45 protein-coding genes, 1 tRNA gene and 1 pseudogene (1 of these 47 running past the window's edge) are annotated in these 57,671 nt (G+C 48.2%); 22 read left to right on the top strand and 25 right to left on the bottom strand.

Annotation, left to right across the window (positions count from 1 at the left end):
- From WG89_RS06455 to WG89_RS06395, 12 genes are all read left to right on the top strand, one after another.
- On the top strand, positions 1–1,808 hold the 3' portion of the coding sequence (locus WG89_RS06455; RefSeq protein WP_153301460.1) for a DUF559 domain-containing protein. It extends 229 nt beyond the left edge of the window; 1,808 of the gene's 2,037 nt are visible here — the last part of the coding sequence; its start codon lies beyond the left edge, outside the window; its stop codon occupies positions 1,806–1,808.
- A 244-nt stretch (positions 1,809–2,052) separates the two neighbouring features.
- Positions 2,053–2,628 (top strand): AAA family ATPase, encoded by a 576-nt coding sequence (locus WG89_RS06450; protein ID WP_062263035.1) that lies wholly within the window; start codon positions 2,053–2,055, stop codon positions 2,626–2,628.
- Between the two features lie 490 nt (positions 2,629–3,118).
- A complete protein-coding gene (locus WG89_RS06440; RefSeq protein ID WP_062263030.1) occupies positions 3,119–3,532 on the top strand; it encodes a GFA family protein in 414 nt (137 codons plus the stop codon).
- Between the two features lie 49 nt (positions 3,533–3,581).
- Entirely contained in the window at positions 3,582–3,962 is a 381-nt protein-coding gene (locus WG89_RS06435; protein WP_062263027.1) for a VOC family protein, read from the top strand.
- A 79-nt stretch (positions 3,963–4,041) separates the two neighbouring features.
- Entirely contained in the window at positions 4,042–4,320 is a 279-nt protein-coding gene (locus tag WG89_RS06430; protein ID WP_062263024.1) for a BrnT family toxin, read from the top strand.
- Positions 4,298–4,549, top strand: a complete 252-nt coding sequence (locus WG89_RS06425; protein ID WP_062263021.1) for a BrnA antitoxin family protein — start codon at positions 4,298–4,300, stop codon at positions 4,547–4,549. The genes WG89_RS06430 and WG89_RS06425 overlap by 23 nt, the downstream gene beginning before the upstream one ends.
- A gap of 167 nt (positions 4,550–4,716) precedes the next feature.
- On the top strand, positions 4,717–5,841 hold the full coding sequence (locus WG89_RS06420) for an ISAs1 family transposase (protein ID WP_062263018.1): 1,125 nt from the start codon (positions 4,717–4,719) through the stop codon (positions 5,839–5,841).
- 66 nt (positions 5,842–5,907) lie between these two features.
- Entirely contained in the window at positions 5,908–6,555 is a 648-nt protein-coding gene (locus WG89_RS06415) for a hypothetical protein (RefSeq protein WP_153301459.1), read from the top strand.
- Positions 6,556–6,699: 144 nt separating this feature from the next.
- Positions 6,700–9,081, top strand: a complete 2,382-nt coding sequence (locus WG89_RS06410) for a type I restriction-modification system subunit M (protein WP_062263012.1) — start codon at positions 6,700–6,702, stop codon at positions 9,079–9,081.
- Positions 9,078–10,400 carry a restriction endonuclease subunit S gene (locus WG89_RS06405; protein WP_062263009.1) on the top strand — a complete coding sequence of 441 codons (1,323 nt, stop codon included), beginning with the start codon at positions 9,078–9,080 and terminating at the stop codon, positions 10,398–10,400. The genes WG89_RS06410 and WG89_RS06405 overlap by 4 nt, the downstream gene beginning before the upstream one ends.
- 113 nt (positions 10,401–10,513) lie before the next feature.
- On the top strand, positions 10,514–11,422 hold the full coding sequence (locus WG89_RS06400) for a hypothetical protein (RefSeq protein WP_153301458.1): 909 nt from the start codon (positions 10,514–10,516) through the stop codon (positions 11,420–11,422).
- A 56-nt stretch (positions 11,423–11,478) separates the two neighbouring features.
- Complete coding sequence (locus WG89_RS06395; protein WP_062263003.1) at positions 11,479–12,636, top strand: hypothetical protein; 1,158 nt, start codon at positions 11,479–11,481, stop codon at positions 12,634–12,636.
- Positions 12,637–12,644: 8 nt separating this feature from the next.
- Here the strand turns inward: WG89_RS06395 and WG89_RS06390 are convergent, their stop codons facing one another.
- Positions 12,645–12,935, bottom strand: coding sequence for a HigA family addiction module antitoxin (locus tag WG89_RS06390; RefSeq protein ID WP_062263000.1), 291 nt, complete (start codon positions 12,933–12,935; stop codon positions 12,645–12,647).
- Positions 12,935–13,213: a type II toxin-antitoxin system RelE/ParE family toxin gene (locus WG89_RS06385; RefSeq protein WP_062262997.1), complete on the bottom strand. Its 279-nt coding sequence runs from the start codon at positions 13,211–13,213 to the stop codon at positions 12,935–12,937. Before WG89_RS06385 ends, WG89_RS06390 begins: the two co-directional genes overlap by 1 nt.
- 47 nt (positions 13,214–13,260) lie before the next feature.
- On the opposite strand from WG89_RS06385, the gene WG89_RS06380 reads away from it, so the two are divergent.
- Both WG89_RS06380 and WG89_RS06375 read left to right on the top strand, forming a co-directional pair.
- Positions 13,261–16,305 carry a type I restriction endonuclease subunit R gene (locus tag WG89_RS06380; RefSeq protein WP_062262994.1) on the top strand — a complete coding sequence of 1,015 codons (3,045 nt, stop codon included), beginning with the start codon at positions 13,261–13,263 and terminating at the stop codon, positions 16,303–16,305.
- A 135-nt stretch (positions 16,306–16,440) separates the two neighbouring features.
- Positions 16,441–16,782 (top strand): hypothetical protein, encoded by a 342-nt coding sequence (locus WG89_RS06375; RefSeq protein ID WP_062262991.1) that lies wholly within the window; start codon positions 16,441–16,443, stop codon positions 16,780–16,782.
- Positions 16,783–16,881: 99 nt separating this feature from the next.
- Here WG89_RS06375 and WG89_RS06370 read toward each other — a convergent pair whose 3' ends face one another.
- From WG89_RS06370 to WG89_RS06345, 5 genes and pseudogenes are all read right to left on the bottom strand, one after another.
- A complete protein-coding gene (locus tag WG89_RS06370; protein ID WP_062262988.1) occupies positions 16,882–18,216 on the bottom strand; it encodes a site-specific integrase in 1,335 nt (444 codons plus the stop codon).
- Between the two features lie 348 nt (positions 18,217–18,564).
- A pseudogene (gene putP, locus WG89_RS06360) lies at positions 18,565–20,056 on the bottom strand (sodium/proline symporter PutP).
- A 208-nt stretch (positions 20,057–20,264) separates the two neighbouring features.
- A complete protein-coding gene (putA, locus tag WG89_RS06355; RefSeq protein ID WP_062262981.1) occupies positions 20,265–23,438 on the bottom strand; it encodes a bifunctional proline dehydrogenase/L-glutamate gamma-semialdehyde dehydrogenase PutA in 3,174 nt (1,057 codons plus the stop codon).
- 366 nt (positions 23,439–23,804) lie between these two features.
- Positions 23,805–24,110: an HAD family hydrolase gene (locus WG89_RS06350; RefSeq protein ID WP_062262978.1), complete on the bottom strand. Its 306-nt coding sequence runs from the start codon at positions 24,108–24,110 to the stop codon at positions 23,805–23,807.
- A 27-nt stretch (positions 24,111–24,137) separates the two neighbouring features.
- Positions 24,138–24,860, bottom strand: coding sequence for an HAD family hydrolase (locus tag WG89_RS06345; RefSeq protein WP_062262975.1), 723 nt, complete (start codon positions 24,858–24,860; stop codon positions 24,138–24,140).
- 233 nt (positions 24,861–25,093) lie between these two features.
- On the opposite strand from WG89_RS06345, the gene WG89_RS06340 reads away from it, so the two are divergent.
- Entirely contained in the window at positions 25,094–26,698 is a 1,605-nt protein-coding gene (locus tag WG89_RS06340) for a hypothetical protein (protein WP_062262973.1), read from the top strand.
- A 20-nt stretch (positions 26,699–26,718) separates the two neighbouring features.
- On the opposite strand, the gene WG89_RS06335 is transcribed toward WG89_RS06340, so the two are convergent.
- Positions 26,719–27,576, bottom strand: coding sequence for a hypothetical protein (locus WG89_RS06335; protein WP_153301456.1), 858 nt, complete (start codon positions 27,574–27,576; stop codon positions 26,719–26,721).
- Between the two features lie 365 nt (positions 27,577–27,941).
- Between WG89_RS06335 and WG89_RS06330 the strand changes: the two genes are divergently transcribed.
- Positions 27,942–29,075 carry a multifunctional CCA addition/repair protein gene (locus WG89_RS06330; RefSeq protein ID WP_062262968.1) on the top strand — a complete coding sequence of 378 codons (1,134 nt, stop codon included), beginning with the start codon at positions 27,942–27,944 and terminating at the stop codon, positions 29,073–29,075.
- A gap of 174 nt (positions 29,076–29,249) precedes the next feature.
- On the opposite strand, the gene WG89_RS06325 is transcribed toward WG89_RS06330, so the two are convergent.
- Genes WG89_RS06325 through tsaD form a run of 3 tightly spaced genes read right to left on the bottom strand, consistent with a single transcriptional unit; the run spans position 29,250 to position 31,142 of the window.
- A complete protein-coding gene (locus tag WG89_RS06325; protein WP_062262965.1) occupies positions 29,250–29,732 on the bottom strand; it encodes a 2-amino-4-hydroxy-6-hydroxymethyldihydropteridine diphosphokinase in 483 nt (160 codons plus the stop codon).
- Positions 29,729–30,094, bottom strand: coding sequence for a dihydroneopterin aldolase (gene folB / locus WG89_RS06320; RefSeq protein ID WP_062262962.1), 366 nt, complete (start codon positions 30,092–30,094; stop codon positions 29,729–29,731). Before folB ends, WG89_RS06325 begins: the two co-directional genes overlap by 4 nt.
- The gene (gene tsaD / locus WG89_RS06315) at positions 30,087–31,142 is read right to left on the bottom strand and encodes a tRNA (adenosine(37)-N6)-threonylcarbamoyltransferase complex transferase subunit TsaD (RefSeq protein WP_062262959.1); all 1,056 of its coding nucleotides are present in this window, start codon (positions 31,140–31,142) and stop codon (positions 30,087–30,089) included. Before tsaD ends, folB begins: the two co-directional genes overlap by 8 nt.
- A 649-nt stretch (positions 31,143–31,791) precedes the next feature.
- Between tsaD and rpsU the strand changes: the two genes are divergently transcribed.
- The 6 genes from rpsU to WG89_RS06285 all read left to right on the top strand — a co-directional run bounded on the left by rpsU (position 31,792) and on the right by WG89_RS06285 (position 39,606).
- Positions 31,792–32,007, top strand: coding sequence for a 30S ribosomal protein S21 (gene rpsU / locus WG89_RS06310; protein ID WP_034839300.1), 216 nt, complete (start codon positions 31,792–31,794; stop codon positions 32,005–32,007).
- Positions 32,008–32,093: 86 nt separating this feature from the next.
- Positions 32,094–32,543 carry a GatB/YqeY domain-containing protein gene (locus WG89_RS06305; protein WP_062262956.1) on the top strand — a complete coding sequence of 150 codons (450 nt, stop codon included), beginning with the start codon at positions 32,094–32,096 and terminating at the stop codon, positions 32,541–32,543.
- Between the two features lie 153 nt (positions 32,544–32,696).
- Positions 32,697–34,664, top strand: a complete 1,968-nt coding sequence (gene dnaG / locus WG89_RS06300; protein ID WP_062262953.1) for a DNA primase — start codon at positions 32,697–32,699, stop codon at positions 34,662–34,664.
- Between the two features lie 449 nt (positions 34,665–35,113).
- Positions 35,114–36,940, top strand: coding sequence for an RNA polymerase sigma factor RpoD (gene rpoD, locus WG89_RS06295; protein ID WP_062262950.1), 1,827 nt, complete (start codon positions 35,114–35,116; stop codon positions 36,938–36,940).
- A 123-nt stretch (positions 36,941–37,063) separates the two neighbouring features.
- The gene (locus WG89_RS06290) at positions 37,064–37,957 is read left to right on the top strand and encodes a hypothetical protein (protein WP_062262947.1); all 894 of its coding nucleotides are present in this window, start codon (positions 37,064–37,066) and stop codon (positions 37,955–37,957) included.
- A gap of 257 nt (positions 37,958–38,214) precedes the next feature.
- The gene (locus WG89_RS06285) at positions 38,215–39,606 is read left to right on the top strand and encodes a rhomboid family intramembrane serine protease (protein WP_062262944.1); all 1,392 of its coding nucleotides are present in this window, start codon (positions 38,215–38,217) and stop codon (positions 39,604–39,606) included.
- Here WG89_RS06285 and WG89_RS06280 read toward each other — a convergent pair.
- From WG89_RS06280 to glmM, 14 genes are all read right to left on the bottom strand, one after another.
- A complete protein-coding gene (locus WG89_RS06280) occupies positions 39,572–40,996 on the bottom strand; it encodes a tetratricopeptide repeat protein (RefSeq protein WP_153301455.1) in 1,425 nt (474 codons plus the stop codon). The two genes, WG89_RS06285 and WG89_RS06280, sit on opposite strands and share 35 nt — an antisense overlap.
- Positions 40,997–41,194: 198 nt before the next feature.
- Entirely contained in the window at positions 41,195–43,294 is a 2,100-nt protein-coding gene (gene pnp, locus WG89_RS06275; protein WP_062262939.1) for a polyribonucleotide nucleotidyltransferase, read from the bottom strand.
- 771 nt (positions 43,295–44,065) lie between these two features.
- Entirely contained in the window at positions 44,066–44,335 is a 270-nt protein-coding gene (rpsO, locus tag WG89_RS06270) for a 30S ribosomal protein S15 (protein WP_062262936.1), read from the bottom strand.
- Positions 44,336–44,512: 177 nt separating this feature from the next.
- Complete coding sequence (gene truB / locus WG89_RS06265; protein WP_062262933.1) at positions 44,513–45,457, bottom strand: tRNA pseudouridine(55) synthase TruB; 945 nt, start codon at positions 45,455–45,457, stop codon at positions 44,513–44,515.
- A 2-nt stretch (positions 45,458–45,459) separates the two neighbouring features.
- Positions 45,460–45,846 (bottom strand): 30S ribosome-binding factor RbfA, encoded by a 387-nt coding sequence (gene rbfA, locus WG89_RS06260; protein WP_062262930.1) that lies wholly within the window; start codon positions 45,844–45,846, stop codon positions 45,460–45,462.
- 209 nt (positions 45,847–46,055) lie between these two features.
- The gene (gene infB / locus WG89_RS06255; protein WP_062262927.1) at positions 46,056–48,584 is read right to left on the bottom strand and encodes a translation initiation factor IF-2; all 2,529 of its coding nucleotides are present in this window, start codon (positions 48,582–48,584) and stop codon (positions 46,056–46,058) included.
- A 26-nt stretch (positions 48,585–48,610) separates the two neighbouring features.
- Positions 48,611–50,104, bottom strand: a complete 1,494-nt coding sequence (nusA, locus tag WG89_RS06250) for a transcription termination factor NusA (protein ID WP_062262924.1) — start codon at positions 50,102–50,104, stop codon at positions 48,611–48,613.
- 172 nt (positions 50,105–50,276) lie between these two features.
- Complete coding sequence (rimP, locus tag WG89_RS06245) at positions 50,277–50,744, bottom strand: ribosome maturation factor RimP (protein WP_062263083.1); 468 nt, start codon at positions 50,742–50,744, stop codon at positions 50,277–50,279.
- Between the two features lie 429 nt (positions 50,745–51,173).
- A tRNA-Leu gene (locus tag WG89_RS06240) sits at positions 51,174–51,260 on the bottom strand.
- A 34-nt stretch (positions 51,261–51,294) separates the two neighbouring features.
- Positions 51,295–51,714 (bottom strand): preprotein translocase subunit SecG, encoded by a 420-nt coding sequence (gene secG, locus WG89_RS06235; protein ID WP_062262921.1) that lies wholly within the window; start codon positions 51,712–51,714, stop codon positions 51,295–51,297.
- 2 nt (positions 51,715–51,716) lie between these two features.
- A complete protein-coding gene (tpiA, locus tag WG89_RS06230) occupies positions 51,717–52,463 on the bottom strand; it encodes a triose-phosphate isomerase (RefSeq protein WP_062262919.1) in 747 nt (248 codons plus the stop codon).
- Between the two features lie 224 nt (positions 52,464–52,687).
- Positions 52,688–54,568 (bottom strand): TRAP transporter permease, encoded by a 1,881-nt coding sequence (locus WG89_RS06225; RefSeq protein ID WP_062262916.1) that lies wholly within the window; start codon positions 54,566–54,568, stop codon positions 52,688–52,690.
- 16 nt (positions 54,569–54,584) lie between these two features.
- Positions 54,585–55,502 (bottom strand): TAXI family TRAP transporter solute-binding subunit, encoded by a 918-nt coding sequence (locus WG89_RS06220; protein ID WP_062262913.1) that lies wholly within the window; start codon positions 55,500–55,502, stop codon positions 54,585–54,587.
- A 222-nt stretch (positions 55,503–55,724) separates the two neighbouring features.
- On the bottom strand, positions 55,725–57,062 hold the full coding sequence (gene glmM / locus WG89_RS06215) for a phosphoglucosamine mutase (RefSeq protein ID WP_062263080.1): 1,338 nt from the start codon (positions 57,060–57,062) through the stop codon (positions 55,725–55,727).
- Positions 57,063–57,671 lie beyond the last annotated feature (609 nt).

Genomic DNA, 57,671 nt, shown 5'->3' with positions numbered 1-57,671 from the left:
AAAAAGCCCAGCCTCTACCAAGACTGCCAATTCCCGAACCTATGGATTTCAGTACTCCAGAAAAAGCTCCCTTGGCTCCAGTTGTTGCAGTGCCTTCTCAGTCTGTCAGTAAAGTAGTGACTGCAGATTTACTTGAGCAGCTGAAGAAACTGTCACCCGAAAGAGAGCGGGATACTATTAAACAACTGCTGGCTCCTTATTATCAGAATGATGTCGCTACCGTTCGTTTCTCTACCTTCAATGATCTGGCCCGGTTTACTCACAGAGTATCAAAACTGCTGGATTACAAAGATAGTGAGGGTATGGCGAAGGTGTTCCTGCAACTCTGTGCGGAACGGTTTCGGAAGTCGCGGAAAGCCAACCATACTCCAGATCACCTTGCATTGTTTGCTAACTCTCTGGCGAAACTGAAAGACAACGATGTTATCCAGCACGCTCTGATTGAGCTATCAGAAGAAATTCTGGAACGGGATCTTGAAGCCTGCCCCGGAGGCCGGTATCGGTGGGGAGCCATCGATTTTTCCCGAGTGTGTAATGGGCTGGGTAAAGTCATGCCCGTCGAATTGGTGGCTGAGGCTTTGGAGAAGATAGCCCTAGAAGTACAAAGGCGAGGAAAAAAGCACCAGCTGACGTATAAGAATGGCTGGGAAATCTGGGATTTTACCCAGATTGTCTGTGCTCTGGGAAAAGTGGATCGAATGAAAGCCAGGGATACATCAGATGAGTCGGGCAAAACAGCCTGGAAGGTGGCAGAGGCAATGGATGCCATGGCATGTGAATTGTTAGATCGTTATAGAAATAAACAGTGGCCAGGCAAGGAAAAGGTCAACATCAGGGACTTGCAGATGCTGGCAGGAGGTTTTGCCCATCCAGATCTCAGAACCTGGTCGCATTATGCTGATGAGACTTTGCTTATGTTGGCGAAACAGTTGTCGGAACAGGATTTCAGTTCTGAGATGGCAACAACTAAAAGGCTCTGTGAGCTGGCTGTCTCTTTATCTCACTGTAATTACCGCTCAGCAGAGCAGCAGGTGGTACGAATAGCTCGTGAATACCTGGACAGGTTGCCTTCCATGGAAAAGCAGAAGTTACCACAAACGGTTTCTGTTTTAAGTAGTTTGTGTCGCTTATCTCTGGATAAAGAGCAAGTGGAGTTAGGTGGTCAGATACTGGATCAGGCGATAAAAGAAGAAAAGCAGCTGGCAGAATCCGCCCTGACCAGGGATCAGATTTACTGGCACCTGACATTATTGCACTTTGCCCGATTCGAAATGGCTCGGTCTTCAACCGATGTTTCAAAATTGTCCAGAAAAGCCCGTCAGGAGAGAGATAATGACCCCCAGAGAGGCCAGTTGATGCAATGGCAGCTGAACATGATCAGACGATACTGGCGCGACACCGATATGGAGCCGGAAGTGAAAGCGGAGCGAACAGTAAGTACAACCTCTTCAAATATCCAGAGGGAAGTTTACTCTGTATTGAAGAGTCGTCTTCCAGGTCACTGCCGAATCAGGCAGGAAGCTGAGATAGATAGCTTTCCCGTCGATATCCTGCTGCCGGATGAGAAAGTTGTGGTTGAAGTGGATGGCCGTCAACACTTTATCTGGCCAGATCAGGATAGAGCTCGTGACCCGGCCCAACCAGCCAGTAAGCCCGTTGTCCGAGCCAAGTACAGGTTTGTGAATGCAATGATCGAATCCCTGGGTTATACGGTATTTCGCGTTAATATCAATGAAGCAAAGTCTGAGGCAGTCAGAAATGAACTGTCGAGAAAAATCAGAAGCCGTATAGGTCATCACAAAAAATAATCCTGGTAGGTATAAACCGAATATTGTGCTGTCATTCTCTGTCTTATATTGGCACAATGTCGCCTAAATAAAATAGGCGGCAGGACGTTGCCATTGAGCACAGGGACAAAGCTCTAATGCCATTTCAGAATGGTCGTCAGAATCTCGGGGCGGTAGCGTGCCGAGAAACCTCGTTTTACTCAGTTCTCCCCCTTAACGAACACCCTTTTCCCAAAAATAAGAACCTGTTTTAAGGCCGAACTCCATGCATTTTATTATTCTATTTGGTCCTCCTGCTGTTGGAAAAATGACCATTGGCAAAGAAATAGAAAAACTGGCTGGCCTGAAGCTCTTCCACAATCACATGGCTATAGAGCCTGTGCTGAACTTTTTTGAGTTTGGTTCTCCATCCTTTAAAAGGCTGGTGGATGGATTTCGAACCAGAGTGTTTGAAGAGGTCAGTCAGAGCGATTTGCCGGGGCTGGTTTTCACCTATGTCTGGGACCTGGACAGTGATGAAGACCGTGCTTTTGTTGAGAGAGCCTGTAAACAGTTTGAAGCTGCCGGTGCCAAAGTGGCACTGGTTGAATTGTATTGTAAGTTGGATCAGCGTTTGGAGAGAAATCGCAGTCCTCAAAGGCTGGAGGCCAAGCCGTCAAAACGGAATGTTGAACAGTCTGAGGCCAACCTGTTGAGGCTGGAAAGTAACCATCGGCTCAATACCGAAGGAACTTTTGCAGCGGATTGCAGCTATTTCAGGCTGGATACCACAGAGCTGTTGGCTGAGGACTCTGCGAGTCGGATTGTTGATGAGCTAAAAATTCCAGTTGAGACTGTCTGAGCAGGTCGCTAAAAAGGGAAGCTCTTCAATATTCAAAGAGGGGATAGCATTGGAAGGTTATTGCAGTTGTGGAAATATCAGTGTTTTCTGGCATGTTTCTGAATGTAGCCTTAGACCAAGGGCCTGTCAGTGTAGTTACTGTCTGGAGAAAGGTGCTGCATACATTAGTCAGCCTCAAAGCCAGTTTGATCTATACATAAAAAATGCTTCTACATACAGAACATTGAGTCATGGCTCCAATCTTGCTGATTTCCATGAGTGTACAAACTGTGATGAGGTGGTTGCGGTCACGGCTGAGATCAATGGCTCTCTCTATGGTGTAATAAACGCGAAGCAGCTTTCCACTAAAGACAGTCTTGAAGAGCCTGTAATAAGTCATTTCAGTGATCAAACTCCAGCTCAAAAGATAGATCGTTGGCGACAAAACTGGTGTCATCCTGTGTTTATAAACTTCAGATGAGAGAGGTGCTGAATGTCAGGAAAAGAAAAAATGTATATAGGCAGTTGCTTGTGTGGTTCTATCCAAATCGAGCTTCATGGTTCCATCAGTGACATTATCCACTGTCATTGTTCACTTTGCCGTAAGTCCAGCGGGACAGCTTATGTTACCAATGGGTTTGTTGAGGCCAAAGACCTGAGAGTGGTTGATACGGAAAAACAGCTGACCTTTTATGAGAGGGTGGAGGGCAAGAAAAGGCATTTCTGCAGGAAGTGTGGATCACCTGTCTATAGCTCAAACGCTTCTGATCCCGACAGGTATAGAATCCGACTTGGAATACTGGATTCTGAGATCACGGAGCGCCCGATATCTCATAACTTCGTTACCTCAAAAGCCGATTGGGAAGATCTGGATGCTGACTTGCCCAGATATGATCGCTACGAGCCATCTCGAGGGAAATCCTAAGTTTTTGATGAGTCTCTTTTCATCCTGATAAATCATTTTTGAGGTTTCTATGAATCTGAATCAGGTCACTTTACCTGTAAAAAATATCAAAGAAGCCACTGAGTTTTATCTATTGCTTGGCTTTATCCAGATTGTCGACTCACCCCATTATGTTCGCTTCAGTTGCCCTGAAGGAAACTCAACCTTTTCACTGGTATTGGAAGAGAGTGATTTTTCCAATGGAGCTGTTATCTACTTCGAGCATGAGCAGCTGGATGAGTGGGTAGAGAAAATAAAGGAGCGCGGCATTATGGTTGATCAGGAACCTATTGATCAGGGCTACCTTTGGAGAGAGTGTATTCTGCACGATCCGTCGGGCAATAAAATCAAATTATACTGGGCCGGTGAAAACCGGCTTAATCCTCCCTGGCGAGTTCAAAAAAGCTTGTGACAGGTAAATCTAGATTCTTGCCATCACTTGTCATGTTATGTGCTATTCTGTATGTACAATTGTACATACTGGCGTCGTTATGCAGTTTGAGTGGGATGATGCAAAGAATCTGGCTAATATTCGAAAACATGGCATTGCCTTCGAAGACGCAATCGACATATTTAATCACCCAATGCTTTGCAGGATTGATGACCGGGTTGATTACGGAGAAGAGCGATGGACTGCCATAGGGCAGATACACTATCTCGTTGGAGTTGTTGTCTATGCAGAGAGAGTAGACGATACTTTGCGTATCATCTCAGCACGAAAAGCTACTAAAAGGGAGGTGAGCAGATATGAAGAAAACATCCGGTACTGATTGGCAACGTCTGGAAGCTATGAGTGACGATGAAATCGATACTTCAGATGTACCAGAGTTAGACGATGAGTTTTTTAACGAGGCTGAATTGCATATACCTGTTAAAAAGCCCATTACAATAAGGCTTGATTCTGATGTTTTGGAATGGTTTAAAAGCCAGGGGCAGGGCTACCAGACACGTATTAATAATTTGCTAAGAAAATATATGGAAACGCATCAGTCTCGATAGGCTATTTTCTTCTGGGAGGTTGGAATAGATTTCAATTCTCCCTTCAGTATTATAAAAACATGGCTACCTCTTGGTCAGGGCAATTGCATCAATCTGAACACTCGAAGATAAATTTCTTGTAAACTCTCTATCCAGTTTATTCGAGTCTCCTAGAGTAGTTCATCCGCATGGAAGCCAAGCAGTACCAGCCACTAGCTGATTTTTTAGCCAAAGTTCCTGATCCTCGCTGCCCCGGCATGTGTGATCACAACCTGCTCGATATACTTATCATTGCTGTATGCGCAGTCATATGTGGAGCGGACGAGTGGCAAGACATGGAGGATTTTGGCCACTGCAAGGAGGACTGGTTCAGAACTTTCCTGGAGCTACCCGCTGGCATACCATCTAAATATACGTTCCGTAGAGTCTTTTGTTTACTTGATCCGGTGGCTTTCGAAGCCTGTTTTACGGACTGGATCAGACAGACATTGACTGAAATTGCAGGCAGTCACCACCTTGCTATTGATGGAAAGGCAATGAGGGGTTCCAAAGCTCAGGGTAAGAAACCGGTACTTCTGGTCAGTGCCTGGAGCGTTGAGCTGGGATTGGKGCTTGGACAAGAGCGCGTCGATCAAAAATCCAATGAAGTCACTGCCATTCCAAAACTGCTCAACGCTCTTGAACTTAAAGGCTGCCTCGTCACACTGGATGCTATGGGCTGCCAGAAAAAAGTGGCGAAACAGTGTATTGAGCAAGGTGCAGACTATGTTCTAGCAGTGAAAGGCAACCAGAAAAAGCTGCATAAAGGTATAGAGGCGTTGTTTGTCATGGCGGAGCATCAGTCTGAGCTGCATGATTATGTTGAAACCCATGAGAAAGGKCATGGKCGTGTAGAAACCCGCTGTTGCTGGGTGATAAGCGACCTCTCTGGCCTGGAAGTAGCTGCGGAGTGGCCAGGGCTAAAACAGGTGGCCATCGTACAAAATGACCGGCAGATTAATGGTAAAGTAACGACTGCACTGCGTTTCTACATTATGAGTCGAACCATGTCCGCTGAGGAAATGCTAACGATCAGTCGCAATCATTGGGCGGTGGAGAATAATCTGCACTGGATTTTGGACGTTGCATTTTCAGAGGACGCATGTCAGATAAGCACAGGAAATGGGGCTGAAAATTTCTCCATTCTGAGACGGCTTGCGCTGAACGCTATCAAAGCCAATAAGGGAAGTCGCAGTATCAAGAGTCACCGGAAGCTAGCAGGGTGGGACCATAAGCACCTGAAAAAGCTGCTTTGCTCAGTCGTTCTGAATTGATGCAATTGCCCTGGATATTACCCTGAATTAAAAAGTATAACGGGTTCTGTCACCAGTGCGCTTCTATTGAGTCAGCTAGATTACTGGTGGGATTTGAAAAAGGGACGGATGCTTTATAAAACCGATGCAGAACTGGCTAAAGAGCTTAATTTTGGGCCGAAAGAAATCAGAAATGCCAAGAAAAAACTAATAGATTCTGGACTGGTTAAAATAATTAAAAAAGGGATACCACAGAGGTCTCATTACACCCTGAAAGTGCGAGTAGATGATTTGCTTAAAACCACTGTCCAACCAGACAATCAACAAAGCCCAAAAAGGCAGCACAATGAGACGGATAAGGCCGCCAAATCTGTACCAAAGGGGCAAGCTAATTCATGTATTACTCAAGAGAGTACTCATAAGACTACACCAGAGATTACTACAACAAGTCCGCGATCAAAATTGTCTTTTGATAGCAAACGACTGTTATTCATTTTTCTTGGTCGTTGGCAGGAGATTGTAAATGAAAATGACTGGTCATTATTTCTACGTTGGCACGACATAACCCCAGACCTCGATACCAGAATCATTGCAGCAATAAAGCGGTATGGAGGTGTTGACGAATTGATTAGTGAATTGTCAGAGCGTTGTGAAGAACTTGCTATGAGTGAACAGTGGAGGGTAGAAAACGAACAACCCGTCAATCTGCCATTTTTGCTGAATGCTGGGGCATAGATCGAAGAGTCGCTACGCTCCGGTTGACCAGGGATGAGGCTCCGCCTCTGGTCGCTGCGCTCTGGTTAATCATGCTGCTACACAGCATTATGAAAAACAGTGGTAGAATCTATCTGGATTTCACTTTGCAGAGAAGCTCCCTCAATGGACCACAGCGCCCACAACAAGCTTGTTTCCTTTATCTGGTCAATTGCTGACGACTGTTTGAGAGATGTCTATGTCAGGGGCAAGTATCGGGACGTTATATTGCCAATGGTGGTATTGCGTCGTCTGGACAGTCTGCTGGAGCCGACCAAGGAACAGGTGCTGGAAGAAGTGTCGTTCCAGAAAAATGAGCTTGGGTTGACTGAGCAGGATGATGCTGGACTTAAAGACGCTTCCGGCTATGTGTTCTACAACACCAGCAAGTGGACACTTTCTCAAATCTGTCAGACAGCCACCAATAACCAGCAAATCCTGCTGGCCAACATGGAAGACTACCTGCTCGGCTTCAGCGCCAACGTGAAGGAAATTATCCGTCGCTTTAACCTGGAATCCCAGATGGAGCATATGGCACGTAAAGACGTGCTGCTGGACGTACTGGAAAAGTTCACATCGCCCCTGATCAACCTGACCCCTAACGAAGCTGAAGACCCTGACGGTAACAAACTGCCCGCCCTGAGCAACCTTGGCATGGGTTACGTGTTTGAAGAACTGATTCGTAAATTCAACGAAGAAAATAACGAAGAAGCCGGGGAACACTTTACGCCCCGTGAAGTGATTGAACTGATGACTCACCTGGTGTTCGATCCGGTCAAGGATGAACTGCCATTGACCCTGAGTGTTTACGACCCTGCCTGTGGTAGTGGCGGTATGCTCACCGAATCCCAGAACTTTATTGAAGAAAAATACCCTGCTGAAGATGGCAGCCGGGATATTCATCTATACGGCAAAGAGATCAACGACGAGACTTATGCCATCTGTAAGTCCGATATGATGATCAAGGGCAACAACCCTGAAAACATCAAAGTGGGTTCCACCCTGGCGACGGATGAATTTTCCAAAGAACGTTTTGACTTCATGCTGTCCAATCCCCCTTACGGCAAAAGCTGGAGCAGTGACCAGAAATACATCAAAGACGGCTCCGACGTTATCGACAGCCGTTTCCGTATCAGCCTGAAAGATTACTGGGGTAACAGCGACCTTTATGACGCTGCGCCACGCTCCAGCGATGGTCAGTTACTGTTCCTGATGGAAATGGTCAGCAAGATGAAGTCATTTGAAACAGGAACACAGGGTTCCCGTATTGCTTCCGTTCATAACGGCTCCAGCCTGTTTACCGGCGACGCTGGCAGCGGTGAAAGTAATATCCGCCGTCATATCATTGAGAACGATAGGCTGGAAGCCATTGTTCAGTTGCCAAACAACTTGTTCTACAACACAGGTATCACCACCTATATCTGGCTACTGTCCAATAACAAGGCTGAACAGCGCAAAGGCAAAGTACAACTGATTGATGCCAGCCAGCTTTACCGGAAGCTGCGTAAGAATCTGGGCGACAAGAACTGCCAATTTTCGCCGGAGCATGTAGCAGAAATCACGGCTAACTATCTTGAGCTAGCTGCTGTTGACCGTGACGGTGATGAAGGCATCGCTTCACAGGTCTTCGATAACAGTGACTTTGGTTACTACAAGGTCAATATCGAGCGTCCTGACCGTCGTAAAGCGCAATTCACCACTGAGCGTATTGAACCCCTGCGTTTCGATAAATCCCTCCGTGAGCCTATGGAATGGATTTACAGTGAATGGGGTGAACAGGTGTATGAAGAAGGCACGCTCAAAGAGCATGAAAAAGCTATTTTCGACTGGTGCGAAGATAACGAACTGAACCTGAACGCCAAGAACCGCAAAAAACTGTTAAGCATGGATACCTGGCAGAAAGGCCGGAATCTAGTGCAGGTGGCGACGGCATTAATGGAGGCCATTGACAACGACATTTCCAGCGACTACGACCAGTTCAAGGCACTGGTCGACAAGACGCTGAAAGACGGCAAACTCAAGCTTGCTGCCAGCGATAAAAACGCCATTCTGAATGCTATGAGCTGGTACGACGAAACCGCCGAGAAAGTGGTTCGTAAAACCCTGAAGCTGAAAGGCGATAAGCTGGATGCGCTGTTGCATCATCTGAGTTGTACAGAAGATCAGTTAGCCGACTTTGGTTTCTATTCCACCGATAAGGCTGGTGAATTTATCACCTACGAGCCGTCGTCTGACTTGCGGGACAGTGAAACCGTACCCCTGAAAGACGAGATTCATGGCTACTTCCTGCAAGAAGTAAAACCCCATGTAGACGAAGCTTGGATCAATCTGGACTCCACCAAGATTGGTTATGAGATCAGCTTTAACAAATACTTCTACCGCCATCAGCCACTGCGCTCACTGAAAGACGTGGCGAACGATATAGTGGCACTGGAGCAGCAGGCAGAAGGCTTGATTGCCGAGGTGCTGGGTTTGGAAGTAGCTGAAGTTACCGGGGTGAAAGCATGACTGAGTTAGCGGCTATGCCTCGGTATGAGGCTTATAAGGATTCTGGGGTTGAAGGGGCAGGAATCATTCCTGCCAATTGGGCGTTCAACCGTATCAAAAATGAAATTGTACTGCTGACGGGTTATCCATTTAAAAGTGAAAAATATACTAGCGAAGGCATTAAACTTGCCCGTGGAATCAATGTAAAACAAGGTGTTTTAGATTGGAAAGATACGCAATATTGGCCAGAAATAACTTCTGAATTAAAGCAATACCTTTTAAAAGCTGGAGACATTCTTATAGGAATGGACGGCTCTAAGGTAGGTAAAAACTTCTGTTGGGTAGCTAATGAGGAGCTTCCAATATTGTTGCTCCAGCGAGTTGCTCGATTGAGGACTAAAGAAAAGCTAGATAGTCGCTTTTTGTATTGGAATCTTGCATGCAATAGGTTTTTGAATTGGGTAAATCAAAGCAAAACCGATCCGATGGTACCCCATATAGCACCTAAAGATATTCAGGATTATCAAATTACCTTCCCAAGTGTTAACGAGCAAAAAGCCATAGCCGCCTATCTGGACACCAAAACCACCCAGATCGACCAGGCCATTACCATCAAGGAACAGCAGATCGAGCTGCTGAAAGAGCGCAGGCAAATCCTGATTCAGAATGCTGTCACCCATGGCCTTGATCCGCAAGTGCCCATGCGTGACTCCGGTGTGGAGTGGATTGGGGAGATTCCGGCGCATTGGGAGGTGGTTGCAAACCGAAGCTTATTCAAAGAAAGAGTTGAGCCTGGGCGTGAAGGGTTGCCTTTGCTGATGGTTTCCATCCACTCTGGTGTATCTGACGACGAAGTGTCTGATGAAGAGAATATCAGAGGCCGTGTCAAAATAGAGGATAAGACCAAATACAACCTTGTTAAGCCCGGTGACATTGTATTCAACATGATGAGAGCCTGGCAGGGTGCAATTGGTGCAGTTCGGGTAGATGGTATGGTAAGTCCCGCCTACATCATAGCAACGCCTATCGGTGCGATTAACTCTAAGTTTTATGAATACCAATACCGAAGCCCGATTTTCATCCAACAAATGGACCGGTTTTCCAAGGGAATAACCGATTTCAGAAAGCGGCTTTACTGGGATGAATACAAGCAGTTGTTGACCATCTTGCCTCCGGAAGATGAGCAGAAAGCAATAGTTGCTCATATCGAGGTTGAGTCCGATAAAATCGACAAAGCCATCACCCTGCAACAACAGCAAATCGAAAAGCTGAAAGAATACCGAGCCACGCTGATCAACAGTGCTGTGACCGGAAAGATCAAGGTAACACCACTAACGTAACAACTGCCTATCCTGAATCGTGCCTGGCACGATTCAGGTAGCTTGTACCTGCCAGAAAAACCACCTACTATTCTGTGGCACAGTCTGATGCTCAAGAAGAAGTGAAAAACAGGATGTTGAAACGACTTTTAGCCACACGCAAGCACCCTTGGATACCCGGGTGCGATGAACGGGAAGCCTATGAAATAGACTTCTCGGGTAGCCTTCTCAAAGTCGAGCTGCCTCCTCATCATGATTATGAGGGGTTTCCGGCTGAGCCGGTCAAAACGAAGATTAATCTATACGACGACCGAAGTTTTACCAGCATAGAGCAACTGGGTGATATCCAATACAAGGAGCTTTATGAACAGGAAGGGCTAGAGACCCAGGGAGTGACCAAACGCAGCTGGGAGTTATATGGCCCTGTCTGGCGGGAGCAACCAGTAGGTACTGTAGATTTTTCTATGGTGGTTTGCCGTTCTGATGCTCTGCCTGAGTCCATGAGCTGCTTTAACCCCAACCATTTCGAACAATTGCTGATTCGTGATCTTTACTTTGATTATCCTATGAGGCCAACAAAAGGCTACTTCAGTGCACCCGTTAACTGGCGTGTCAAAGAGGTAAATGGCAGCACTTGGGTCTATCAGGAGGTGCATATGGATTTTTCCCAGTACAAAAAAAAGAGTATCGAACTCCTAGACAGCCAGCCTGCCAGCTTTGACAGTCATCTGTTTATTCCCCTGGATCAACGCTATTTTCTCAGGGTAAATTTCTGGTATCTGGGTTATGCCCCGGTTGCGTCCAGTCTTCAGCATATGAATGAATTGCGGGACTCGGTGATCAATAGCATCCAGCTTTCACTCAGCCCTTCTGCCCAGGCGGCATTAAACGATGCAAAGAAGCGTTGGCCCGATGCCAGTGCCAGTCAATCCCGTTCCCCTGAACTCTGGGTTTACCCCCAGTGGCGACAGGGTGAATATGAAGTTGAGCCTGATACAGTGATTACCAGGCCGGGTGACCAGCCACCGGAATTGATTCCCTAGTTGGCACACTCATCGTCAATAGGGCCATAAGAGAATAAAACGACAAGGGATTTGTTATGACCAGCATCAGCCAGCTGAATCGAACATGGCACTTAATTATCCGGAAAGGTGAAAGTGCCAACGTTAATCGCAATGTCTATGTGCTCAAGCAGCATTACCCATTATGGGTAGAGCTGAAACGGACTCATACCGGCAATTATTACAAGACAATTATTGTTCGCACTGCCTATCAACTCTGCTCAATGGCAGGAGCACGTAATGGCGAGAGTAAATCACTTGATCTCGAAGGTGGCAGTCTGCACTACACCATTGACTCCAACGGTGATGTCGGCATCTACCTGTTGGAGATTGATGCCAGTATTGCACCTTCGGGTAATCAGAATGCTGGAGTCTACCGGGTTGATTATGACCAAAAACATGAAAAGTGGAAAACGAATAATGAGTTCAGACAGCACCTGGAGCTGGATCACACCTGGAACAATAATCACTATGCGGCGGTAGGCGGCCAGTTTGAAACCAAAGAAGCTGCTGGAAGAAAGTTGATTGAGCATATCCGCAATGCTTACCGGTTGATTGAGCGGGACATAAACAAACACAATAATCATTACTCGCTCTTCTGGCAGAAAGATCAGCATTCATCGGACAAGCACGCCAGTATTATGCTGGCGCTTCTGCAACAGGCTATGGCTAAAGATGCACGGGTAAACTGGCTGGTGCATGGAGAGGGGGCTGGTACTTTTGTAAACGCCATGAAAAAGCTGTCGGCCAACCCTCAATACCAGAGCATGATGGCCCATGAAGAAAGTCAGCAGTACCAGAATGTGTATTTTTCCAATCCCAGGGGAAAAGGCACTCGTAAAGAGCAGCTGGAGTCATTGTGCAAAAAAGTGGGGTTCAATCTGATGGGCATCAATCACAGCCCTTATGATTTGAAAAACCCTGATAATCAGCGAGCAGCCTTGAAAGAGGCTGGGCTGATAGCCGCCAAGGGGATCGTGAGTGGTGGTTTTGTGGCAGGTCTGATCAGTCAAACTTCGCTTGAGAAAAGCTTTCATTCGGTTCTGGGAGCAGGTGATCCAACAACTGCCGTCGCTTTTGGGGCAGCAGGTTTGGTGATTGCCAATGATGTTCGGAGTAAATTGGGTGGCTATGGTCGTAATCTTTGGAAAGGGGTGGGTAGCACCTTAGGTTCAGGGAATCAAAGCTGGGCATAAGGCCAGGGTCATGCGGCATCCGGCTGATAAGGGGTGACATCCAGCTCACCCTGCTTCAGGTGCCAGAGGTCGTGGTCATTTTGCATAGCCAGCCAGGTACTGGCAGAGGGGTTACGAAACACTTTTTCCAACCGAAGAGCCATGTCTGCAGTAATAACGCCACGACCATTGACAATTTTAGACAGGGTTTTACGGCTGACCTTCAGGTGACTGGCGGCTTCAGTAATGCTAAGCCCTAGAGGCTTGAGTATGTCTTCCCCGAGTATTTCGCCAGGGTGTGGTGGGTTATACATTTCCATCAGTGGTAGTCCTCGTAGTTCACGATTTCAACATTTTCATCGTTAAAGCGGAAAGTCACACGCCAGTTGCCACTGACGGTAACAGACCAGATACCTTTGCGTTCTCCTTTCAGGGGATGAAGGCGATAACTGGGCACATCCATTTCTGAAGGTGATTTGACTCTGCTCAGGGTGAACAAAATACGCTGCAATTTTTTGGCATGTTGCGCCTGAATTCCAGAGGTTTTACCTGTACGATAGAACCGTTCCAGCCCCTTGTGCAGAAAGCTTAAAATCATAGTAAAAGTGTAACCCCAAAGGTTCCATTGTCAATTGAGTAATCATCATGGTCAGCCAGACGAACGAACAGGCACTTGAAGCCGCTATCGAAAAACAACTTACCGGCACCTGTCTTGAAGATCAGAACAGGATAGCCGATGGCGACTTGCCCTTTAGTCAGCATCATGGTTACACATTGGGTTATCCACAGGACTTTAACGCACGGTACGCACTGGATAACAAACAGTTCTGGACATTTCTGGAAGCCACTCAGAAAGACGAACTGGAAAAGCTCCAGAAGACGGGTGCAGACTGGCAGCGCAAGGTGCTGGAACGCTACGACAGGCTGGTGAAAAAGTATGGTCTGTTGTACCTGTTGAAAAAAGGTTTAAGTGTGGATAACGCCCATTTGACCCTGATGTACCCTGCACCACTGGCCAGCAGTTCTGAAAAGGTTAAAGAACGGTTTGCGGCGAATGTGTTCAGCAGTACACGGCAGATTCGTTATTCGCTGGCGAACACCCTGCAAGAAATCGACATGGTGTTGTTTATCAATGGTCTGCCATTCGCCACGCTAGAACTGAAAAACCCGTGGACCGGGCAGACAGCCCGTTATCATGGTCAGAAACAATACCGAAATGACCGGGACAACACTCAGCCATTATTGCAGTTTGGTCGCTGTCTGGTGCATATGGCGGTGGACACCGATGAAGTGTATATGACCACCAAACTGACGGGGAAAAGCACCTTTTTCCTGCCGTTTAACAAGGGGCATGATTTTGGTGCAGGCAACCCACCTAATCCGCAGGGGCATAAAACCGCTTACCTGTGGGAAGAAGTATTCAGCAAGCTGAGCATTGCCAATATCATCCAGCATTTCATACGGCTGGACGGTGCAAAGAAAGATGCCCTGAACAAACGTACCCTGTTCTTTCCCCGTTACCACCAGATGGACGTGGTTCGTAAGCTGGTGGCGGATGTCAGTGAAAAGGGTGTAGGGCAAACCTACCTGATTCAACATTCAGCGGGTTCTGGCAAATCCAACTCGATTACCTGGGCGGCTTACCAGCTTATTGAAACCTATCCGGTCAGTGCCGAGGTACCTGGGGCTAAAAGCCTTGAGAAGCCTCTGTTTGATTCAGTGATTGTGGTGACAGACCGTCGCCTGCTGGATAAACAGTTACGGGAGAATATCAAGGAATTTTCTGAAGTTAAAAACATTATTGCTCCAGCCTTTAAATCCTCTGAACTAAAAAGCGCACTGGAGCAAGGCAAGAAAATTATTATTACCACCATTCAGAAATTCCCGTTCATCATTGATGGTATCAGTGACCTGAGCGACAAACGCTTTGCGGTAATAATTGACGAGGCGCACAGTTCCCAGAGTGGTTCAGCCCATGACAATATGAACCGGGCGATGGGTAAGGCTGATGCTCCTCTTAATGAACAAAACAGTACTGACGAAATGGATGCTCAGGATAAAATCATCCATGCCATGCAGTCTCGTAAAATGCGTGGTAATGCGTCGTACTTTGCATTCACGGCAACTCCCAAGAATACTACGCTGGAAAAGTTTGGCTCGCAGCAGGGCGATGGCAGCTTTAAGCCTTTTCACCTGTACTCCATGAAGCAGGCAATTGAAGAAGGCTTCATTCTGGATGTATTAGCAAATTACACCACGTACAAGAGCTATTACGAGATTCAGAAGTCCATTGAAGACAACCCGCTGTTTAATACCACCAAGGCCCAGAAAAAGCTAAGAGCCTATGTTGAGCGGCATCAGCAAACCATCGACGTTAAGGCCGAAGTGATTCTTGACCATTTTATTCCCAAGGTGGTCAACAGCAAGAAGCTGAAAGGTAAAGCCAAGGGTATGGTGATTACCCAGAACATTGAAACGGCGATTCGTTACTATCAGGCCATTGGGCGATTGCTGACAGAACGTGGCAACCCGTTTAAAGCCGTAATTGCTTTCTCCGGTACCAAAGAAGTGGATGGCATTGAATATACCGAGCAGGATATTAATGGTTTCCCGGAGAATGATACCCGTGATTATTTTGACGAGGATGAATATCGCCTGTTAGTGGTTGCCAATAAATACCTGACAGGCTTTGACCAGCCGAAACTGGCGGCAATGTATGTAGACAAGAAATTACAGGGTGTTCTGGCAGTGCAGGCACTGTCACGGCTTAACCGTGCTGCACCGAAGCTGGCCAAGAAAACCGAAGACTTGTTTGTGCTGGATTTCTTTAACTCAGTAGACGACATCAAGAATGCTTTTGATGACTTCTACACTTCTACTACTTTGTCTGACGCTACAGATGTGAATGTGCTGCATGAGCTGAAGGACGTACTGGATGAAGCCGGGGTGTACGAATGGCATGAGGTAAACCAGTTCAATGAGCTTTACTGGGATGGTGCTGATGCACAGAAACTCAGTCCGATTATTGATGTGGCAGCAGAGCGTTTTAACACCGAGCTGGAACTGGAAGACGCTGATAAGGCCGACTTCAAGGTGAAGGCCAAGCAGTTCGTTAAAATCTACGGACAGATGGCGGCGATCATGCCCTATGAGGTCGTGGATTGGGAAAAACTTTTCTGGTTCCTGAAATTCCTCATTCCGAAGCTGATCATTAAAGACCCGGATTCAGACCAACTGGATGACCTGCTTAACTCTGTTGACCTGTCGTCCTATGGCTTGGAGCGAACCAAGTTGGGGCATACAATTGACCTTGATGACAGCGAAACGGAACTTGACCCGCAGAACCCTAACCCTCGTGCTGCTCATGGTGGCGAGGAGGAAACCGACCCGCTGGACGAAATTCTGCGTGTGTTCAACGAGCGTTATTTTCAGGGTTGGAGTGCAACGCCTGAAGAACAACGCATGAAGTTTCTGAACATTGCGGACCGCATTACTTCACACCCTGACTTCCAGAAAAAATATAAAGATAACCAGGATACCTATAACCGAGACCTGGCGTTCGACAAAATTTTTGAAGAAGTTATGTTGAAGAACCGTCGGACGGAAATGGAACTGTATAAGCTGCTGGCGACTGACCCAGCCTTTAAGGCGGCTATGCAACAGAGTTTGCGGCAAATGGTTGGTGATTAGAATACCTTTTTTATGTACTGTTTTCAGCTATTCTAACTTTTATAAGACGAGATGCGGGTCAATCAAAATAATATGAACCCAAGTGTCGATAGTGCTGATTAAATCATCAGAAACCCAAGATCCAAGGATGGACTCATGAGACAAATCTTGCTGATAATGACAGTCCTCGCCCTTTCAGGATGTATGACGACAAGTGATGTGATACCAACCGGCCCTGATACATACATGGTCACAACAGCCGCATGTCCAGCTTGTGGAGGCAGCTCAAAAGCCATGACAATGGCTTTAAAAAAAGCAGCTTCTTACTGCACGGGCTTAGGTAAAGTAATGCTACGAAAGGGATTCTCAAAGGAAAACCTCAATTTTGCTGGAGCTGGTGGTTCTACGCTGGAATTCCGCTGCTTAGAGTCCACTCACCCTGATTACCAAAGAGCCGATGGCCGAAGGGAGAGTAATATAATCATCGAACATCGGTGATATCTATTATTACCCTACACCTCACACCTTATGAGATGTTGTTAGTTTCACAGATGAAATCCCCGGTCTTATTCGAGGTAAAAGACCGGGTAAAATGAATTAGCCTACTGTTGACTCCAAAGCTGTATCAGCCCCCCGCTTTGCCTTCATATGCTTATCCAGAATGGCAATAGCACTGGCCTGCGACTCTGGTGAGAGATGGGCATATTTCAAGGTCATGTCAATGGTACTGTGACCTAAAAGTTCACGGACTTTATTCAACTCAATCCCTGCCATGACAGCATTACTGGCAAAGCTGTGACGAAGGTCGTGAAACCGGAAATGAGTGTCAGGCTCTTCTGGAAGATGCAAACCTGCTGACTTTCTGATTGTCGTCCATGCACTATCAATATTATCCAGACGTCCACCATTTACCGGACTGGGGAACACGTATCGAGATTCTGAAGCCAGTATTTGCTTCCGCCACATCCTCAACGTGTTACGAGCTTCTTCTGTCAGGTGAACATGTCTTGTCTGACCACTTTTACTGCCATCACCTTCAACAAACAGGGCATTGTTTGCCCAGTTAATATGAGTCCATTGCAAATTGAATAGCTCACCTTTACGAAGACCAGTATTCAGTGCCATTAATACGATGGGTTTCACATGATCAGCAAAGACTTGATCCAGCTCTGGCAAAGAGTCACGATGACGTTGAATTAGCCACTTATTGAACCGACTACGCTTTTCTCTCAGTCCCTGCTCATATTCATCAATAGCGACTCTGAGGCGGCATTCTTCATCTTGTGACAGATACCTTACCCTTTTGTTTTTATCGACCTTCAGGAGCTTCAAATCACGCAGCGGAGAGGCTTCCAGAATATGAAACTCTACGGCCTTGGACAAAACGCTCTTTAAGTTTCCAACTTCCCTGTTGAGGGTACTGCGAGCCAGACCACGCTCAAGTTCATCTGTACGCCATTCATTAACCCGACGAACAGTGATGTCACTCATTTGCAATAAAAACCAATGTCCAAAAACCTTCTTCAATCGCTTGAGGTCTTTCAAACCACCTTTTTTGTTCTTCAATGCCCAGGCTGTGTAGATGTTGGCAACGAAGCTTCCGAGTGTATTGTTTTTCTCCTGCTCGGCTTTTTTTCTCAGCGATTGTTTCTCACCCTGAATATCAACGCCTCTGGCAACCTCTCCGAGTTTGATTTTCGCCTGTTTGCGTGCTGAATCAGGAGACAGATGACCATGACGACCAAGCTTGTAATCCTGACAGCTTACCTTCTCGGGAAGGGTATAACGAACGTAATAAGTTTTAGCGCCTTTGGGACTGACCTGAAGATAGAAGCCTGACACCCTGGTATCCCAGATACGATACTTTTTTCCTGTGGTTTCCAGGTCATCAACAATGGAGTTTGTGAGCTTTTCTTTTGTTATTGTTTGCATGCTATTTCACCCTATAGGCAACTGTGGTCAGGTTTTTAGCCTCGTGGATGAATTTTCCACTAATTTTCCACTTGTTTAGAAACAACAGCATGTATAGCCATACAACACCATGCAACATCTCATTGAATATTAACTCCATATTTATCAATGAGTTAGATTCAGTTTGCATTGTTTTTTGTTGTACTGCAATGGATGGTATATACGTCCGAATAGCCTTTCGTAATGCGAAGGTTGGAGGTTCAAGTCCTCTCATCGGCACCAGTCTTAAACCATAAAACGGATTGGATACACCACCTGAAATTCAGAAAATATGACTGCCAGCTAACCACTGGCAGCCACTCTACATAATCAGGCCAGAGCCTTCTCTACATTATCGAACTCTTCAACGATTTCCGCTTCCGGTTCAGACGACATAAGGCTGACAACGGTAATCGCAATGAAAGCAGACAGCATGCCTGGAACAATTTCATAAAGATCGAAAATCCCACCGGATACCTGCTTCCAGAGAACCACTGTCACACCACCTACAATAATTCCTGCCAGAGCACCGTTGCGGTTCATACGCTTCCAGTACAGACTCATAAGCAGTGCAGGACCAAAGGCAGCACCAAAGCCCGCCCAGGCGTAAGATACCAGACCAAGAACAGAACTGTCAGGAGACATGGCCAGAGCCAGAGCCACCAGAGCAATAACCACAACGGCCAGACGACCCACCATCAGGACTTCTTTCTGATCAGCATCTTTACGAATCACTGCCTTGTAAAAGTCTTCAGCCAGAGCAGAAGAAGAAACCAGCAGCTGGGAATCAGCCGTACTCATGATCGCAGCAAGAATAGCCGCCAGCAGAATTCCTGCTACCACTGGATGGAACAGAGCGTTAACCAGCACCATGAAAATGGTTTCGCCATCGCCCAGGGAAAGGCTCATCTCATTGATGTAGAGCAGACCAATCAGACCCACCATGATGGCTCCCAGCATGGAGATGGCACTCCAGGTCACCGCTATACGACGGGCTGTAGGTACGTCCTGCTCAGAACGAATGCCAGCAAAACGAGCCAGAATATGTGGCTGACCAAAGTAGCCCAGACCCCAGGTCACCAGGGATACAATAGCCATCCAGCCCAGAGCTTCACCGGTTGAATTGGTGAACGGATTCAGCAATTCTTCATTATGTGCACGGAGCTGATCAAAAATAGATGCATCGGAGTTACCAGACTGCAGAGCAATCACCGGCACAATTACCATAGCTGCCGCCATCAGCAAGCCCTGAACCAGATCGGTCCATGATACCGCCAGGAAACCACCAAACAGCGTGTAAGAGATGACACAGAGAGTCCCGATAATGACCGCCCAGGTGTAATCCAGACCAAACACGGTTTCGAACAGTTTGCCGCCTGCTACCAAACCAGAGCTTGTGTAGAAAAGGAAGAACAGCAAAATGAAGAAAGCGGAAACCACCTGCAACATTTTTGAAGAGTCACGGAATCGGTTGGTAAAGAATTCAGGCAGGGTCAGAGCATTACCAGAAGTCTGGCTGTAAACACGAAGACGACGGGCCAATATCAACCAGTTCAGCCAAGTGCCCAACAGCAGACCACCTGCCAGCCAGAAAGCTTCAACACCCGAAGCAAAGGCATAACCGGGCAGACCCAGCAGCAAGCCAGCCACTCATATCAGAAGCACCGGCACTCAGAGCTGCAGGCCAGGGCCCGAGACTTCTGCCCCCAAGAAAGTAGTCAGCGGAATCGGAAGTCCGCTTCCAGGCCCAAAGGCCAATCATCAACATCATGGCCAAATACACGACAAACGTCATTATTGTCGCAAAAGTATTGGTAATCATTGTTCTTTTCCGTTTTATGCAACTTGTCCTGAATGTTGCCAGACCAAACTGATCCAGCTCCCCCAAAATCACTCAGGCAAATCTTGTTATTTGAGCCAGTCGGCTCATCTCGTCAGGTGTTTTAACTGCCCGGATACAGGCAATTGAAGTCATAGCTGTAAAAAAGAAAAGCCTGCACCACCCAATGGTCGCGCAGGCCTATAGCAGATTAGTGACCAGCACCCAGTGACAACAGGGTGGCATTACCGCCTACCGCTGTAGTGTTGATGCTTCGAGTACGCTCAGTCGCAAATCGGTAGAGGTAGTGTGGGCCACCCGCCTTTGGACCGGTACCGGAAAGTCCCTGACCACCAAACGGCTGAACACCCACTACCGCACCAATCTGGTTACGGTTGATGTAGGCATTACCCACTTTCAGGCTCTGTTCAATGTAGGAGGAAGTCGCTTCGTTACGACTGTGCACACCCAGCGTCAGACCATAGCCCGTGGCATTGATTTCCTGAATCACTTTTTCCAGCTCAGAAGCCTTGTAGCGAACCACATGGAGAATCGGGCCAAACTGCTCTTTGTCCAGCTGGCTGATGCTGTCGATTTCAAAAGCAACCGGGGCAATGAAGTAACCTTCGTTACACTCAGCCCCCAGATCCACTTCTGCAATCAGTCGTGCTTCCTGCTTCATGCGATCAACATGTGACTGCAAACCTTTCAGGGCGACGTCACTGATCACAGGACCCAGATCAGTTTCATGCAAGGACGGATTGCCAACTTGCAATTCAGCCATGGCACCCACCAGCAGGTCTTCGATACGGTCCGCAATGTCTTCCTGAACATACAGTACACGCAGTGCAGAACAACGCTGACCGGCACTAGCAAAAGCAGACTGAACAACATCGGTCACTACCTGTTCAGGCAGAGCCGTGGAATCAACGATCATGGCATTCTGACCACCGGTTTCAGCAATCAGAGGTACAATGGCGCCTTCACGCATGGCCAGGGTCTGGTTAATCAAACGTGCTGTTTGTGTGGAGCCTGTGAAAGCAACACCGGCAATACGAGGATCAGAAGTCAGCTGAGTACCAATGTCTTTACCTTCACCAGTGATCAGCTGAATGGCATCAGCAGGCACCCCGGCTTCGAGCATCAGCTCAACAGCACGCACTGCAATCAGGGAGGTCTGTTCAGCAGGCTTGGCAACAACTGTATTACCGGATGCCAGAGCAGCTGTCACTTGACCCAGGAAAATCGCCAGAGGGAAGTTCCATGGGCTGATGCACAGAAATACACCACGACCAGTCAGGTAAAGTTCATTGGATTCACCCGTAGGTCCTGGCATCAGCTGAGGCTCAGAAAACTTTTCACGAGCCTGATTCGCGTAATAACGACAGAAGTCGACCGCTTCACGAACTTCGTCAACACTGTCGTGAATGGTTTTACCTGCTTCTTTATGGCACAGAGCCACCAGCTCTTCGCAGTTGGCTTCCAGCAGATCGGCCAGCTTTTCCAGACTCTGGGCCCGGGTTTCTACGGCTGTCTGATTCCAGCCATCAAACGCTTTGTGAGCCGCTGCAATAGCCTGGTCCACTTCTTTTTCTCCGGCATAATGCAGGCGACCCGCCAACTCGCTGAGCTGGTATGGGCAGTGCACTTCCACCGCTTTATCCGTTTCAACCTGCTGACCGGAAATCACGGGGCCCTTGTGCCACGTTTTGGTCATAAACTTCTGAACCGATTCAGAAAACGGCTGCCACTGGGACTCAATATCGATATTTACACCCATGGAGTTAACTCTGTCCTCTCCAAAAATATCTACAGGTAAGGGAATTCGATCATTGGCCAGAGAACTGTGTTTCTCGAGCACACTGACCGGATGATGGACCAGATCCACAACCGGGGTCTTGGCATCCACCAGACGATGAACAAAGGATGAGTTAGCGCCATTCTCCAGCAGTCGACGCACCAGATAGGGCAGCAAATCTTTGTGGCTGCCAACGGGCGCATAGATGCGGACGTGGGATTTCTCCTGATCCAGCACAGTGTTATAGAGGGCATCGCCCATACCGTGCAGACGCTGGAATTCAAAACTGTCATGCTCAGCCATGCTCAGAATACTGGCGACGGTGTGAGCATTGTGGGTAGCAAACTGAGGATAGATAGCACCCTTTACAGGTTCACTCAGCAGGAAGCGGGCACAAACCAGGTAGGCGACATCCGTTGCTTCTTTACGAGTGTAAACAGGGTAGCCGGAAAATCCTGCCTGCTGGCAGAGTTTGATCTCGCTGTCCCAATAAGCACCCTTTACCAGACGCACCGGTATTTCATCACCCTGCTCTTTTGACAGGGCTGCCAGCCAGGCCAGAACTGGCAAAGCTCTCTTGCCGTAGGCCTGAACCACCAGACCAAAACCACCCCAGCCCTGGCATTCAGGGTGACGATAGAGTTTTTCGAACAGTTTCAGGGAAAGTTCAAGACGATCCTGCTCTTCCGCATCAATTGTGATGCCGACATTCAGGCTTTTGGCGGTACGAATCAACCCCAGCACGCTGTCGAACAGTTCTTTGAGAACACGGGCTTCGTTAGCCACTTCGTAACGAGGGTGCAGAGCAGACAGTTTGATGGAAACCGTTGGACGAGGTCCTTTGTAACCGTCACTCTTCTTTTCCTGACCAACAGACTTCACTGCCGCCATATACGATGCCAGATATTTCTCTGCATCTCTGGCCGTCAGCGCCGCTTCACCCAGCATGTCAAAGGAATAGGTGTAGCCTTTTTCTCTTGGTTTGCGACCATTCTTGAGTGCTTCTTCAATAGTACGGCCCAGAACGAAGTGTTCGCCCATGATTTTCATCGCCTGGTTTACCGCCTGACGAATAACGGGCTCACCCATCTTTTTAACCAGTCGCCCAATGACATTACCCGGACGGCCGTCTTCAGACTTGTCCAGTGTCACCACCTTACCAGTCAGCATCAGACCCCAGGTGGAAGCATTAACCAGTAAAGAATCACTTTGCTTGAGGTGCTTTTCCCATTCGGCAACACTGAGTTTGTCGCGAATCAGGGCATCGGCCGTTTCTGAATCGGGAATTCTCATCAGGGCTTCTGCCAGACACATAAGCAGAATGCCTTCACGGGTATCCAGACTGTATTGCAACAGCATGGAATCAATCATATGAATGGAATCTTCCCGGGCCCGAACCTGTTCAACCAGTTCAGTCGCGCGTCGGGTTACTGCAGCCAGCTGCTGCGGTTCGGGTCTGGCCAAATCGACCAGCTGTGCCAGCCAGGCTGACTCATCCACACTGTATTGTGGAGAGATTGCCTTCCAAAGCTTGGCTGGGCTCTCCTGGATGAATTCAGGTTTAAATACGGAATTGGCCTCAAACATGCGGTGTCTCCCCCAGTTTCGGCAAATGTAATCCCTGACCTATGCCGTTTATCAATCTATTTGGGAAATGCCTGGCGTTTTTTTCGCTCATGACTTTTATGATTAATTCTGTCCCACCCCAAAGGGACGCGAAATTAATCATGGGTCCACGGCTATTTCGATTAAAAGCCGATGGCACTTCCACTTAAGGCGGTTTGTTTTGTAAACACAAAAAGGCTTCCGACATCAGCCAGCCGGGAGGGACTGAACTCCATGAACCCCTTTTGATAACTTATAATTGCCAATCTCCATTGGCAAAGGCTTTTGGCCAGTTCGCAATCATGCACAAAATCAATCAGAATTCCCAGATCTAAGGGGTAGATTTTTTTAATCCCTTATGACCGTTTCTGTTAATGACCGCTTCCTGCTTTGACAACTACCCTTGAGACGCTTGACTCCCGTGGAAAACAACCGTTTGAAATCATTCTTCATAGAGATCACAAGCCAACCTTTCTCCCGGGCTTTTTCTAACAACTCTTCATCCTCATAGGCACATTCCCTGACGGGATCATCATGATTTATGACCATGGAAAGCCCTCCCTCTGGAACCGAATCAGAAAGATAACCGAGCATCTGGTAATCCCCCATACTGTTACCCACAGCCATTGTCGGTGCAGTATTACCCAGACCCATCTTGATTCTTTCTGCTTTCCCTTCATTTCAGTTATTGGGAGGCCTGAACTGATAGGTTCGGACAAAAGTACCGTCTTTTTCATTGAGGTGAAGCAACACAGTCTGCGAGAGCACATGACTGTCTGGAATATTGAGCTTATCCTGATCCAGATCATCAAATTCAGCCGAATTGACCAGAGCCCTGACAAAGGTCTCGTCGGACCCGGAGACCAGATAAACCATAAACTGGTTTTCCAGAAGATACTCAATCAGATCAGCCATAGGTAAATAGAACAAGGACCTCAATGGAGCCTGATACACAGGATTTGCCGGTTTATTCAAATAGTTCACACCATAACGTCTGGTGCTATCAGCGGTTTCATTGAGAAAGGCCGTGAGCTGAACGGCATTCAGATGAGTGTCCAACCAGGTGAAATTACGCAGACATGCCTGTTCATAGACCTGTCCGGTAAATGTCTCAGGATGCAGTTTCTTCTTTTCACACAGGTGATCCACGCCCATAAACATGGCCATGGGCTGCGGCTTTTCTACGATCAAAGTTCCGTCTACATCAAAAACCACCACTCTCTGAGAAACAGGCAGTCTGGAGACAACCTCCTTTACATATTCAATAATCGCCTGTTTATTAGCGCCATCATTCCAGGTAGATAAAGGAGGCAGAGGTGCTGCCTGCACACTGTTACACCCAAATAGAAAAAACAGAGTACTCAAAACAAAACGACCGATACACTTTGTACCTAACCACTTCATAAGCAGAAAGCCTCAGCTCACCTCGTAAATGTGAGGGCAAGTTTAGCAAATCAATAGACAATCACTTTCGACGACTCATTTAAAAAAGCAGCATGGGTTGATAACAAAGAAGAAAACATCCCTTTTAATAAAATCCAAGTAATTGATTCAAAACACATTCACATTTCCAAAAATGCGAGCGCTAAAAATGAAGCTACACTGTTTTTCCTGTTTCAATAAACGCAGGTTTAAAAATGAATAGAAGCTTATCTTTTATTTATCTCATTTTAATTTCTTTCAACCTATTCAGCATGGATCCATCGACTTCGTCACTTCAAGAAAGCACTGCCTTCCAAAAGGACCTCAACAGAATTCTGGAAAAGGTTTGGAAAGCACGAGAGAAATACCCCGGGGCTTATACCAAATCACAAGATCTATCAAAAATCATTTCTACTCATCACTCAGGACCTGACGCCTGGTTTAAATTGTATGAAACCGCCTGGCAAATTCTAAATCCTCTCCCGGATGAACCACCCGCTCGGGAAGTTACTACAAGAACCACTGTGGATCCCAATGTCATTATCATTCCGCCGGTATCAAGACACAGTGAAACTGAAAGAAGCCGTCATGCGGAAGACACCAGTGATATCCCTCCAAACGTTCTCTATCTTTCAGAAAGACTTTCGGATTTTGAGGGACAACACAAAGGTAAAACTATTGAAAGAAGCTCTGTGATCAGGCGAGCCCGAAATACCATTAAAGCACACCCCGAAATGGCTTCAGACTTTTCTCCCTTGAGTGATTCACGCAGACAGCAATTGGATGAGGTGTCCTGGTCAGCACATAAAAGAAAATTCGGTTCAGAGACAAGAGCCCGCCCTCCTGCCCACATAAGCCATAGACTACAGAGTCTAACCATTCAACCAACTCCTTCTATCCCTCATACTCCTACAGCTACGGTTGTGCCTCAGGCAACAAACCCTTTTCCGAGACCTGCTCCTGAGCAGCTGCAAGGCAGTGCAATGAAACCCAAACCTCAGGTGATCAGAAGACCAACCCTTTCATCTGCAGGCACAGAAGAAACCAGAACCATTGAGCCCTCTGTTTCTATGACTGAAGCCCCTCTATCGGGCACTCCTGAACCTGAGCCAGTCATAGTGGGCTGGCAATGTTTGGCAGCAGGCTTCTGGGATGTATGCGCTAACTTCAGCCCTGCCTTTCGAGAAAAGTACCCGGATTTTCAGCAGCTGTTTGAATCTCAAACCATGATACGGAACGGGATGACTCTATCAGCCAATGAATCAAGGCAAAGCTTACTGGAACTGGTGACTCTCATTTTACAGGAACCCGCTCATATAAACCCATCCGTAAACTTTCACTTTGATGTGGCAGCCTTTCAGCAGCAACTTGGCATTATTCTGAATCAACTCCACTCTAAACAGTGGCGAAGCAGATCAATCACTCCCGAAAACAAAAGACAAACCATAGACGACATGATCGCCAGACTGAATGACCCGGAAAGCACCCATGCGATCTTTCTTGATTACTCGGAAGCAACTTCAGATACTGGATTCACTTTAGTACTGATACACAGTCAGAGTTACTGGTTTCTTGTGTCCACTATGACAGGGTTACATGTCATCCCTATACCCCCTCAAATGCCAGGCACCACTTCATCCACTCAAACCTCAAATGGTCATTATATTTTTCGACTCATTAGGGATTTATTAAGGCAAATTCAACCCTTGTACTTTGCAGAGGATTCTCAGGACCCCATAAAACTGATCCTGACCTGGGCTGGTTTTGTCTCTCGACCGCCCTCTTATAATGCTCAAAGAATGAATGACTTTGATGATTAATTTTTCTGAAAACAGGGCCTCTAATGGAGACCCTGACTGTTTCTGAAAGTCAGGGGGGTGGGGACCGGAAAAGCTCTGACAGAACATTTTTCCCCCAACGTACACGACTCTGTGAACCCATAAAGATAAAACTTGTCTTTATAAACAAGAATCACTGGATGGTTCTCCATATGTAACGGATAACCATCGATGTCGACTGGACTGCAAACCGACTGGCTACATACTGCTTCATCCATCAACTTCTCAAATGAGAGTGTCACAATATGCTTCTTGCTTGATACCGAGATTTTAAAGTATTGGAGCATACTTTTACGGAGCCAACATGGAAATACACTCTTATTCATCTTCTTGTTTGAAGGGGTCGCTTGTGTGCTCTCCCTTTGATTTTTATCCATAAACAAATGAGGACAGTCGTTTGCCAGTTCTCTCACCGCTTCAGGCCATGCTTTAGTGAATCCCACCTGTTGATTGTATCCTAGACCAACAGAACCATGCTTATTCCCTTGATAGCGAGTACTTGCGAAATGATACTCTCCCTCATTAAGAGCTCCATATGGGAGATTTACAGCACTCGCAGGTGCACCAGCAACGGCCTCTTCAAGAGGTAATAACAGTAAACGCTCTTTATCCTGATCCCAATTGCTTGAATTAATCTCTTTCACTTCAGCAACATTGGGAACTGAACGCAGATAACCAACCCCTGTTCGCTGAAAGTCAGTAAATACCTTCACTACTATTTTCTTCATTACTCCATTTTCTTCGAATACCTCCTGATCAAGCAGACTCTTGATTTCTTTCACCTGTTTCGCACTCAGGACTATCTGCTCTTTAATAAGAAAAGTATCGAACAGATAATACTCGAACTCTTCATTCCCCATGTAATCACCGGATCTGGCTTCCTTGATTACGACCATTTGAGCCAGATAGTGAGTAGGATGTGCCCCAAGCTCATAAAATTGCTTTTTGGTAGCAAGCGCACTGACTTCAAAAGAAACGAACAGCAGCATTAAAATGCAGAACACGCTTCGCCAGAATCTATGATTATAATGACTCATTTATTTACAACCTGAAGATGACACTGGCTAACAAAGATAGTCAAAACTGAGAAATCACTTTGAAAAATCATTCATTTTGAATAAATAAGAATCCACCTATATTTTCAAACTGCTGATCTAATTTTTACTGTTCACACTCCATATCATGCAGTTAAGATGATTCACTCAACGATACAGATAGACATGACATGAAGATTTTTCTGGTTGGTGGTGCCGTTCGAGACAAGTTACTGAACCTGCCGGTTAAGGATCACGACTGGGTGGTGGTAGGCAGCAGTCCCGAGGAAATGAAAAGCCAGGGCTTTCAGCCCGTCGGCCAGGACTTCCCTGTTTTTCTTCACCCACAATCCAAAGAAGAGTATGCACTGGCCCGCACTGAAAGAAAGTCAGGCCACGGCTACGGTGGTTTTGTGTTTCATACAGCACCGGATGTCACCCTGGAAGAAGACTTGATCCGAAGGGATCTGACAATCAACGCCATGGCTGAAGACTCTCAAGGGCAGCTCCATGATCCTTACGGTGGTAAAAAAGATCTGGAAAACCGCCTTTTACGTCATGTCTCTTCTGCTTTTCAGGAAGACCCTCTGCGTATCCTGCGTGTAGCCCGATTTGCGGCACGGTTCCATCACCTGGGCTTCAAGGTAGCCCCTGAAACCTTGCAACTGATGACCCGAATGGTTGAAAGTGGAGAAGCCTCTTACCTGGTACCCGAGCGGGTTTGGCAGGAAACTGTTCGGGCTCTTTCCGAGCCTTCTCCCCAAATCTATTTCGAAGTGCTCTTTGCCTGCAACGCCATGTCCGTAGTTATGCCTGACTGGATTCCATTTATCAGCGCTCCAGCTACCGGCTTGAAGGCTCTTGAAGCAGCCGTGAAAGAAGGCAAACCTGAAGAGATTCGTTTTGCCGCAACATTCAGCACCGAATCCGGACTGAACGTAGAGCAGATAAAGTCTTTATCAAAGCATCTGAAAGTGCCTTCCAGCTATACAGAACTGGCCAGCCTGACCTTCCAATACAGTCAAACCGTTCTGGACAACATTGCATCAATTGATGCTGAATTTCTGATGACTCTGTTTGAACAAACCGATGCCTTCAGACGCCCGGAACGCTTTACTCACTTTCTGGAAGCATGTTCTTGCATTGCCACTGCCAAAGAACAGGAGTTGTCTGCAGAAGCCTGTAGCACTCTGCAATCACTTCTGGAGTTGTGTCTTTCTATCAATGCCAGGGACATTGTTGCACAAGGCTTTAAGGGTAAAGCTGTTGGAGAGCAGTTGAGGAAGTTGAGAGTTGAGCAGATGCAGGAAAAGTTAAAGCAATAACAGACTAGTGCTCCAAATAGAATTATTAGATCTTTCCACTTAGAACTTCCCAGCTTGCACACCTAACCCGTTCACCCTGAGCTTGTCGAAGGGTGGTGGCATTGGGCTTCAACAGGCTCAGCCCGAACGGGTTTTGGTAGGCTCTCAACCAGGAAGTTATTTCAGGACTATTCCTTAGCCAGCAACAAACTCCAGCTCAGGCAATAAACGAGGCTGGTTGCCTAATAGGACATCGGGCTCAAACGCCATTGGAATGGCATCAACAAAAACACTGACAGGTCTTCCCGCCTGAAAACACCAGAGTTGTTTCACCAGAGGTCGAAAGTAGACTTCTTCAATGGCGCTCAATGTTACGTCCCGAACATCTTCCACAGCCTGCAGAATATCAAGGTCGGCCCGACATTTCAGGCTACCCCTGACCCGCCCCAACTGATCTTCTATCTGCTTGCACCACTGATTTATCGAGGCGGGTGTGGCCTCACTTTCAAAACAAACGACAGCATTATAATAATCAGCCGCATCCACTCCTTCTGCAGAAGTCTGGATCAGGCTGCTGACCAGCAAAGTGCCAAACTGCTGCCGAAATGCCTCAATCATCTTGCGACAATTGCTTTCAGCCTCTTCATTGGAACCGACTCCAATGTAATAAAGTGTCATAGTTGACGCATCTCATCCTTTGTACGTTCACACCATACTGAGGCTACTGCACCTTTTAATGCTTCGGGCTTGCGAATCAAAACACCTACCCGATCGACATTAAAGTTGACCTGCACCAGCTTAATAATGCCTCCAGCCAGCGCTTCCAGCAAGGCATACCGGGATTCTTCACAGAAGGCGCTGACTGCCTGACTGATGGCATCGTAGTCCAGTGCATCATTCAAATCGTCGGAACCAAAGGCTCTGGTAAAGTCGGTTTCCAGCTCCAGATCAATAATCAAGGGCTGAGGGGCTTCATGCTCAAACTCATAAACACCAATAATGGCCCGGGTTTCCAGATGCTCGATACGAACCTTATCCATTCACATCACCCTTGGATTCTGAATTAACGGCTTCCAGCTCTTCCATATTCCAGCGAGGCATGGGAGCTACTTCAAGGGGCTCAGTTTGACCTGCCAGCAGACGCTGACACCCTGCATAAGCAATCATGGCACCATTATCGGTACAAAACTCCGGTCTGGCATAACGCAAACCGCCACCCTCTTTTGTCGCCATGGCTTCCAGTTCTTTTCTGAGTCTTTTGTTAGCACTCACACCACCGGCAATCACCAGCTGTTTCAATCCGGTTTGTCTCAATGCTCGACGGCACTTGAATGCCAGGGTATCGACAACCGCTTCCTCAAAAGCCAAAGCAATATCGGCCCGATCCTGATCGGTAAAGTGACCTTCCTTTTTACAGGCTGCCACAGTATTAAGCGTAAAAGTTTTCAAACCACTAAAACTGAAATCCAGCCCCGGACGGTCACACATGGGCCGGGGAAATCGGAATCGCCCCTGAGTGCCAGACTCGGCCAGCATGGATACTTTTGGCCCACCCGGGTAACCCAGCTCAAGCATGGCAGCTACTTTGTCAAAAGCCTCACCGGCCGCATCATCAATAGATTCACCCAGCAGCTGATATTGACCAATGCCATCTACGCGGACCAACTGTGTGTGACCGCCAGAAACCAGCAATGCCAGAAATGGAAATTCAGGAGGGTTATCTTCCAGCATGGGGGCCAGCAAATGCCCTTCCATATGATGCACCCCCACGGTGGGTACACCCAACGCCCAACCCATGGAGCGGCCAATACAGGCGCCCACCATTAGAGCACCAATTAAGCCCGGCCCTTTGGTGTAGGCTACTGCATCAATCTCTTTTCGGGTGATACCGGCTTTTTCCAGAACCTGATTGATCAGAGGCAGAACCCTCTGGATATGATCCCTGGACGCCAGTTCAGGTACGACACCGCCATACTCGGTATGCATTTCAATCTGGCTGTAAAGCGCATCAGCCAGCAGCCCTTTATGGCTGTCATATAGGGCAATGCCTGACTCATCGCAGGATGTTTCAATCCCGAGCACTATCATAGATAAGACCTGTTAACATCAGTCTGCACTTCGCACCACTTATTGAACAAACAGTGCATATACTCACAGACCCTGTGGATTACCATCATTCAGGCAGGTTTCCAGAACAACTCCCATAGCAAAAATAACAAGGGGCCGGATATTAAGAACTAACGTACAACCGTTATAGTTCAGTACCTGCTGCAGGGTCTGGGATGATACTGCAAACGGGCCTTTGCAGGAAATGCCAGAGACCGCAACCCCTGAGCTCTCATGCCCGGCTGAAAACAGGCCGAATTTTGCATTTACTGAAAATAGTCTATAAAATTCGCATCCCTGAAAATACGCGGCTAGTCTGGACTTTTGTCCTGACTTATTTTGCGGGTCGGAATTAGCTTCTTCACACGATATTCAAGGGTTTCAGCTTAGGCAGGGCTCCTGAAAACAGTGTGAATGCTCAACCGATTGCTCTTTTATGACGAGTTTCATTCATTTGAAAATCGCCATAAATAGAAAATAAATCGCTGCCCCGTCCTTTTTATTTGGACTGGGAATCACAGAGTGCATTTTCTGATCAAAGAGTAGGAGGTACCAATAGCAGATGTTATTATGCCGGGCTGCAAACCTTATTTAATGAACACACTATTTTTTATAGGAAGGTGATCTCTGCATGCCTGCTGTTAAAGTTAAAGAAAATGAACCGTTTGATGTAGCACTGCGCCGTTTCAAGCGCTCCTGCGAAAAGGCTGGTGTCCTGGCTGAAGTACGTCGTCGTGAACACTACGAAAAGCCAACCTCCGTTCGCAAGCGTAAGGCTGCTGCTGCTGTCAAGCGTCATTTGAAAAAACTGCAGCGCGAACAGCGTCGTCGTGAGCGTCTGTATTAAGACCGGATTCCGGTTTTAATTGCTTCGACTCCCATTGATCAGCTCGAATCCTTTTTTTCGGGAAGGGCTCGTATTGAGGTAAGAACATGAGCGAATGCCAGGTCAAGGAACAACTGACTGCTGCAATGAAGGACGCTATGCGCAATCGCGAAAAGGTTCGTTTGGGAACCATTCGCCTGGCTCTAGCCGAGTTCAAGCGAATCGAAGTAGACGAAAAGTCGATCGACGACATCCGTGCCCTTGCAGCACTCGACAAGATGGCCAAGCAACGCCGCGATGCCATCACCCAGTTCGAGTCTGCAGGGCGCACTGATCTGGCCGACCAGGAGAAACTGGAGCTGGCCATCATTCAGGAATTCCTGCCCTCCCAGCTCAGCGCCGACGAAGTCAACCAACTGGTTTCTGAAGCGATTCGTGAAAGCGGAGCCGAGAGCATGCGTGATATGGGCAAAGTCATGGGCATCCTCAAGCCCAAAATCCAGGGACGAGCTGACATGAATCAAGTCAGTCAGACGGTCAAGCAACAGCTCAACTGAATCAGATTCTCGCACCTGACGACAAAGCACAGCTTTTGCGACAATCACTGACATTCCTCCAATGACAGTGATAATATCGAACTTCTGTTAAACATTCTGGCACCAGCCTCTGTTCATGACTGGCGCTGACACCTGCTTTCCTTATGGGCATTTATGGCCGGACGCATACCCCAGACATTTATTGATGACCTGCTGAACCGCCTGGACATCGTGGACATTGTCGACACCCGGGTAAAGCTGAAGAAAACCGGTCGAAACTACTCCGCCTGCTGCCCATTCCATCAGGAAAAAACCCCTTCTTTCACCGTCAGCCCCGACAAGCAGTTTTACTATTGCTTTGGCTGTGGCGCCAGCGGCAACGCCTTGGGTTTTGTCATGGACTTTGACCACCTGGACTTCCCGACAGCCGTAGACTCTCTGGCCAGCCTGGTGGGCCTTGAAGTACCCAGAGAACAGCACAGCCAGAGAAAAGGACCAGATCACACCCCTCTTTATGAGCTGATGACCAAGGCCAACGCCTTTTATAACGAACAATTAAGAAAAGCTCAGGACGCCCCCAGAGCCATCCAATACCTGAAACAGCGAGGCCTGGATGGTCAGACCTGCAAGCGCTTCGGAATAGGCTTTGCCCCTCCCGGCTGGGACAACCTCCAGAATCATCTGGCCGAGAACCAGGAAAAAGAAGACCAGCTGGTCACCACCGGCATGCTGGTTGAGAAAGAAGAGACCAAAAGCCGATACGACCGCTTTCGTGATCGCATCATGTTTCCGATTCATGACACCCGGGGACGGATCATCGCTTTTGGCGGACGAGTGCTGGGTGACGCCAAACCCAAATACCTGAACTCCCCCGAATCCCCTATTTTTCACAAGGGACGGGAACTTTATGGCCTTTATGAGGCCAAAAAGCACAATCGACACCTTGAGCGCATCCTGGTTGTAGAAGGTTATATGGATGTTGTTGCCCTGGCGCAACAAGGCATCCATAACGCTGTTGCCACACTGGGCACAGCCACAACACTGGATCATATGCAGCGGCTGTTCAAAACCGTATCAGAAGTTGTGTTCTGCTTTGACGGTGATGACGCTGGCAGACGGGCAGCTTGGCGAGCACTGGAATCAACCCTTCCTTATATGGAAGACGGCAATCAGGCTCGCTTTCTGTTTTTACCCCAAGGTGAAGACCCTGACAGCATGGTCAGACAGGAAGGCGCCGATGCCTTTCTTGAGCGAATCAAAAGTACCGCCCTGAGCCTGGACACTTTTCTTTTTCAGGAACTCAGCGAAAAAATTGATCTGAACACCATGGACGGCCGCTCCCGATTGGCAACAGAGGCACAACCTCACCTGCATAAAATTCCGGACGGCCTGTTTAAACAAATGCTGATGCAGCGGCTGTCAGAAATTACCGGATTAAACACTGACACCCTGGAAAGTTACCTGAACAAAAAGAGCGAACCCGAACCTGCTCCGACTGAACCCGCTGTATACGACAACTACTCAATGCCTGCTGAAGCGGACTATTATCCTGAGGCTGAGTACGAGGCCGATTTTACTCAGAACTTTCAACCCCAGGAACGCAGCTTTGAGCGCAAACCTTTTAAAAAGAATTTTAAGGATAAGAGCGAACAACCCGCTGCACCCGCCCCCTTAAAAGTCGGGCGATCCATTTATGCAATCCGCCATCTGTTATGCAATCCGGAACTGGCGACTGGCGTTCAAGCCATTAACGAACTTGAAGGCGATGAACACCCTGACACCCAGTTACTGATTGCACTGATCAAGACGCTTCAGGAGCAACCCAAATTACCTACCATAGCGTTGATTGCTCAATGGCATGGAACTCAACACGGTTCACGCTTACAGGAAATCGCATCACTGCAACTGGGTCACGAGCCGAACGACCAGGAGTTCCACGAAGCCATTGAACGGATCAGAGATACTGTAAGAGAGCTCGAGCATAAACAGGCTACCCACTCTTTAAAGCAAACTTTTTCCCAGAAAAAGCCGGGGCAAATCGATTCTGCCCAGCGCAGCGTTCTTGAAGCACTGCTTGAAAAACAGAAACAAAAACTCGGCATCAAAACCACCACTGCTGCACCCAAAAAAGAACAGTCATAACGCTCAGAAAAAACCGACTAGTGAACGACAGAAGTCCTTTTTCCCTGCAGCCTGTAAGCGTATTGTAAATTGTTTTTTTATCCGTTTATTTATGGCGACGCACGTATTTTTAGGTATACTTGAACTTCACTGTGCTATGTGGGAAGCCGTTATTGACCACACACCTGATTCTGAATCCGGTCTGAAACAGCCATGAGCGAAGAAAGCATCTCTGCAGCTCACCTTGCGTGAATAGAGGCTTTCACGGCAAAAGCCACGGAAGGGGACCCTCACCATGTGTAGTTTTCCATGGACAGTTTTTCCGGTACCTCAACCACTGAACATCGTGCAGCTCCACAAAAGTGTACTGTTTTGCGCTTTCCTGTGGAAAACCCCATGTTTTTTGAGCTATAATTGCCAGCTTACGTTTTTTTCGTCCGGCACTCCACTTTCGCTGTTAAAGGGTTGATATGTCAGCTAACTCGCAACAACAATCCCGACTGAAAGAGCTTATCTCTCGCGGTAAGGAACAGGGATACCTGACTTACGCGGAGGTGAATGACCATCTTCCTGAAGACATCTCCGATCCTGATCAGGTTGAAGACATCATTCGCATGATCAATGACATGGGTATCACCGTCTACGAAACAGCGCCGGACGCCGATACCCTGTTGTTGTCAGAAGCCGATACTGATGAAGCTGCTGCCGAAGAAGCAGCAGCAGCTCTTGCAGCGGTTGAACAGGAAGCAGGTCGTACTACTGACCCAGTACGCATGTACATGCGTGAAATGGGTACAGTTGAACTGCTGACTCGTGAAGGCGAAATCCAGATCGCCAAGCGAATTGAAGAAGGGCTGCGTGAAGTCATGTCAGCCCTGGCCAAGTTCCCAGGCTCTGTTCAGATTGTTCTGGATGAATACGATCGAATTGTAGAAGAAGAAGGTCGCCTGACCGACCTGATCAGTGGCTACATCGACCCTGACTCCGATGTACCAGCACCCGCCCCTGTCGTCGAAAACATCCAGGAAAACTTTGATGATAACGACTCTGATGACGATGATGACGACGACGACGAAGATGCTGGCGGTCTGGATCCGGAAGAAGCTGCTGAACGCTTTGGCGCTCTCAGGGACGGACACGAAAAAGTTCTGAGCACTCTGGAAAAGCACGACTTCGGCTCTAAAGAAGCCAAAGCGGCCATGGAAGAGCTTACCGAAGCCTTCATGCCACTGAAGTTAGTGCCTCGTATTTTTGACATGCTGGTATTCCGCATCAGAAATACTCTGGACACCATTCGTCGCAATGAGCGCGCCATCATGCAGTTCTGTGTGCGTCGCGCGAAAATGCCTCGTAAGATTTTCCTGAGCACATTCCCGGGCAATGAAACCAGCCTTAACTGGATTGATGACATCACTTCCGGAAGCGCTGGCTACGCACAAGTAGTCAACAACTACCGTGACGAGATTGTCCGTGCCCAGAAAAAACTGATCTCCATTGAAAAAGACTTTGGTTGCACACTGGTACAAATCAAGGACATCAACCGCAGAATGTCCCTGGGTGAAGCCCGTGCCCGTCGCGCCAAGAAAGAAATGGTAGAAGCTAACCTGCGTCTGGTTATCTCCATCGCCAAGAAATACACCAACCGTGGCCTGCAATTCCTCGACCTGATCCAGGAAGGCAACATCGGTTTGATGAAAGCGGTAGACAAGTTTGAATACCGTCGCGGATACAAGTTCTCGACCTACGCCACCTGGTGGATTCGTCAGGCCATCACCCGCTCCATCGCGGATCAGGCCAGAACTATCCGTATTCCGGTTCACATGATCGAAACGATCAACAAACTGAACCGTATTTCCAGGCAGATGCTTCAGGAGATGGGTCGCGAACCTACTCCGGAAGAACTGGCTGTGCGCATGGAAATGCCGGAAGACAAGATTCGCAAGGTACTGAAAATCTCCAAAGAGCCTATCTCTATGGAGACTCCAATCGGTGATGATGAAGACTCCCACCTGGGCGACTTTATCGAAGACGCTACCATTCAGTCACCTATCGATCGTGCAACTGGCACCGGCTTGAAAGAATCTACTCGCAACGTTCTGTCAGGACTGACAGCCCGTGAAGCGAAGGTTCTGCGCATGCGTTTCGGTATCGACATGAACACTGACCACACTCTGGAAGAAGTGGGCAAGCAGTTCGACGTTACCCGTGAGCGTATTCGTCAGATCGAAGCCAAGGCTCTGAGAAAGCTGCGTCATCCAACGCGTTCAGACCACCTGAGAAGCTTCCTGGACGAGTAATATCTCCAGATTCTCGGGCGCTAAAAAACCGTGCTTATGCACGGTTTTTTTATACTTGCCAGAACGCAGATCCTGCCTTATAAACGACAGTTAACAAAAAGTCATCGGTTCTGGATAATCATTATGAATCAAGCCGACCTATTGCAGGATGCAGTTTTTCGTAGCGCAAGCATTCATCAACCCCACTCGTTGAAAGCATACCTTGCTGCCAACCACTTAACGGAAAAATATCCTGAAGCTCAACAAGAAATCTGGGAGCAAACCCACCGACTGATCAGAAAAACAGAAATCAAAATCCACACCGTTCTGTCAGAGCACATGGAAGCTGTCACATTTAGCTCAAACAGAATTCAAAGCAGAGTGGAAAATGGTGTTTTTCCTGCTGCCTATCTCGCGATGAATCAATGGCACAAGGAAAGAGGTATTCAGGATATCCTTGAACACTATCTTGAGAAAGCAGCAACGGCTGACCACTACCTTTTCCACCACGTAACCATACTCCTGGCTTTCAAAGCGGTTCATCAACACCTGAATGAATCCCAAATTCCTCCATACCTTGAGAGACTCACAGAGTTTGTTGGCTCTACCTTTAATGATCCAAAGTTTTCAGGAAAGCCCGCCTATCAACCGACACCTCCCAATTTCGATGACACTCTGAAAGCAGCTTTAATTCAACCTGGCTTCTTTGGACACAACCTGATCACCATCGCCTGGCTGCATAGAATGCAGAACGAAATCCCGGAACATCTATTGGACGCCATGCTTTTCAATTTACTTAAGCAATGCACTCAGCCTCTGGAGTTTCCGGAGGATGCCTTGGATCAGCACCTGCTTGAAAGAACAACTCTTTCTGAGCAACCTGAAAAGTTTCACACCAACATCCAGCATTTACTATTTCATAAAACACTGAACCTGCATCAGGTCACTCTGGCAGATGCACTCACACACTTGTGGAAAAATTTCCCCACCCGTTCGGGCCAACTATCACAAATGGCAGAGTATTTTGGATCAAACTAGTGCAACCTAGCGTTAATGGTCATACAAACTCCGTTCATCCTGAGCTTGTCGAAGGATACTGGCAATACACTTCGACAGACTCAGTGCGAACGGTCTGGGGTATAGCTCTTCGCTGCACTAGTGAGCTTTTTCTTAACAGACTACTCCCGAACCCAGCCTGCAGAGTCATCTTATGTTGCTACCCCTGTAATAGACTCTGAGATACAATACGACGCAATAAAAACACTTTAAAAACAATAATTGCTGCAGGACGCACGATGCTAATTATTCCCGCCGAGAGAAAGCTGGACTGGCGAGATCCACCTCTTATCACCCTGTTACTGATCATTATCAATTGCGCCATTTTCTTTGGCTACCAGACCGACGATCAGGACATCTATCCGGAACTAATGAAAACCTATGAGGAGATGCAACTCTCCGATCGGGAAACCCCTCTCTATTCTGATTATCTCAGCCAGCATAAACCTGAGGTATGGGCCAGCATTCCCCTGAACAGCGAAGAAGGCAGCATGATTCTTTCCATGCAGCTGATGCATGATCTGGAATTTGAAAAAAATCTCAGAGAACACCCGGACTTTGATGACAGTCAATGGGAAAAAGACAGAATAAAGTTTGAGGAGCTCAGGAATCAGCTCAGTTATGTAAAGTATGGTTTCAATCCAGCCACTCCATCGCTGATCGACGCTTTTGTTTCTATGTTTCTGCATGGTGACTTTGGTCACCTGCTTGGCAATATGATTTTCCTGTTTATTTTTGGTTGTGCACTGGAAGTCGTCATGGGAAGGCTGGCCTATCTGGGCACTTACCTGCTCACCGGTTTTGCAGCCACCGGCCTTTACTGGATTATGCAATGGAGTGAACACGGCTTCGGGGTGGGAGCATCGGGAGCTATAGCTGGCTTAATGGGAGCTTACCTTGGCGCTTATCAAACCCGTAAAATTCAGTTTTTTTACTGGATTGGTCCTTACTTTAACTTTATCAAAGCCCCTGCCCTGATCATCTTCCCTTTCTGGCTAGGTAAAGAAGTCATTGGCCAGGTATTCAGCAACACTAACGTGAATTACTGGGCACACATGGGTGGATTGATCAGCGGCGTCATCATCACTCTCGCCGCCCGACCATGGCTTAATCTTTCAGAAACAAAACTGGAAGAAAATTCTGAACAGCCTGTATTTGATCCGGTTCAAGCCATCGACGACCTCACCAATCAACTGCAACACGATAAAGCCATTCAGCTTGCAGAAAAACTGATGCAGGAGCATCCCGGCAATGTAGAAATTCTGGAAAGACTTTACGCCTTGAAGCAAAGAAACCGGAATAAAAGCTATCACCAGCTAGTCCTGACTATCATCAAACTACCCAGAACAACTGAAACAGACGCCCTTGTCGCCTCAATCACAAACTCCTATTGCAAGACACCCACCCTGCTAAAGAGCGGAAAATTGAGCGCATTCTGGATCAACCGACTGATCAAGGCTGACTATTTCCCACAGGCCTTTATCCTTGCACAAAAAGCATTGAGCACTACTCAGGAAACTGAATTACTTGCTCCCTGCCTTGAAGCGCTGGCCAGTTATTTCAGAGGAAAAAACGACCAGCACTATCAAACGCTTATCAAGCAGCTGTCGTCGATGACAGAGACTCAATAACCTGCTTGTAATCCCTGGCCTCTTTAGCCATACGGTGGTCAGGGTAATGCTTGATGATAAAATCCAGATACTTCCCAGCCTGATCGTCGTTATTCATATTTTCACTCAACAGCCGGGCAATCAACAGATAAGCCTCTGGAATCTGCTGATAATCAGGGAAAAGCTTATGCAAATTGAACAATAGACCTAACGCTTCCCGCGCTTTACCCTTTTGCGACAACGCTTCAGCCAAACGGTATCGCTCACCTGGCACCGCCGGCATATAGGCCTTCATGCGTCCTTTCATTTCAAGATACACATCTGCAGCCTCATGATCCCTGCGAAGAATCATCAAACGCTGCATATATTTCTCACCAAACTTTATTAATGCCTGATCAGGTGCTGAAAGTAACAATAACTTGAAAAAGCGCTTGTTGAGCTGGATGTTAGAGCGATCTCTTTCCAACGCCTGCTTGGTTATTTTCAGAGCCTCTTCTTCACGCCCTTCCCGCATAAATACCAGACCATCTGCCAAAGCTTTCTGGTTTCGGTACTCCTCTTCAGTCATACCTTCTTCCCCTTCCATCTCAGCAGCGTAGCCCAGCTCCGACTGATACTGATAAAGGCAATAACCCATCATGGCGCACATCACAAAAGAAAAATATCCACCCAGCAGTGACGAAGCCGCAGTAAATAGAGAAGACACCTCTTCCTGACCACCGATAAAGTAGCCAGGACCTCCATAAAGAACAATCAGGAAGAAATAGAGCAGCAGGTAAGGCCAACCAATAGCTGAAATAACAAAAGCAATCTTAATAGGGTTAACGGCCGCAGAAAGCGTATGCTCCCTGGCCAGAATCATCATGGAAGCGGGCAATCCAAGCAACATGAAAGCGGCAGCGCCCAACACCACAAAGACCCCCAGATTACTCAGAAAATAGAGCGCAACACCGGCTACCAGGAAAATACCAATCTGCTTGAAAAAGAGACTCATACCGTCAGCAGAAAACGCTTCTTCAAGACTGGGCGGCTCCCAATCTCCCATACTGACAGACTCAATAATCTGAAGTGAGTATTTAGTGAGCACACACATCAACAAAATACTTAAAGGCAAAATCAGTGGACCGGTATAAGGCATCACAAAACCGATCACTATACAGACTGCAAGAAATGTCAGACTGGCGACTCTGACAGGGTAGAGGAAGAAATCATTGATCTTCAGCCAGAAAGGCTCAGCCGAATGAGCGGCACCGAGATACTGCATTTCCTGATTGCAGAGCATACAGACAGGCTCGTCATAACCCTCCGGCACAGCAGGCACACAACAGTCCCCATAATGCTTCTGACAACCTTCGCAATGCCATACGGCCGGATTATTTGTGTGGTACTGGCAATGGACCGCCTCTGTCATCCCATACACCCTGTTCTTTTTTATTTTTTATCCGTCATTTTTTTCAAATTAAATGAAAAACGTGACTTGATTCATACTGATGAGAGCGTCGTTATTCTACCTCTTTCACACTTAAAACAGCCATGCCCAACTGTCTTAAGACATAAAAAAACAGGAGCCCGAGGGCTCCTGTTTTCTTTTTAAGCTAAATGCTCAGAATCAGCTCTGCTGTTCTCTGGCACGCTCAACTTCTTTCATGCTGAGCTTGATACGACCACGGGAGTCGATATCCAGAACCAAAACGTCTACAGTCTGACCTACCTTGAGGTAGTCGGTAACATTCTCAACTCGCTCATTGGCGATCTGAGAAATGTGCACCAGACCGTCTTTGCCAGGCAGAACGCTAACGAAAGCACCAAAGTCAAGAATACGGGTTACTTCACCGGTGTAGATCTTGCCAATTTCAGCTTCAGCAGTGATGCCGTAAACCATGTCGTAGGCAGCCTGGGCTTTATCGCTGTTTTCAGCAAAGATCTGAACCATACCGCTGTCGTCAATATCAACAGAAGCACCGGTCTTGTCACAGATGCTGCGAATGGTAGAACCACCTTTACCGATAACGTCACGGATCTTGTCCGGATCGATTTTCAGAGACATGGTCATAGGCGCATTCGGGTTCAGTTCTGAACGAGCAGCACCAATGACTTTGTTCATCTCACCCAGAATGTGAAGGCGAGCGTCCATGGCCTGATCCAGGGCAATTTCCATGATCTCTTCGGTAATACCGGCGATCTTGATATCCATCTGCAGAGCAGTGATACCTTCAGAAGTACCGGCTACTTTAAAGTCCATGTCACCCAGATGATCTTCGTCACCCAGAATGTCGGTCAGAACGGCGAACTGGTCACCTTCTTTCACCAGACCCATCGCAATACCAGCTACCGGTGCTTTCAGAGGAACACCCGCATCCATCAGCGCCAGAGAAGAACCACAAACAGAAGCCATGGAGCTGGAACCGTTGGATTCAGTGATCTCGGAAACAACACGGATGGTGTATGGGAATTCTTCCTGAGTAGGCAGAACTGCCTGAACACCACGACGAGCCAGACGACCATGACCAATTTCACGACGACCTGGGGCACCCATACGACCACACTCACCTACAGAGTAAGCTGGGAAGTTGTAGTGCAGCATGAACGGATCTTTGATTTCACCTTCCAGGTTATCAACGATCTGAGCGTCACGGGTAGTACCCAGAGTAGCCGCAACGATTGCCTGAGTTTCACCACGGGTGAACAATGCGGAACCGTGAGTCTTCTGCAGAACACCCACTTCAACGCCGATACCGCGAACAGTCTTGGTGTCACGACCGTCGATACGAGGCATACCGTTGATGATGTTGCCACGAACTACATTCTTTTCGAGCTTGCTGAACGACTTTTCTACGTCAGAAGCATCGAAGGCACCCTCTTCACCTGCCAGCGTTTCCAGAACTTCCTGACGCAGCGCATTAACAGCCGCTGTACGATCCTGCTTGATGGTGATCTGATAAGCTTCACGCATCTTACCTTCAAAGGCAGCAATGCTGTTTTTCAGGTCAGCATTCTCGGCAGGCGCCTCCCAATCCCAACGAGTTTTACCTACTTCATCAGCCAGCTCCTGAACTGCCTTGATGACAGTCTGATATTCCTGGTGTGCGAACAGAACAGCACCCAGCATTTCGTCTTCGGTCAATTCCTGAGCTTCGGACTCAACCATCAGAACTGCGTCGCTGGTACCGGCTACCACCATGTCCAGCTCAGAAGTTTTCAGCAATTCGTAGCTTGGGTTCAGCAGGTAGCCTTGCTCTTCGTTGAAACCAACACGGGCAGCACCAATTGGACCGTCAAAAGGAATGCCGGAAATAGCCAGTGCGGCAGAAGTAGCGACCATAGCCACAATATCAGGGTCGTTCTGCTTGTCGGTAGACATAACAGTACAAACGACCTGCACTTCGTTCATGAAACCCTTAGGGAACAGAGGACGAATTGGACGGTCAATCAGACGGGAAGTCAGGGTTTCTTTTTCGCTTGGGCGTGATTCGCGCTTCAGGAAGCCGCCTGGAATTTTACCGGCAGCGTAGGTTTTTTCCTGATAATGCACAGAAAGAGGGAAGAAATCCTGACCGTCTTTAGCCTTCTTTGCACCCACTACGGTCGCCAGAACAGCAATGTCACCCATTTTGGCCAGGACAGCACCTGAAGCCTGACGAGCAACACGGCCGGTTTCCAGAGTTACGGTTTGGCCACCAAACTCAAATGATTTAATTACCGGATTCACTAGGTTTTCCTATTTAGTGTGAATAAAGAAATACAGTACCCGGCCATAGTGGTGTGATAGATGCAATTCAAAACCTTCTGGATAACGTACAGACTCTGCCTATCCAGACAGACTTGGAATTGCACCCTCTACTGACGACCGGAGTGCTGACAATTTAGAACGGAGTACACCCGTTCTTTTTAAACCGTAAAAACAGTGCTGTCTTTATGGTTTTTTTAACCACAAGAAAAGTGAAGACTTCATTATACACTTTATCCTGAAAATAATTTCACCTCATAAGGGCTTAACCCGGAAAATTCATAAAGCCGCTCTAATGAGGTTCAATACCTCAGAAATACTTAGATGCTCATTTTTTGATGTGTCCGAACATAAACGAACATCGCTCGTCGGCTTCTCGCTAGCTCTTTTCCCGCCGTGACAGCATTTTGTCGGCAGATCCATGCAATAAGCATGAATATGCCGACAAAATGTCTCAGCCGAAAAAATAGCAGAGCGAGAAGCTCGACACTTTATGAAACTTCCGGGTTAATAAAATTTTCCTGGCTCATGGCTATTTATTGCAATAAAGGCTACACAGCTCAACAACAATATATTGTTGTCACTTATAAAATAAACTGATTACTTTTCTCATAGCCAATAATGCAAAACACCGCCTGCCTCACAAAGGAAGCCGGCGGTGCTTTAACTGCACAGGAATGCAGCTTACTGCACTCCTGTCCAACCCTGAGTTGAACATTGCGGTTACAACCCAAAGCTTTCTCCTGGCGTGTCTTAGCGACGCAGACCCAGACGCTCGATCAGGGAACGATAGCGCTCAACGTCTTTGCCTTTCAGGTAGCTCAGCATGTTACGACGCTGGTTTACCATGCGAATCAGACCACGACGGGAGTGGTGATCCTTGTGGTTCGCCTTGAAGTGACCCTGCAGACCTTCGATGTTTGCAGTCAGCAGAGCAACCTGAACTTCAGGGCTACCGCTGTCGCCTTCAGTGCGACCGAATTCCTTGATAATTTCCGCTTTCTTTTCAGCAGTCAAAGCCATTGCTTTATACTCCAGTTAATATGCATAAGAATCAGGCACGACCGTGCATATTTACAGCCAGCCTTTACATCTTGACAGCAAGCGCTGTCAACCAAGTGGCGCATTCTAACACCAACCTCGAATAGGAAGCCAGTCTGTTAAAACCACCATTTGAGGTCAAGAAAGCCCTGCCTCAACTCAACTTCCAGAATTGATCAGTCGCTTCGGCGCTACGCGACCGTCTTCATCAATCTCGCCAATCCCAAGGAATCGAAGCACTTCTTGCCCTTCTACCTCTTCCTGACCATAGATTCTGACGTTACCACTGGTTGGTGCCTGAGGCACCTGTACTGGCTGCCCCTGACTGATGTAGTAACTGCTGGTAGCTCCCAGACGAATCTGTGGCCAGTCACTCACGGAAGTATCCAACGGCAACAGCAGATCGTCCAGAGCCTTGTGACCACCACTATCGCGGGCTTCTTCCAACTGCTCCAATGTGTAGGACTGATGCTCCGTATAAGGACCTGCCTTGATTCGGTGCAGTTCAGCGACATGCCCGAGACAACCCAGAGCCGCACCAATATCTTCAGCCAGAGTACGAATATAGGTACCCTTGGAACAGTCAACTTCCAGAATCAGACGATCACCTTCAAAGTCCAGTAACTCGAGGCGATAGATATTGATTCTGCGTGACGGACGATCAACGACAATACCCTGACGAGCCAGCTTATACAGTGGCTCGCCGTTATGTTTGAGAGCGGAGTACATACTAGGAACCTGGTCAACCTCACCACGAAACTGTTCCAGCACACCTTCAACATCAGAGCGGGTCACAGTAACCGGACGCTCTTCAACTACCTCACCTTCGCGGTCACCGGTTTCAGTCTGAATACCCAGCTTTACTTCGGTGCGGTAGGACTTGTCAGATTCCAACAAGTACTGTGAAAACTTGGTTGCTTCACCCAGACAAACCGGCAATACGCCCGTTGCCAGTGGGTCAAGACTTCCTGTATGGCCAGCCTTGGCTGCACCATAAAGCCGCTTGACGCGTTGCAGAACATCGTTGGAACTGGCGCCCTTGGGCTTATTCACAACAACAATACCGTCAACCCTGCGGCCACGGCTACGTCTGCGCTTGGACATCGTTACTCCTCGGACTCACCCTGATGATCACTGTCACCAGAACGAGCTTTTGAAATCAGCTCACTCATATACGCACCACGCCGCAGACTGTTGTCATAACGGAAACGCAGCTGGGGAATGATACGCAACTTGATGGAACGGGCCAGCTGGCTGCGCAGAAAACCGGCAGCACTCTGCATCACCTCAAGCTTCTCATCAACGTTTTCCTGGTCATCTACACCCAGGAAAGAAACAAAGACATCAGCAAACGCCAGATCACGGGAAACTTCGACCGCACTAACCGTTACCATGCCTAATCGGGGATCTTTCATCTCCAGCTGAATCAACTGAGCCAGTTCTTTCTGAATCTGGTCAGCCACTCGCTGGGTACGACTGTATTCTTTAGCCATTAGGGATTAAATCCTGCAAGGCAATCTATAAGATTACCTTTCATTCGGGAACGCCAGGTGCTCTCCCAAATAACCTACCGCTCTTAGCCATGAAAAAGCGTGGTCTGGTTCAGCGTTTCACACTGCCCATGCAACTGGCATCCTGCTGATATGAGAAAGCCCGCAGTCTCAGCTGCGGGCTTCTTTGTTTAGCAACCGACTGAGTCAGATCAGAGGGTACGCTTGACCTCAACGGTCTTGTACACTTCGATCTTGTCGCCAGGCTTAACGTCGTTGTAGGACTTAACCGCGATACCACATTCCATGCCTTCGCGAACTTCCTGTACGTCATCCTTGAAGCGACGCAGGGATTCCAGCTCACCTTCAAAGATAACCACGTTGTCACGCAGTACACGGATACGGTCGTTACGGTAAACAGTACCTTCAACCACCATACAACCTGCCACCGCACCGAACTTCGGTGAGCGGAAGACATCACGAACTTCAGCGGTACCCACAATCTGCTCACGGGTATCGGAGCCCAGCATACCACTCAGTGCTTTCTTCACATCTTCGATGATGTCGTAGATAACACTGTAGTAACGCAGATCCAGCTCTTCTGTCTCAATGACCTTACGAGCAGAAGCATCGGCACGAACGTTGAAGCCAACGATCACAGCGTTAGAAGCCAGCGCCAGGTTAGCATCGGTTTCAGTGATACCACCTACACCGCCGGAGATAACCTTAACCTGTACTTCGTCGTTACCCTGCTCTTCCAGGGAGCTGGTCAGAGCTTCCAGGGAACCACGTACGTCGGCTTTCAGAACGATATTGAGCGTCTTCTTCTCTTCAGTACCCATGCTGGAGAAGATATTTTCCAGCTTGGAAGCCTGCTGACGAGCCAGTTTGACTTCACGGTACTTACCCTGACGGAACAGTGCGATTTCACGAGCCTTACGCTCATCCTTAACCACGATCAGTTCATCACCGGCATCCGGAGTTCCATCCAGACCCAGAATCTCCACAGGAATAGAAGGACCCGCATTTTTGATAGCCTTGCCATTCTCGTCCAGCATCGCACGGACACGACCGTACTGCTGACCCACCAGGATATTATCACCCTGCTGCAGATCACCAGACTGAACCAGAACAGTAGCCACTGGACCACGCCCTTTATCCAGACGGGATTCAACAACAACGCCTTTTGCCGGGCCTTCATCTGCAGCCGACAGCTCAAGAACTTCTGCCTGAAGCACAACAGCTTCCAGCAGTTCGTCAATACCCTGTCCGGTCAGAGCCGATACATGCATGAACTGAGTATCGCCACCCCAATCTTCCGGGATAACACCGTGTGCAGACAGCTCATTCTTCACACGATCAGGGTCGGCACCCTCTTTATCCATTTTGTTGACAGCAACAACCAGAGGAACACCAGCAGCCTTGGCGTGCTGAACCGCTTCCTCAGTCTGAGGCATTACACCATCGTCTGCCGCAACCACCAGAATTACAATGTCAGTCGCCTTGGCACCACGAGCACGCATGGCGGTAAACGCCGCGTGTCCAGGAGTATCCAGGAAGGATACCATGCCACGAGGTGTATCAACGTGGTAAGCACCAATGTGCTGGGTAATACCACCGGCCTCACCAGCCTGCACACGACTCTTACGGATGTAATCCAGCAGAGAGGTCTTACCATGGTCAACGTGACCCATTACGGTCACAACCGGCGCACGCGACTTCTCTTCAAACTCAGTCACTTCACCTTCCTGACTTTCAGTCAGGGAGTCTTCAATACTGTCCGCCTTGGCCAGCTTGAAGGTATGACCCATTTCCTCAACAACGATGGAGGCAGTATCCTGATCGATGACCTGGTTAATGGTCACCATGGAGCCCATCTTGAACATAACCTTGATGACATCTGCCGCTTTGATCGCCATCTTCTGAGCCAGCTCTGCAACCGTGATGGTTTCAGGAATAGAAACTTCACGAATTACCGGTGCTGTTGGCTTGGTGAAGCCGTGCGCAGCCATAGACTCTGGCGTGATAGTGCGAGTAGCCTTGCGACCACCACCGCGACGATCATCCTTACGGCCTGAACGACCACCACGCTTGTCACCACGACGACCGCGCTCTTCACGAGGCTCATCACGACGATCTTTAGCCTTACGGTTTCTGCCGCGCTTGTTATCGCCATCCTGTGTCGGCATTGGAGCCGCTGACGGATCAAAACCTGGTGCACCTGATGGAGCACCCGCACGAGCCGGACGATCTCCATCACGACGCGGTGGACGATCTCCGTCACGACGCTGCTGAGGACGATCTCCGTCACGACGCTGCTGAGGACGATCTCCGTCACGACGCTGCTGAGGACGATCTCCATCACGACGCGGTGGACGGTCGCCATCACGACGAGCCTGCTTCTCTTCAGGCTTCTGCTCTTCAGCCTGTTCGTTCTTGACGTATGTGCGCTTCTTGCGAACTTCTACGTTAACAACTTTTTTCTTGCCAGCGCCACCGCCGCCAGACACTTTCATCTGACTGACAGTTTTACGCTTAAGGGTGATCTTGGTCGGCTCAGCCGTACCTGTGTGATCACCATGAATACCTTTAAGGTGAGCCAGTAACTGCTTCTTTTCAGAATCCGATACAGCTTCTGAAGCTTTTCTTTGCTTCAGGCCAGCATCCTGCATCTGCTGCAGCAACCTTTCGACCGGAGCGCCGACCACCTTCGCGAGTTGTTCTACGGTTACTTCTGCCATTAACACTTCTCCTCTCAGTGGCCCGCTCAGTTACCAGCTTCCTCGAACCAGGGAGCACGCGCCGTCATAATCAATTCACCCGCACGCGTCTCGTCCATACCTTCTATATCGAGAAGGTCGTCAATGGACTGCTCCGCCAGATCTTCCATAGTAATGACACCCCGGCTGGCCAGCTCCAGTGCCAACTCCTCATCCATACCATCCATAGTCAGGAGGTCTTCAGCTGGCTGTGCGCCATCTAACTTTTCTTCTCGAGCAATGGCCTGGGTCAGCAGCTTGTCTTTCGCACGTGTGCGAAGCTCTTCCACGATCTCTTCATCCATGCCTTCAATTGCTACCATTTCCTCAAGAGGAACATAGGCAATTTCTTCAACAGTGGTGAATCCTTCGTCAACGAGCAACTGCGCCAGTTCTTCATCGATGTCGAGCAGTTCAATAAAACTCTGTTTAAACTTATCCGCTTCCTTTTCTTGCTTGGCAGCGGCTTCAGCTTCTGTCATTACGTTCAGTTTCCAACCAGTCAACTCACTGGCAAGACGAACGTTTTGGCCACTTCGACCAATGGCCTGGGCCAGGTTATCTTCGCTGACCGCGATATCCATGGTTCCGGAATCTTCGTCAACGATGATGGAGGCAACCTCTGCTGGCTGCATGGCATTGATCACGTACTGAACAGGGTTTTCGTCGTACAGAACGATATCAATACGCTCATTACCCAGCTCACCGGATACAGCCTGCACACGCGCACCACGCATACCTACACAGGCACCGACCGGATCAATACGGCCATCATTGGTTTTTACTGCAATCTTTGCCCGGGAGCCTGGATCACGCGCAGCCGCTTTGATCTCCAGGACCTCTTCAGCAATTTCAGGCACTTCAATACGGAACAGTTCGATCAGCATTTCAGGCACTGTCCTGGACAGCATCAGCTGCGGTCCACGACCTTCCGTAGAGATTTCACTCAGCAGGGCACGAACATGGGTACCCATACGGAAGTTTTCACGGGGAAGCACATTATCCTTGCGCATCACCGCTTCAGCATTGCTGCCCAGGTCAACAATAATGCTGTCACGTGTCGTTTTCTTAACAGTACCGTTAATCAGGTCGCCCAGTTTGTCACGATACTGCTCAACCATTTGAGCACGCTCAGCTTCACGTACTTTCTGTACGATGACCTGCTTGGCGGTCTGAGCGGCAATCCGGCCAAAGGCCACGGATTCAACCTGTTCTTCCCAGACACCACCAATTTCCAGGGACTCATCCTTTTCCTTACCCTCATCCAGGGTAAAGTGCATGCCCGGAAACTCGAAGTCTTCATCCGCAACCACGGTCCAACGACGGAAGGTATCGTATTCACCGCTTGTGCGGTCAATCGCTACCCGGATATCCACTTCTGTTTCGTAACGCTTTTTAGTCGCAGTCGCCAGAGCAATCTCCATTGCCTCGAAGATCACTTCGGGTGGAACGCCCTTCTCGTTGGAAACGGACTCAACGACCAACAGAATTTCTTTACTCATGCTCTGCCTCGCCTATGCTGAACCAGTCCATGCCTTTGCCAACACTTCCCTGGCCGTTAACCGGGAAGGCCTTCGCCTGTAGTCAATTTCTTTGCTGCAGACAATGGCTAACACCCAGCCTGAACCTTTTACTCACTCGTTATTCTGGTCATTACCAGCCGTGAGCCTGAAGTTAGTCGAATCTCGGTATCACCTGAGCCTTGTCTATGCTCTCAATAGGAAAAAGCAGCTCGTGGTCATCAACAACTAATACCACATCCTGATCTTCTATCCCTTTTACAATACCCCTGTACTTGCGGCGCCCTTCAAAAGGCACCCTCAGACGTACATTGACCTCTGCTCCAGCCCAGGCCACGTACTGCTCAAGCGTAAACAACTGTCTGTCCACACCGGGCGAGGACACTTCAAGGGTATATTCTTCCGTGATGGGATCTTCCACATCGAGAACCCCACTTACCTGGCGACTGACGACTTCACAGTCTTCCAGTTGAATACCCTTTTCCTTATCAAGGGTATCGATATAAATGCGAAGCATTGATTGCTTGCCCTGGGATTTGAACTCAATCCCCCAAAGCTGATAGCCAAGGGATTCAACCACGGGCGCGATCAATGCTTCCAGCTGCGACTGCTTACCTGCCACGTTGGAAACACCTGTCTGCAAAAACAAAAAAAGGGCTTAAAAGCCCTGTCTCTTCTATGCACCCAGTTTTCCAGCTGGACGCAACTAAAGAGCCTGCCAAAGACACACTATCGAGCATGAATTCAACAAACTCCTAGAGTCCCATCGGGGCTAACTACACAAGCCCCCCTAAAAAGACTCTGACGCACCTAATAAAAAACCCCATAATGGGGTTTAGTCATTTGGTAGCGGGGGCCAGATTCGAACTGACGACCTTCGGGTTATGAGCCCGACGAGCTACCAGGCTGCTCCACCCCGCATCAAACCTATTCCAGTATACTGCCAGCTAAAAACCCGCTTCACAAGCCATAACTGTAGATACGTCTTTTAATCCTTACAACACTATACTAGATACTTCGCTTCCATTTACTCAAAAAGTTAATGGCAATTTGGTGCCCAGAGCGGGACTTGAACCCGCACGACCGTTAGGTCACCGCCCCCTCAAGACGGCGTGTCTACCAATTCCACCACCTGGGCAAACACCACCACTACACCCTGCTTAAAGCTAGCCCTATTGGGCCGGAGGCAGAGATAGCTCTTTATTCTGCTCGTCACTTTCGACGGGTTGTGATTCTATCACAGGAGCATCACTCTCGACACTCTTTTCTGAAGCTGCTTCTGGGGCAATTGGCGCGTCTCCGGCCGGAACTGACTCCTCAACAACTACAGCTGGCACACCTGCATCACCGATGCCGTCCGCCTTCTGCCTGGCCACCATAGCCAAGGCAAAACTAGTCACAAAAAACACTGCCGCCAGAATCGCTGTTGTGCGACTCATAAAGGTGCCAGTACCCTGACTACCAAACACTGTTTGTGACGCACCGGATCCAAAACTGGCACCGGTTTCTGCACCCTTACCCTGCTGCAACAAAATCAGACCGATTACGGCAGCAGAAGCAAGAACATGAACAATAAGAATTATGGTTTCCATCACTATCCCGCAGCGTGACAGATCGCCTGGAACTCTTCAGCAATCAGGGAGGCTCCCCCCACAAGACCGCCATCAACATCCGGCAAAGCAATCAGGTCTGCAGCGTTAGCCGCCTTCATGCTACCACCGTACAGAATACGTGTTCTGTCGGCCATAGCCTGATCATGCTCTGCCAGCAAACCGCGAATCACAGCGTGTACTTCCTGCGCCTGTTCCGGCGTTGCAGTCAGCCCGGTTCCAATAGCCCATACAGGCTCATAAGCGATCACAAAGTTTGCCAGACGCTCCGGACCAGCAGTCCGCAGCACAGCTTCAACCTGAGCCGTCACCACCTTCATGGTGTCGCCAGCTTCGCGCTCTTCCAGAGTTTCACCTACACAAAGAATAGGCACCAACCCCTGATCAGTCAGAGCACAGAATTTCGCAGCAACATCCTCATCATTCTCTCCAAAAAGAGAACGACGCTCAGAGTGACCAATGACCACGTATTCAATACCGAGATCCTTGACCATCAGAGGCGAAACCTCACCAGTATATGCACCGGAAGCCTTGTCAGAAACATTCTGCAAGCCCACCTTGATAGCACTACCAGTCAATTGCTCACGAATGCCTTGAGCGTAAACCGAAGGAGGACATACCAACACTTCAGCTTTAGTATTCAGTCCCGAAACAAGCTTATCCAGTAATTTGCGGTTCTCTTCAAGAGATCCGTTCATCTTCCAATTACCGGCAACTAGTGGCTGACGCATACTGCTCACCTCAACATTCGCGAGGTCGGCATACTAACCCAGGTGCCGTTATTATACAACCGTGCTGAACATCCATGACGGCAATTTTCAGCAAGCGGAGAAAAATTGATAAACCTACGATCAATCAAGCACATAGACCCCCAATTCATCACAGAATCATCGTACAGGAAAGTGCCAGAGAGCTTCAACAAATCCACCCTCTGACAGCCTGAAGTTGAAAACTATTAACCAGCACTTGAGTGCTTCAATACACTCCCTCTATTACGCCACTGAATGGCCAGTACAACCATCACCAGCAGCACACCCACAAGCCCGAAACCTGCAGGATCAAACAGAAGCACTGGCAGGCTCACTAACGCCAAAACTCTCTCAAGCCCTGAGAGCTGCTGGATCAGATAACCTTCGATGGCAACTGCCATAGCAATAATAATTGCAACAGTCTGAACAACAGCAATGATCAGACCTGCAAAATCCCCACCGGTATTAATCAGTCCGGTATAGGCCATCATAATCGGGATCAGGAAGAGCCCTGCAGCCAGCTTGAACGCCTCAACAGAAGACTTCATTGGACTGGCATTCGCCACACCCGCTCCAGCAAATGCAGCCAGGGCAATCGGTGGTGTCACATTGGAAGTCTGAGACAACCAGAAAACAATCAAATGCGAAGTCAGCAGCGGCAAACCAAAATCACCCAGTAAAGGCACCGCCATTACCGCCAGAACGATATAAGCAGCAGTCACCGGCAACCCCATTCCTAACACCAGCGCAACAAGACTGATCAGGATAAGGGCGGTAAACATATAGCCACCTGAAAGTGCCATAACAAACTGGGTGAATTGCAATCCAATTCCAGTCTGGCCAACAACCCCTACAATGATGCCCGCCGCTGCACAGGCAACGGATATAGGCAGAGCCAGCAAAGCCCCCGACTTCAGCCCTTCAACAATCTTTTTGATACCTACACGACTATGACTTCTTAATGCCGCCGTCAGCAAAATAGCTGCACAACCGGCAACACCGACCAGCAAGGGTGAGTAGCCCATCATCAGCAATACAGTGATCAATACCAGCGGTATTAAAAAGTGAGCGCCTTGCTTCATCACATTCCAGACAGCCTCTGTTCGACTAACAGTTGGCAGCTCGAGCTTGCAAGCCATTATGTGGACATACAACAGAGTACAGAAGAAATAGAGCAGCGCCGGAGCAATGGATGCGATCATAATGTCGCTGTATGGCACACCCGTAAACTGCGCCATAACAAAAGCACCCGCACCCATAATAGGCGGCATTATCTGCCCACCGGTTGATGCAGCAGCTTCAATACCCGCAGCCTGCTCAGGCTTATACCCCAGCTTTTTCATCATAGGGATTGTGATGGAGCCGGTTGTCACTGTGTTGGCAATTGCAGAACCGGAAATCGACCCCAAACCGGCTGAAGCAATAACGGCCGCCTTGGCGGGCCCACCTCGGTATTTACCAGCGATAGCAAAAGCCAGATCGATAAAGAACTTGCCCGCCCCGGTCACTTCAAGAAAGGCACCGAACAGAACAAAAATAAATACCGTAGTCGCTGCAATACCCAGAGCCGAACCAAACACACCATTACTGGAAAAGATCTGGAACTGCACAAGCTCCTGAATACTATAACTCTTGGTCGCCAGCACACCTGGCAGCATATCCCCAAAGCCACTGTAAGCCAGGAAAACCAATGCGATGAACACCATTACCCAACCTACTGCCCGGCGACAAGCCTCCAGCATCAGCGCCACATAAGCGATACCGGCATAGAGATCCAGGTCAGTCAGACCATAGAGGAGATAGTTGATGTCGTTGTAGTCGAAGTTAACGATCCGATAGCCAGCGAAAACAGTAGCAGCAGCCAGCACGAGATCAAATAGCCTGACCGGCACAAAAAAACGACTATTTTCGTTTTTTAACAGAGGATAATGAAGAAAGATCAGCACCATGACCCAGGCCAGATGAACCGGCCTGAAATAGGTGGCAGAAATCGTCGAGGTTATCCCCTGCCAGATCTGAAAAACCGACAGGAGTACAGCACAGACGAGGACCAGATAGCCCAGCGTTTTGATTGCGACTTTATTCATTCGGCCACCTGAAGACTCAATTAATGGTGTTCAGGTATTTTTCAGCACCTGGATGCAGTGGCACACCGGATAGACGACTGGCATTGGCTTTGGTAGTGGCTTCCGCTACTTTTACCACCTTGCGCACATCACCCATATTCTCAAAGGCCGCCTTGGTCAGACTGAAAGCCATGTCATCAGACATATCTGCACGCACGACCAATACATTCCAGATACTCAGAGTTTCTACCTGGCCTACACCGTTGTATACATCCGCTGGAATGGTGTAGCTGCTGTACGCAGGGTTTTCAGCAATAAACTTCTCGCGCTCTTTTTCGGAAACAGGCAGAACACGGATTTTGTGAGTCAGAGCAACCTGAGTAACGGCACCCACACCTTGTCCACCCACGATAAAGCCCGCATCAACCTGACCATTTGCCAGTGCATTAGTGGTTTCAGAGTAATTCAGGTAAACCGCACGAATATCTTTCTTGGGATCAATGCCAACACTTTTCAGAAGCGCTGCAGAGGTTACCGCAGTACCTGAGCCAGGCGCGCCCAAAGATACCCTTTTACCCTTAAGGTCTGACAGACTTTTAACATCGGAATTCTGCAGGGTCAGCGCATGCACCAGGTTAGGATAAAGAGCAAAAAGCACTTTTACTGGCATCTCACCAGGAAACTGACCTTCGCCCTTGTAGGCATCCAGCACCACATTACCCATGGCAATGCCCGCCAACATATCACCACGAACGACCTTGATGGTATTTTCAACTGAAGCAGCGGTCACTTCCGCTTTTACATTAACTCCGTCAACTTTATCTGACCAAACCTTAGCCAGCGCTCCTCCTAGCGGGTAATAAATACCACTCTGGCCACCCGTGCCAATGGAGTAGTTCTGTGCAAAGGAAAGCGCAGGCAGGATCAGTGCAAAGACTGCAGCGACAAGACGCATGGAAATTCCCCCAAAAATGTATTTCTTATAATTCACTGTCAGAAAAGACAGCTGTCAGGTCATGGATGCCACCCAACAGAAAAGTGACACGCCGGTTTCGGATTCTACCTAAGGGAGAAGACTTATAGAAGCGGGAGGCTTAGTAAAGATGATCTGGCTCAATAGTGAATGTATACAGCAATTTTGTCACTGACTGGCGATTAACCAGCCAGTGACCACTCATCAGGACATTTCCTGCTCAACAACCTTGGCAAGCCTCTCAGCGTGAGCACGTACTTCATCCGCACGCTCCCCTTCCACCATGATGCGGATCACCGGCTCAGTTCCGGAAGGTCTCAGCAATACACGCCCACGTCCTTCAAGCTCCACTTCAGACTGCTTAACCGCTTCGACAATACCGGGCAGTTTATCGGTGTCTTTTTTCTCTTTGACACGAACATTGATCATGGTCTGCGGGAACTTGGTCATACCGCCACGCAGGCCAGAGAGCTTCTTGCCGGAGCGAACCATTGCTTTCAGCACCTGAAGAGCAGAAACAATACCGTCACCGGTTGTTGAAACATCCCTGCAAATAATATGACCGGAAGACTCACCACCAATATGCCAGTCATTCTTCAGCAACAACTCATTCACATAGCGGTCGCCCACTTTAGCGCGGGCAAATGGGATACCTTCAGCCTCAAGTGCTTTTTCCATTCCCAGATTGGTCATCAGGGTGCCGACAATTCCGCCATCCAGCTCATTATGCTGACGGCGATCCAGAGCAATCACAAACAGCAGCTCATCACCGTCTACAATCTCACCACGGTCGTCTACCATAATGACCCGATCACCATCACCATCAAAGGCTATACCCAGGTCTGCACCACGTTCCTTGACGATTTCAGCCAGCTTATCCGGTTGTGTAGAGCCACACCCTTCATTAATATTCAGGCCATTGGGCTCAATACCAATAGTATGAACATTGGCGCCCAGCTCACGAAATACTGCTGGACCGACCTGATAGGTCGCACCGTGACCGGCATCGATGACAATATTCATCCCACGCAGATCCAGTTGATGGGCGGTACTGGCTTTGCAGTATTCAATGTAACGACCAGAGGCATCATCCAGGCGAGTCACTTTACCGAGCTGATCAGAATCAACCACCTCTATATCGCCTTCCATTAGCGCCTCAATCCTTGCTTCAACATCATCTGGCAGCTTGGTGCCATTGCCGGCAAAAAACTTGATACCGTTGTCGTAGAAGGGATTATGGGAAGCACTGATAACAATACCCGCCTGCCCGTTGAAAGTACGAGTCAGGTAAGCAATGGCAGGTGTTGGCATAGGGCCAGTCAAACAAACATCAATACCCGCTGCAGAGAGGCCAGCTTCAAGAGCAGACTCAAACATGTAGCCGGAAATTCGGGTATCTTTCCCGATGACCACCTTACCCTCACCTTCATCAGCTAAAACCTTACCGGCAGCCCAACCCAGCTTGAGCACAAAGTCAGGAGTAATGGGAAACTCACCCACTTTGCCACGAATACCGTCGGTGCCGAAAAATTTGCGACTCATAAAATTACCCTTATTCAATAACCTGATGCCTGAATACACTCAGCAAAAACACTCCTGGGAAGTTCACAAGGCAGAGTAGCAGGCATAAGCAGGTAGCAGTCTGTTTTATCCCGTAAAGATTCTTTCATCGTCCGAAGTCAGCAAAAAATAACCCCGTTCAATTTCGGCGACTGGATAAAACAGTAGTGCAGAAGAATTCTGAAATGATGAATACAGCGTGAATTATTGCATACCTGCAACATTGACTTAATAGAATTAGTTGTCTGTTTTATGACAACCTGATTTTAGACAAACTTTTAGCCAGCCCTTCAATACCAGAAGAACTGACTTAAGACTTGTCTGAAATCAACTTCCTTGTAGAAACTCCTCAACCACATTCAGGCTGAGCTTTTCAAAGCCCACCCCCCCCCCTTCGACAAGCTTGTATGTTTAACCTGTCTCTAATTATTTGTATAAGGTTAGAGGCGGGGGTGAGGGGCATCGACTGCTTACTGCCTTTCGGACAGACTGACTGAGAAATCCCCACCCACAAGCATGAGCGACGATTAGGAGCACTCCTACCTTACGGTAGACAATTTTTGCAAGCTAACGCCAGCTTGTGGTCACCCC

The organism is Endozoicomonas arenosclerae, from assembly GCF_001562015.1.
GTDB classification, from domain to species: domain Bacteria; phylum Pseudomonadota; class Gammaproteobacteria; order Pseudomonadales; family Endozoicomonadaceae; genus Endozoicomonas_A; species Endozoicomonas_A arenosclerae.
This window is presented reverse-complemented; position numbering and strand designations above follow the sequence as displayed.

Excerpts from the sequence above, each read along its gene's own strand:
- WG89_RS06390 (WP_062263000.1), bottom strand. The coding sequence starts at position 12,935 with ATGGAAATGTATAACCCACCACACCCTGGCGAAATACTCGGGGAAGAC.
- tsaD (WP_062262959.1), bottom strand. The coding sequence starts at position 31,142 with ATGATAGTGCTCGGGATTGAAACATCCTGCGATGAGTCAGGCATTGCC.
- truB (WP_062262933.1), bottom strand. The coding sequence starts at position 45,457 with ATGTCCAAGCGCAGACGTAGCCGTGGCCGCAGGGTTGACGGTATTGTT.
- WG89_RS06375 (WP_062262991.1), top strand. The coding sequence starts at position 16,441 with ATGAGACAAATCTTGCTGATAATGACAGTCCTCGCCCTTTCAGGATGT.
- WG89_RS06325 (WP_062262965.1), bottom strand. The coding sequence starts at position 29,732 with ATGACACTTTATTACATTGGAGTCGGTTCCAATGAAGAGGCTGAAAGC.
- WG89_RS06380 (WP_062262994.1), top strand. The coding sequence starts at position 13,261 with ATGGTCAGCCAGACGAACGAACAGGCACTTGAAGCCGCTATCGAAAAA.
- WG89_RS06225 (WP_062262916.1), bottom strand. The coding sequence starts at position 54,568 with ATGAATAAAGTCGCAATCAAAACGCTGGGCTATCTGGTCCTCGTCTGT.
- folB (WP_062262962.1), bottom strand. The coding sequence starts at position 30,094 with ATGGATAAGGTTCGTATCGAGCATCTGGAAACCCGGGCCATTATTGGT.
- WG89_RS06400 (WP_153301458.1), top strand. The coding sequence starts at position 10,514 with ATGTTGAAACGACTTTTAGCCACACGCAAGCACCCTTGGATACCCGGG.
- putA (WP_062262981.1), bottom strand. The coding sequence starts at position 23,438 with ATGTTTGAGGCCAATTCCGTATTTAAACCTGAATTCATCCAGGAGAGC.
- WG89_RS06370 (WP_062262988.1), bottom strand. The coding sequence starts at position 18,216 with ATGCAAACAATAACAAAAGAAAAGCTCACAAACTCCATTGTTGATGAC.
- WG89_RS06405 (WP_062263009.1), top strand. The coding sequence starts at position 9,078 with ATGACTGAGTTAGCGGCTATGCCTCGGTATGAGGCTTATAAGGATTCT.
- WG89_RS06280 (WP_153301455.1), bottom strand. The coding sequence starts at position 40,996 with ATGACAGAGGCGGTCCATTGCCAGTACCACACAAATAATCCGGCCGTA.
- rpsO (WP_062262936.1), bottom strand. The coding sequence starts at position 44,335 with ATGGCTTTGACTGCTGAAAAGAAAGCGGAAATTATCAAGGAATTCGGT.
- WG89_RS06340 (WP_062262973.1), top strand. The coding sequence starts at position 25,094 with ATGAATAGAAGCTTATCTTTTATTTATCTCATTTTAATTTCTTTCAAC.
- nusA (WP_062262924.1), bottom strand. The coding sequence starts at position 50,104 with ATGAGTAAAGAAATTCTGTTGGTCGTTGAGTCCGTTTCCAACGAGAAG.
- WG89_RS06440 (WP_062263030.1), top strand. The coding sequence starts at position 3,119 with ATGTATATAGGCAGTTGCTTGTGTGGTTCTATCCAAATCGAGCTTCAT.
- rpsU (WP_034839300.1), top strand. The coding sequence starts at position 31,792 with ATGCCTGCTGTTAAAGTTAAAGAAAATGAACCGTTTGATGTAGCACTG.
- WG89_RS06290 (WP_062262947.1), top strand. The coding sequence starts at position 37,064 with ATGAATCAAGCCGACCTATTGCAGGATGCAGTTTTTCGTAGCGCAAGC.
- WG89_RS06305 (WP_062262956.1), top strand. The coding sequence starts at position 32,094 with ATGAGCGAATGCCAGGTCAAGGAACAACTGACTGCTGCAATGAAGGAC.
- rbfA (WP_062262930.1), bottom strand. The coding sequence starts at position 45,846 with ATGGCTAAAGAATACAGTCGTACCCAGCGAGTGGCTGACCAGATTCAG.
- WG89_RS06450 (WP_062263035.1), top strand. The coding sequence starts at position 2,053 with ATGCATTTTATTATTCTATTTGGTCCTCCTGCTGTTGGAAAAATGACC.
- WG89_RS06425 (WP_062263021.1), top strand. The coding sequence starts at position 4,298 with ATGAAGAAAACATCCGGTACTGATTGGCAACGTCTGGAAGCTATGAGT.
- WG89_RS06350 (WP_062262978.1), bottom strand. The coding sequence starts at position 24,110 with ATGGGTCTGGGTAATACTGCACCGACAATGGCTGTGGGTAACAGTATG.
- WG89_RS06385 (WP_062262997.1), bottom strand. The coding sequence starts at position 13,213 with ATGATTTTAAGCTTTCTGCACAAGGGGCTGGAACGGTTCTATCGTACA.
- WG89_RS06335 (WP_153301456.1), bottom strand. The coding sequence starts at position 27,576 with ATGGGGAATGAAGAGTTCGAGTATTATCTGTTCGATACTTTTCTTATT.
- infB (WP_062262927.1), bottom strand. The coding sequence starts at position 48,584 with ATGGCAGAAGTAACCGTAGAACAACTCGCGAAGGTGGTCGGCGCTCCG.
- tpiA (WP_062262919.1), bottom strand. The coding sequence starts at position 52,463 with ATGCGTCAGCCACTAGTTGCCGGTAATTGGAAGATGAACGGATCTCTT.
- secG (WP_062262921.1), bottom strand. The coding sequence starts at position 51,714 with ATGGAAACCATAATTCTTATTGTTCATGTTCTTGCTTCTGCTGCCGTA.
- WG89_RS06395 (WP_062263003.1), top strand. The coding sequence starts at position 11,479 with ATGACCAGCATCAGCCAGCTGAATCGAACATGGCACTTAATTATCCGG.
- WG89_RS06220 (WP_062262913.1), bottom strand. The coding sequence starts at position 55,502 with ATGCGTCTTGTCGCTGCAGTCTTTGCACTGATCCTGCCTGCGCTTTCC.
- WG89_RS06345 (WP_062262975.1), bottom strand. The coding sequence starts at position 24,860 with ATGAAGTGGTTAGGTACAAAGTGTATCGGTCGTTTTGTTTTGAGTACT.
- glmM (WP_062263080.1), bottom strand. The coding sequence starts at position 57,062 with ATGAGTCGCAAATTTTTCGGCACCGACGGTATTCGTGGCAAAGTGGGT.
- WG89_RS06330 (WP_062262968.1), top strand. The coding sequence starts at position 27,942 with ATGAAGATTTTTCTGGTTGGTGGTGCCGTTCGAGACAAGTTACTGAAC.
- dnaG (WP_062262953.1), top strand. The coding sequence starts at position 32,697 with ATGGCCGGACGCATACCCCAGACATTTATTGATGACCTGCTGAACCGC.
- WG89_RS06435 (WP_062263027.1), top strand. The coding sequence starts at position 3,582 with ATGAATCTGAATCAGGTCACTTTACCTGTAAAAAATATCAAAGAAGCC.
- WG89_RS06285 (WP_062262944.1), top strand. The coding sequence starts at position 38,215 with ATGCTAATTATTCCCGCCGAGAGAAAGCTGGACTGGCGAGATCCACCT.
- WG89_RS06430 (WP_062263024.1), top strand. The coding sequence starts at position 4,042 with ATGCAGTTTGAGTGGGATGATGCAAAGAATCTGGCTAATATTCGAAAA.
- WG89_RS06410 (WP_062263012.1), top strand. The coding sequence starts at position 6,700 with ATGGACCACAGCGCCCACAACAAGCTTGTTTCCTTTATCTGGTCAATT.
- rpoD (WP_062262950.1), top strand. The coding sequence starts at position 35,114 with ATGTCAGCTAACTCGCAACAACAATCCCGACTGAAAGAGCTTATCTCT.